This window comes from Amycolatopsis sp. NPDC058278 (genome assembly GCF_042881395.1).
Classification (GTDB): domain Bacteria; phylum Actinomycetota; class Actinomycetes; order Mycobacteriales; family Pseudonocardiaceae; genus Amycolatopsis.
This window is the reverse complement of record NZ_JBHVXZ010000010.1, coordinates 1-56,848: the sequence shown is the minus strand read 5'-3', so window position 1 is coordinate 56,848 and position 56,848 is coordinate 1. Positions and strand designations below refer to the sequence as shown.

Annotated in this window: 50 protein-coding genes and 1 pseudogene (1 of these 51 cut by a window edge); 22 read left to right on the top strand and 29 right to left on the bottom strand. The window is 71.2% G+C overall.

Annotated features, from left to right (window positions below; all coding sequences use genetic code 11):
* Positions 1 to 128, bottom strand: the 5' portion of a protein-coding gene (locus ACFVYA_RS07305) for a hydantoinase B/oxoprolinase family protein (protein ID WP_387043346.1). The gene continues 1,477 nt to the left of window position 1, outside the view; only the first 128 of its 1,605 coding nucleotides appear in the window; it begins with the start codon at positions 126 to 128; its stop codon lies beyond the left edge, outside the window.
* The gene (locus tag ACFVYA_RS07300) at positions 128 to 1,222 is read right to left on the bottom strand and encodes a tartrate dehydrogenase (protein ID WP_387043344.1); all 1,095 of its coding nucleotides are present in this window, start codon (positions 1,220 to 1,222) and stop codon (positions 128 to 130) included. Before ACFVYA_RS07300 ends, ACFVYA_RS07305 begins: the two co-directional genes overlap by 1 nt.
* Positions 1,223 to 1,318: 96 nt before the next feature.
* On the opposite strand from ACFVYA_RS07300, the gene ACFVYA_RS07295 reads away from it, so the two are divergent.
* Positions 1,319 to 2,242 carry a LysR family transcriptional regulator gene (locus ACFVYA_RS07295; RefSeq protein ID WP_387043342.1) on the top strand — a complete coding sequence of 308 codons (924 nt, stop codon included), beginning with the start codon at positions 1,319 to 1,321 and terminating at the stop codon, positions 2,240 to 2,242.
* Here ACFVYA_RS07295 and ACFVYA_RS07290 read toward each other — a convergent pair.
* The gene (locus ACFVYA_RS07290) at positions 2,239 to 3,021 is read right to left on the bottom strand and encodes an SDR family oxidoreductase (RefSeq protein WP_387043340.1); all 783 of its coding nucleotides are present in this window, start codon (positions 3,019 to 3,021) and stop codon (positions 2,239 to 2,241) included. The genes ACFVYA_RS07295 and ACFVYA_RS07290 overlap by 4 nt on opposite strands.
* Before the next feature lie 102 nt (positions 3,022 to 3,123).
* Here ACFVYA_RS07290 and ACFVYA_RS07285 point away from each other — a divergent pair, with 102 nt between their 5' ends.
* Complete coding sequence (locus tag ACFVYA_RS07285; protein ID WP_387043338.1) at positions 3,124 to 3,738, top strand: TetR/AcrR family transcriptional regulator; 615 nt, start codon at positions 3,124 to 3,126, stop codon at positions 3,736 to 3,738.
* 64 nt (positions 3,739 to 3,802) lie between these two features.
* Here the strand turns inward: ACFVYA_RS07285 and ACFVYA_RS07280 are convergent, their stop codons facing one another.
* Positions 3,803 to 4,291 (bottom strand): hypothetical protein, encoded by a 489-nt coding sequence (locus ACFVYA_RS07280; RefSeq protein WP_285992623.1) that lies wholly within the window; start codon positions 4,289 to 4,291, stop codon positions 3,803 to 3,805.
* Between the two features lie 276 nt (positions 4,292 to 4,567).
* Here ACFVYA_RS07280 and ACFVYA_RS07275 point away from each other — a divergent pair, with 276 nt between their 5' ends.
* Positions 4,568 to 7,456 carry a glycoside hydrolase N-terminal domain-containing protein gene (locus ACFVYA_RS07275; RefSeq protein ID WP_387043490.1) on the top strand — a complete coding sequence of 963 codons (2,889 nt, stop codon included), beginning with the start codon at positions 4,568 to 4,570 and terminating at the stop codon, positions 7,454 to 7,456.
* Positions 7,457 to 7,504: 48 nt separating this feature from the next.
* Here ACFVYA_RS07275 and ACFVYA_RS07270 read toward each other — a convergent pair whose 3' ends face one another.
* Positions 7,505 to 8,332 (bottom strand): NAD(P)H-binding protein, encoded by an 828-nt coding sequence (locus ACFVYA_RS07270; protein WP_387043336.1) that lies wholly within the window; start codon positions 8,330 to 8,332, stop codon positions 7,505 to 7,507.
* An 82-nt stretch (positions 8,333 to 8,414) separates the two neighbouring features.
* Between ACFVYA_RS07270 and ACFVYA_RS07265 the strand changes: the two genes are divergently transcribed.
* A complete protein-coding gene (locus ACFVYA_RS07265; protein WP_387043334.1) occupies positions 8,415 to 9,383 on the top strand; it encodes an AraC family transcriptional regulator in 969 nt (322 codons plus the stop codon).
* A 180-nt stretch (positions 9,384 to 9,563) separates the two neighbouring features.
* A complete protein-coding gene (locus ACFVYA_RS07260; protein ID WP_387043332.1) occupies positions 9,564 to 10,568 on the top strand; it encodes a nitrilase-related carbon-nitrogen hydrolase in 1,005 nt (334 codons plus the stop codon).
* 174 nt (positions 10,569 to 10,742) lie between these two features.
* Here the strand turns inward: ACFVYA_RS07260 and ACFVYA_RS07255 are convergent, their stop codons facing one another.
* Genes ACFVYA_RS07255 through ACFVYA_RS07240 form a run of 4 tightly spaced genes read right to left on the bottom strand, consistent with a single transcriptional unit; the run spans position 10,743 to position 16,754 of the window.
* Entirely contained in the window at positions 10,743 to 11,357 is a 615-nt protein-coding gene (locus ACFVYA_RS07255; RefSeq protein ID WP_387043330.1) for a LysE family translocator, read from the bottom strand.
* Positions 11,358 to 11,359: 2 nt separating this feature from the next.
* Positions 11,360 to 12,121, bottom strand: a complete 762-nt coding sequence (locus tag ACFVYA_RS07250) for a thioesterase II family protein (RefSeq protein ID WP_387043329.1) — start codon at positions 12,119 to 12,121, stop codon at positions 11,360 to 11,362.
* Complete coding sequence (locus ACFVYA_RS07245) at positions 12,118 to 12,381, bottom strand: acyl carrier protein (RefSeq protein ID WP_387043327.1); 264 nt, start codon at positions 12,379 to 12,381, stop codon at positions 12,118 to 12,120. Before ACFVYA_RS07245 ends, ACFVYA_RS07250 begins: the two co-directional genes overlap by 4 nt.
* On the bottom strand, positions 12,378 to 16,754 hold the full coding sequence (locus ACFVYA_RS07240; RefSeq protein WP_387043325.1) for an amino acid adenylation domain-containing protein: 4,377 nt from the start codon (positions 16,752 to 16,754) through the stop codon (positions 12,378 to 12,380). The genes ACFVYA_RS07245 and ACFVYA_RS07240 overlap by 4 nt, the downstream gene beginning before the upstream one ends.
* A gap of 147 nt (positions 16,755 to 16,901) precedes the next feature.
* On the opposite strand from ACFVYA_RS07240, the gene ACFVYA_RS07235 reads away from it, so the two are divergent.
* From ACFVYA_RS07235 to ACFVYA_RS07225, 3 genes are read left to right on the top strand one after another with little or no spacing between them, the layout of a single operon-like run.
* The gene (locus ACFVYA_RS07235) at positions 16,902 to 18,101 is read left to right on the top strand and encodes a MalY/PatB family protein (protein WP_387043323.1); all 1,200 of its coding nucleotides are present in this window, start codon (positions 16,902 to 16,904) and stop codon (positions 18,099 to 18,101) included.
* 12 nt (positions 18,102 to 18,113) lie between these two features.
* Positions 18,114 to 18,761: a winged helix-turn-helix transcriptional regulator gene (locus ACFVYA_RS07230; protein WP_387043321.1), complete on the top strand. Its 648-nt coding sequence runs from the start codon at positions 18,114 to 18,116 to the stop codon at positions 18,759 to 18,761.
* Entirely contained in the window at positions 18,758 to 19,747 is a 990-nt protein-coding gene (locus ACFVYA_RS07225) for a PLP-dependent cysteine synthase family protein (RefSeq protein ID WP_387043319.1), read from the top strand. The genes ACFVYA_RS07230 and ACFVYA_RS07225 overlap by 4 nt, the downstream gene beginning before the upstream one ends.
* A 46-nt stretch (positions 19,748 to 19,793) precedes the next feature.
* Here the strand turns inward: ACFVYA_RS07225 and ACFVYA_RS07220 are convergent, their stop codons facing one another.
* Positions 19,794 to 20,378: a TetR/AcrR family transcriptional regulator gene (locus ACFVYA_RS07220; RefSeq protein WP_387043317.1), complete on the bottom strand. Its 585-nt coding sequence runs from the start codon at positions 20,376 to 20,378 to the stop codon at positions 19,794 to 19,796.
* A 78-nt stretch (positions 20,379 to 20,456) separates the two neighbouring features.
* Here ACFVYA_RS07220 and ACFVYA_RS07215 point away from each other — a divergent pair, with 78 nt between their 5' ends.
* Positions 20,457 to 21,623, top strand: a complete 1,167-nt coding sequence (locus tag ACFVYA_RS07215; RefSeq protein ID WP_387043315.1) for a YbfB/YjiJ family MFS transporter — start codon at positions 20,457 to 20,459, stop codon at positions 21,621 to 21,623.
* Positions 21,624 to 21,652: 29 nt separating this feature from the next.
* Entirely contained in the window at positions 21,653 to 22,342 is a 690-nt protein-coding gene (locus ACFVYA_RS07210; protein WP_387043313.1) for an alpha/beta fold hydrolase, read from the top strand.
* Between the two features lie 106 nt (positions 22,343 to 22,448).
* Here the strand turns inward: ACFVYA_RS07210 and ACFVYA_RS07205 are convergent, their stop codons facing one another.
* Entirely contained in the window at positions 22,449 to 22,793 is a 345-nt protein-coding gene (locus ACFVYA_RS07205) for a TetR/AcrR family transcriptional regulator C-terminal domain-containing protein (RefSeq protein ID WP_387043311.1), read from the bottom strand.
* 92 nt (positions 22,794 to 22,885) lie between these two features.
* Here ACFVYA_RS07205 and ACFVYA_RS07200 point away from each other — a divergent pair.
* Positions 22,886 to 23,332 (top strand): annotated as a pseudogene (locus tag ACFVYA_RS07200) (nitroreductase family protein); the annotation flags it as partial.
* Here the strand turns inward: ACFVYA_RS07200 and ACFVYA_RS07195 are convergent.
* A complete protein-coding gene (locus tag ACFVYA_RS07195) occupies positions 23,286 to 24,575 on the bottom strand; it encodes an FAD-dependent oxidoreductase (RefSeq protein WP_387043309.1) in 1,290 nt (429 codons plus the stop codon). The pseudogene ACFVYA_RS07200 and the gene ACFVYA_RS07195 overlap by 47 nt on opposite strands.
* 322 nt (positions 24,576 to 24,897) lie before the next feature.
* Between ACFVYA_RS07195 and ACFVYA_RS07190 the strand changes: the two genes are divergently transcribed.
* Entirely contained in the window at positions 24,898 to 25,848 is a 951-nt protein-coding gene (locus tag ACFVYA_RS07190; protein ID WP_387043307.1) for an SRPBCC family protein, read from the top strand.
* Complete coding sequence (locus ACFVYA_RS07185; protein ID WP_387043306.1) at positions 25,845 to 27,020, top strand: zinc-dependent alcohol dehydrogenase; 1,176 nt, start codon at positions 25,845 to 25,847, stop codon at positions 27,018 to 27,020. Before ACFVYA_RS07190 ends, ACFVYA_RS07185 begins: the two co-directional genes overlap by 4 nt.
* A gap of 43 nt (positions 27,021 to 27,063) precedes the next feature.
* Here ACFVYA_RS07185 and ACFVYA_RS07180 read toward each other — a convergent pair whose 3' ends face one another.
* A complete protein-coding gene (locus tag ACFVYA_RS07180; RefSeq protein WP_387043304.1) occupies positions 27,064 to 27,975 on the bottom strand; it encodes a hypothetical protein in 912 nt (303 codons plus the stop codon).
* A gap of 353 nt (positions 27,976 to 28,328) precedes the next feature.
* On the opposite strand from ACFVYA_RS07180, the gene ACFVYA_RS07175 reads away from it, so the two are divergent.
* From ACFVYA_RS07175 to ACFVYA_RS07165, 3 genes are all read left to right on the top strand, one after another.
* Entirely contained in the window at positions 28,329 to 29,111 is a 783-nt protein-coding gene (locus ACFVYA_RS07175) for a neprosin family prolyl endopeptidase (RefSeq protein ID WP_387043302.1), read from the top strand.
* Positions 29,112 to 29,542: 431 nt separating this feature from the next.
* Positions 29,543 to 30,013 (top strand): STAS domain-containing protein, encoded by a 471-nt coding sequence (locus ACFVYA_RS07170; RefSeq protein WP_387043300.1) that lies wholly within the window; start codon positions 29,543 to 29,545, stop codon positions 30,011 to 30,013.
* Positions 30,010 to 30,987, top strand: coding sequence for an acyl-CoA desaturase (locus ACFVYA_RS07165; RefSeq protein WP_387043298.1), 978 nt, complete (start codon positions 30,010 to 30,012; stop codon positions 30,985 to 30,987). The genes ACFVYA_RS07170 and ACFVYA_RS07165 overlap by 4 nt, the downstream gene beginning before the upstream one ends.
* Before the next feature lie 11 nt (positions 30,988 to 30,998).
* Here the strand turns inward: ACFVYA_RS07165 and ACFVYA_RS07160 are convergent, their stop codons facing one another.
* Positions 30,999 to 31,889, bottom strand: coding sequence for a universal stress protein (locus tag ACFVYA_RS07160; RefSeq protein ID WP_387043296.1), 891 nt, complete (start codon positions 31,887 to 31,889; stop codon positions 30,999 to 31,001).
* Between the two features lie 227 nt (positions 31,890 to 32,116).
* Between ACFVYA_RS07160 and ACFVYA_RS07155 the strand changes: the two genes are divergently transcribed.
* The 5 genes from ACFVYA_RS07155 (at position 32,117) to ACFVYA_RS07135 (ending at position 36,262) form a co-directional block, all read left to right on the top strand.
* The gene (locus ACFVYA_RS07155; protein WP_387043294.1) at positions 32,117 to 32,725 is read left to right on the top strand and encodes a DoxX family membrane protein; all 609 of its coding nucleotides are present in this window, start codon (positions 32,117 to 32,119) and stop codon (positions 32,723 to 32,725) included.
* A gap of 59 nt (positions 32,726 to 32,784) precedes the next feature.
* Entirely contained in the window at positions 32,785 to 33,453 is a 669-nt protein-coding gene (locus ACFVYA_RS07150) for a CBS domain-containing protein (RefSeq protein WP_387043488.1), read from the top strand.
* Complete coding sequence (locus ACFVYA_RS07145; protein ID WP_387043292.1) at positions 33,450 to 34,037, top strand: AAA family ATPase; 588 nt, start codon at positions 33,450 to 33,452, stop codon at positions 34,035 to 34,037. The genes ACFVYA_RS07150 and ACFVYA_RS07145 overlap by 4 nt, the downstream gene beginning before the upstream one ends.
* A gap of 2 nt (positions 34,038 to 34,039) precedes the next feature.
* Positions 34,040 to 35,059 (top strand): Acg family FMN-binding oxidoreductase, encoded by a 1,020-nt coding sequence (locus ACFVYA_RS07140; protein ID WP_387043290.1) that lies wholly within the window; start codon positions 34,040 to 34,042, stop codon positions 35,057 to 35,059.
* A 165-nt stretch (positions 35,060 to 35,224) separates the two neighbouring features.
* Positions 35,225 to 36,262: a zinc-dependent alcohol dehydrogenase family protein gene (locus ACFVYA_RS07135; RefSeq protein WP_387043288.1), complete on the top strand. Its 1,038-nt coding sequence runs from the start codon at positions 35,225 to 35,227 to the stop codon at positions 36,260 to 36,262.
* A gap of 171 nt (positions 36,263 to 36,433) precedes the next feature.
* Here the strand turns inward: ACFVYA_RS07135 and ACFVYA_RS07130 are convergent, their stop codons facing one another.
* From ACFVYA_RS07130 to ACFVYA_RS07100, 7 genes are all read right to left on the bottom strand, one after another.
* Positions 36,434 to 37,420 carry an Acg family FMN-binding oxidoreductase gene (locus ACFVYA_RS07130; RefSeq protein ID WP_387043286.1) on the bottom strand — a complete coding sequence of 329 codons (987 nt, stop codon included), beginning with the start codon at positions 37,418 to 37,420 and terminating at the stop codon, positions 36,434 to 36,436.
* Between the two features lie 181 nt (positions 37,421 to 37,601).
* On the bottom strand, positions 37,602 to 38,591 hold the full coding sequence (locus ACFVYA_RS07125; protein WP_387043284.1) for an Acg family FMN-binding oxidoreductase: 990 nt from the start codon (positions 38,589 to 38,591) through the stop codon (positions 37,602 to 37,604).
* A 229-nt stretch (positions 38,592 to 38,820) separates the two neighbouring features.
* On the bottom strand, positions 38,821 to 41,493 hold the full coding sequence (locus ACFVYA_RS07120; protein WP_387043282.1) for a cation-translocating P-type ATPase: 2,673 nt from the start codon (positions 41,491 to 41,493) through the stop codon (positions 38,821 to 38,823).
* On the bottom strand, positions 41,490 to 42,251 hold the full coding sequence (locus ACFVYA_RS07115) for a hypothetical protein (RefSeq protein ID WP_387043280.1): 762 nt from the start codon (positions 42,249 to 42,251) through the stop codon (positions 41,490 to 41,492). Before ACFVYA_RS07115 ends, ACFVYA_RS07120 begins: the two co-directional genes overlap by 4 nt.
* A gap of 51 nt (positions 42,252 to 42,302) precedes the next feature.
* Positions 42,303 to 43,400, bottom strand: a complete 1,098-nt coding sequence (locus ACFVYA_RS07110) for an acetate/propionate family kinase (protein ID WP_387043278.1) — start codon at positions 43,398 to 43,400, stop codon at positions 42,303 to 42,305.
* A gap of 17 nt (positions 43,401 to 43,417) precedes the next feature.
* On the bottom strand, positions 43,418 to 46,045 hold the full coding sequence (locus tag ACFVYA_RS07105) for a GNAT family N-acetyltransferase (protein ID WP_387043276.1): 2,628 nt from the start codon (positions 46,043 to 46,045) through the stop codon (positions 43,418 to 43,420).
* Positions 46,046 to 46,214: 169 nt separating this feature from the next.
* The gene (locus ACFVYA_RS07100; RefSeq protein ID WP_387043486.1) at positions 46,215 to 47,966 is read right to left on the bottom strand and encodes a GAF domain-containing protein; all 1,752 of its coding nucleotides are present in this window, start codon (positions 47,964 to 47,966) and stop codon (positions 46,215 to 46,217) included.
* 133 nt (positions 47,967 to 48,099) lie between these two features.
* On the opposite strand from ACFVYA_RS07100, the gene ACFVYA_RS07095 reads away from it, so the two are divergent.
* Positions 48,100 to 49,083, top strand: coding sequence for an Acg family FMN-binding oxidoreductase (locus tag ACFVYA_RS07095; RefSeq protein WP_387043274.1), 984 nt, complete (start codon positions 48,100 to 48,102; stop codon positions 49,081 to 49,083).
* Here ACFVYA_RS07095 and ACFVYA_RS07090 read toward each other — a convergent pair.
* From ACFVYA_RS07090 to ACFVYA_RS07055, 8 genes are all read right to left on the bottom strand, one after another.
* On the bottom strand, positions 49,080 to 49,718 hold the full coding sequence (locus ACFVYA_RS07090; RefSeq protein WP_387043272.1) for a response regulator: 639 nt from the start codon (positions 49,716 to 49,718) through the stop codon (positions 49,080 to 49,082). The two genes, ACFVYA_RS07095 and ACFVYA_RS07090, sit on opposite strands and share 4 nt — an antisense overlap.
* A gap of 150 nt (positions 49,719 to 49,868) precedes the next feature.
* Positions 49,869 to 50,201 (bottom strand): cupin domain-containing protein, encoded by a 333-nt coding sequence (locus tag ACFVYA_RS07085; RefSeq protein ID WP_387043270.1) that lies wholly within the window; start codon positions 50,199 to 50,201, stop codon positions 49,869 to 49,871.
* Positions 50,202 to 50,253: 52 nt separating this feature from the next.
* Positions 50,254 to 52,200: a molybdopterin-dependent oxidoreductase gene (locus ACFVYA_RS07080; RefSeq protein WP_387043268.1), complete on the bottom strand. Its 1,947-nt coding sequence runs from the start codon at positions 52,198 to 52,200 to the stop codon at positions 50,254 to 50,256.
* A gap of 337 nt (positions 52,201 to 52,537) precedes the next feature.
* A complete protein-coding gene (locus ACFVYA_RS07075) occupies positions 52,538 to 53,434 on the bottom strand; it encodes a universal stress protein (protein ID WP_387043266.1) in 897 nt (298 codons plus the stop codon).
* On the bottom strand, positions 53,431 to 53,745 hold the full coding sequence (locus ACFVYA_RS07070) for an HPP family protein (protein WP_387043264.1): 315 nt from the start codon (positions 53,743 to 53,745) through the stop codon (positions 53,431 to 53,433). Before ACFVYA_RS07070 ends, ACFVYA_RS07075 begins: the two co-directional genes overlap by 4 nt.
* Positions 53,746 to 53,815: 70 nt before the next feature.
* A complete protein-coding gene (locus tag ACFVYA_RS07065; RefSeq protein ID WP_387043262.1) occupies positions 53,816 to 54,751 on the bottom strand; it encodes a universal stress protein in 936 nt (311 codons plus the stop codon).
* A 29-nt stretch (positions 54,752 to 54,780) separates the two neighbouring features.
* Positions 54,781 to 56,193 (bottom strand): DUF4389 domain-containing protein, encoded by a 1,413-nt coding sequence (locus ACFVYA_RS07060; protein WP_387043260.1) that lies wholly within the window; start codon positions 56,191 to 56,193, stop codon positions 54,781 to 54,783.
* Positions 56,190 to 56,720 carry a flavodoxin domain-containing protein gene (locus ACFVYA_RS07055; RefSeq protein WP_387043258.1) on the bottom strand — a complete coding sequence of 177 codons (531 nt, stop codon included), beginning with the start codon at positions 56,718 to 56,720 and terminating at the stop codon, positions 56,190 to 56,192. The genes ACFVYA_RS07060 and ACFVYA_RS07055 overlap by 4 nt, the downstream gene beginning before the upstream one ends.
* Positions 56,721 to 56,848: the final 128 nt, after the last annotated feature.

Genomic DNA, 56,848 nt, shown 5'->3' with positions numbered 1-56,848 from the left:
GTGTAGTCGTTGGATTCGCGGATGATGGTCGAGAACGCCGTGCGCAGCATGGTCGAGGCGGCTTCGTCGGTCGCTGCCGCGAGCCGGTCCCACCGGACCTCCAGGCCGACCGGGTCGAACGCGGGCATCACGACGCCACCGCCTTCGAGTGCGCGATCTCGCCGGCGATCGCCGTGCCGAGACCTTCGGTCGTCCCGGAGCCGCCGAGGTCGGGGGTGAGCACGTCCGGCCGCTCGGCGAGCACGCTTTCGATCGCGGCCAGGACCGCCGCGGCCGCCGCGGTCTCGCCCAGGTGGTCGAGCATCATGGCGGCGCTCCAGATCTGCCCGACCGGGTTGGCGATCCCGCGCCCGGCGATGTCGGGGGCCGAGCCGTGGACCGGCTCGAACAGGCTCGGCCAGGTGCGGTCCGGGTTGATGTTGGCGCTCGGGGCGATCCCGATCGTCCCGGCGCAGGCCGGGCCGAGGTCGGAAAGGATGTCGCCGAAGAGGTTGCTGGCCACGACGACGTCGTACCGCCCGGGCGCCAGGACGAACTTGGCCGTGAGGATGTCGATGTGGTCCTTGTCCGCGACGATGTCCGGGTACTGCTTCGCCATCGCTTCCGCGCGTTCGTCCCAGTACGGCATGGAGATCGCGATGCCGTTGCTCTTGGTCGCCCACGTCAGGTGCTTGCGGGGACGGGTGGCCGCCAGCTCGAAGGCATAGCGCAGCACCCGGTCCACTCCGGTCCGGGTCATCACGGTCTCCTGCAGCACCGTTTCGCGGTCGGTGCCCTCGAAGATCCGGCCGCCGATGCTCGAGTACTCGCCTTCGGTGTTCTCGCGGACGACGAGGAAGTCGATGTCCCCGGGCTCGTGGTCGCGCAGCGGGCCGCGGACCCCGCGCAGGAGCCGGACCGGACGCAAGTTGACGTACTGGTCGAAGCCGCGGCGGAACCGCAGGAGACTGCCCCACAGCGAAACGTGGTCGGGCACCACCTCGGGCCAGCCGACCGCGCCGAAGAAGATCGCGTCGAAGCCGCCGAGCACGTCCGGCCAGTCCGGCGGCAGCATCTCGCCGTGCCGCACCCAGTAGTCGGCGCAGGCGAAGCCGAATTCGACGGTCTCGAGCTCGAACCCGTGGACGTCGGCGGCGGCCCGCAGGCACCGGAGTCCTTCCGGGACGACCTCGCGGCCGATGCCATCACCGGGGATGACCGCGATGCGGTGACGCTGGGACACGGGACGCTCCTGTCGTTCAAGGGGGCACGCGCCTTTCACCCTGATCGGCGGTGCACACCACGACAAGAGCGGCCACGGCAACCTATCCTTTCGCCCATGGAAAGGGCGACCACCTCGATCGACGACCTCCGCTTCTTCCACGTGGTCGCTTCCAGCGAGACGCTGACCGCGGCCGCGCGCGAGCTGGAGTGCTCGCTCCCGGTGGTCAGCAAGCGCCTCAGCGCGCTGGAACGCCGGCTCGACGCCCGCCTGGTGCACCGCGGCACCCGCCGGCTCACGCTGACCTCCGAGGGCGAACTGTTCGCCGCCCGCCTGGAAACGATCCTCGACCAGGTGCACGAGCTCGAAAACCTCGTCACCCACCGCTCCGGCGACCTGCGCGGGTCCATCGTGGTCCAGGCCACCCTCGGCCTCGGCCGCGCGCACGTCGCGCCGCTGCTCGGCGAGTTCGGCGCCCGGCATCCCGGGGTGGGCGTCCAGCTCCGGACGTCGGCGCTCCCCCTGCGCCCGCACCGGCACGAGTTCGACCTGGCCGTCCACGTCGGCACGCCCCCGGACTCGTCGCTGCGGATGCGGCGGCTGGCGAAGAACCGCCGGGTGCCGTGCGCCGCACCGTCCTATCTGGAACTACGGGGGACGCCCGAGCGGATCGAGGACCTGGCGGCCCACGACTGCATCGTGCTCCGCGAGAACGAGGGCGATTTCGCCCTGTGGCGCTTCGGAGACGCCCGCAATCCGCGTCAGGTGCGGGTGCGCGGCCGCCTGTCGAGCAACGACGGCGACGTCGTGACCGACTGGGCGCTGCAGGGGCACGGGGTGATCATGCGCTCGGAGTGGCAGATCCGGACCCACCTCGACAGCGGCGCCCTGGTGCGCGTCCTGCCCGACGTGCCGACCCCGCCCGCCGACATCTACGCCCTCCGCTCCGACGACGCCCACGTACCGCGGCGGATCAGCGAGCTGATCAGGTTCCTGGCCGCCCGGCTGCCCGGCCGGATCGCCGCCTCCGCCCAGGCCTAAGACGTCTTGATCGACCCGCCGTCGATGACGTAGTCGGCGCCGGTGATGCTTCCGGCGGCGGGAGACGCTAGGTAGGTGACCAGTGCGGCCACCTCGGCGGGTTCGACGAGCCGCCCGGTCGTCATCCCCATCGCGGCGGGGAGCCCCGCCACGAGTGCGTCCTGTCCGATGCCCATCGACTCGGCCAGCACCGCGCCGTAGCCGGCCGGGTCTTCCCACAGCGAAGTGCGCACCGGGCCTGGTGAAACGGTGTTGACCCGCACCCCGCGGGGACCGAACTCCTCGGCGATCGCCTTGCCGAACGCGGTCAGCGCCGCCTTGGCCGTGGTGTAGATGACGGGTCCGGCGTGGGGCATCCGGGCGCCGTTGGAGGAGATGTTCACGATCGAACCGCCGCGGCCGAGCAGGCTGGGCAGCGCCGAGCGCGTGGCGCGGACCGCGGCGAAGAAGTTCACCGCGAAGCTGTCCGCCCACACCTGATCGTCGAACGAGAGAAAGCCGCCGAGCGTGGTGACGTCACCACCGCCGACGTTGTTGACCAGCACGTCGATGCCGACCGCTTCGGCCAGTGCCGCGTCGATCAGCCGCGCGGGTCCGTCCGGTGTGGACAGATCCACCGCGATCGCGGTCGCCCCGGTGTCCCTCAGCTCGGGGGTGACGGTCCGCGCCGCGGCGAACACCCGCATGCCTTCCCCGGCCAGGGCGGCGGTGATCGCCAGCCCGATGCCACGGCCGGCGCCGGTCACCACCGCGGTCTTGCCGGTCAGCTCCAGATCCATCAGAACCTCCAGATGCGTCGATGAAGATGCATTCAACGTACAACTCGCAACATCGATGTTGCAAGTATGAGGCAGAGTGCGACTGTGGTGTAGTCTTCGGTCGTGGCTCACCGCAACGCGAACCAGGTGGATGGCGGACGCCCGCTGCGTGTGGACACCGAGCGCACCGTGCGCAACATCCTCGCGGCGGCCGAGAAGACGTTGCGGCGCAATCCCGCCGCCACCATGGAGCAGATCGCCGAAGCCGCCGGCGTCGCCCGCACCACCGTCCACCGGCGCTTCACCAGCCGCGAAGCCCTCATCAGCGCGCTCACCGCCTGGGCCACCGAGCAGTTCCACGCCGCGGTGGTCGCCGCCCACCCGGAAACCACGCCACCCCTGGTCGCCCTGTACCAGGTGACCGCGAACGTCCTGCGGGTCAAGGTCGGCTGGGCCTTCGCGATGGACCGGGCGCCCTCGGCGGACCCCGGCGTCGTGCACGTCCACGCCGACGTGCTCGCCCGCTGCGACCAGTTGTTCGCCAGAGCACAGGCGGCGGGCGTGTTCCGCCCCGACGTCGACCTCGCCTGGGCACGGCGCTGCTACTACGCCCTGATCCACGAAGCGAGCCAAGACCGGGACGAGGCGGACAGCGACACCGACGCCCTCGCCACCCTCGTCGTCGACACGCTCCTCCGCGGCATCGGCGCCGGCCCCAACCCCCTGCAAAGCCACTGACCGGAGCCCGAGGCGACTGCGTTATTTCGCAGGCCGATTCATCGAGGTCAGCGAATCGTCACCACTACGCGTCGTCCCAGATCTTCATCGCCTCCGGCTGCGGCGCGAAGTGGTCCCGGACGTCCTTGGTGGCCAATATCGGCAGCAAACTCAGCAGCACGAGTCCCTGCACACCCTGGATGACGCGGTACCAGACCGGGAACTGGGAGATGACGATCAGATAGGCGAGCGCACCCGCGCCGATGATCGCGACGGCCAGGAGCCGGTAGTAAGTGCGTCGCAGGCCGAGTTTCAGCCGCGCGACGAAACGGACGTAAACGACCGAAACGACCAGGATCGACAGCGGCCGGATCCAGAGGGTGCCCTCCAGCACTCTCCGCGTGGCCGCCTCCCGGCCCGGGAGGACCTTCCCGGCCTCGACCATGTGCTGGACCTGGTAATCGAGCACGGAACTCTTGAACACGAAGGTCAGCACCGTGAGCAGGACGCTGATCCCCACGTTGATGTACAGCAGCACGACGATCGGTCTGAGCGTGCGCTCGACAGTAGCCACGGAACTCCCCCTCTTGCGGTTTCCAAGAGGATATCGGCAACCCTTCCGGACTGAGACATCACATCTTTCACGACCAGAGAGTTTCACGTCCATTGCCCCTAGCCGCCACATGTCGGTCGAAAATGGGCCGTACGGCGGCATCTTGGCCCGCCGATGCCTCCAGGTATGGACATCGGCGAGATCAAGAGCCCAAAATCCATCACATGTCTCGGGCTCCCGGGCCAAGACATGACGTTGCGCGCCGAGGGACCGCCATCGGACGAAGGAGTTTGCGTGATGGACCTGCCCGTCGACCGCAGGCGCTTCCTCACCGCCGCCGCGCTGACCGCCGGGGCCGCCGCCCTTCCCCGGGGGTTCCTGGCCGGCGTGGCAGCGGCGGCCGTTCCGCCGCAGATCACCCCGCCCGAGCGCGGCATCTACGACACGAGCCCGGCCACGTCCTGGACGGACGGCTTCCTGACCGGCAACGGCGAGTACGGCGCCACGCTGTACGGCGCGCCGACGCTGGAGAAGGTGATCTTCAACTACCACCGTCTCGTCCTGCCCAACGGCTCCCGATCGGTTACCCCGCCGGTGATTTCGGGACGCCTGCAGGGCGTCCGGGACAAGGCGCTCGCCGGTGACTACGCCGGCGCGAACCGGGACTTCGCGGCCGGCTGGTCGCTGCGCTGGACCCAGACCTACCACCCGGCGTACGAACTCCGGATCGCGACGCCGGCCATGACCACGGCCAACGACTACAGCCGCGTGACCGACTTCCGCACCGGCGAGGTCACCGCCGGCTGGACCGACGGCACCGGCACGTGGACCCGCCGGGCGTTCGTCTCCCGCGCCGACCGGGTGATCGTCCACGAACTGACGCCGGCGCCCGGGCGGACGATCGACGCGACCCTGAGCGTGAACACCGCGTTGGACGGCGTGCCCGGCAGCGTGGGCTTCACGACCCGGGCCACCGTCAGCAGCGGTTCCGGCTACCTGAACCTGCGCGGTACCTATCCTTCCGGGCAGGGCGCGTTCGGCTACGAAGGCGTCACGCGCGTCGTCCCGACCGGCGGCACCGTCTCCGCCGGCGGAGCCACCATCGTCGTGTCCGGAGCGTCGCGGCTGTTGTTGCTCACCAAGCTCGACCGGTACGAGACGCCGAACGCGTGGGATTCCCAGCCGCTGCACGCGGCGCTGGCCGTGGTCGACACCGACTACAGCGCCCTGCGTTCACGGCACGCCGCGATCCACACCGCCTGGTACGACCGCTCCCGGCTGGACCTCGACGTCTCCGCCGCCGACCGGGCACTGCCGGTCAGCCAGCTGATCACCCGGCAGAACAACAACCGGAGCGTCATCGACATCGCGCTGCTGGAGCGGCTCTACGACTCGGGGCGGTACCTGTTCATCAGCTCCAGCGGGATCCTGCCGCCGCGGCTGACGGGGATCTGGACCGGCACGTGGACCGGCGCCTGGGCCGACGACTTCACCACCGACGCCAACATCAACCTCCAGGTCGCCGGCGGCAACATCCTCGACACCCCCGAAGCCATGCAGGGCTACTTCACCCTCATCCTCGGCCAGCTCGCCCAATGGCGCACCAACGCCCGGAACCTCTACGGCGCCCGCGGTTTCCTCGCCCCGTCCCGGACCGACGGCGAGTACGGGCACATGCTCCACTTCGACGCCGGGTTCCCCGGCCAGACCTGGACCGGCGGCGCCGACTGGTTGCTCTACCCGCTCGTCGAGTACTGGGAGGTCACCGGCGACCAGGCGTTCCTGCGGGACAAGCTGGGCCCCGCGCTGATGGAACTGGCGCTGTTCTACGAGGACTTCCTGACCCGGACGGACGCCGGCGGCAAAGTCGTGTTCGTCCCGTCGTTCTCGATGGAGAACGCGCCCGGCAACACCGGTGTGCTGCTGTCCGTCAACGCCACCGGCGACATCATGGCCGGCAAGCACGCTCTCCAAGCCGCCATTTCCGCGGCCAACGCCCTCGGCGTGGAACAGGGCAGCGGCCAAGGCGTCCAGCGCTGGACGGCGCTGCTCGGGAAACTGCCCGCGTACCGGATCAACGGGGACAACGCCCTGGCGGAGTGGTCCTGGCCGAGCCTCAACGACAACTACAACCACCGGCACGTCCACCACCTGTACGGCGCCTGGCCGCTGCACGAGATCAACCCCGAGACCCGGCCCGAGCTGATCGCGCCCGCGCTGCGGGCACTGGAACTGCGCGGCGACGAGAACCTGTCCGCCCACGGGAGCCTGCACCGGGCGCTGGCCGCCGCCCGGCTGAAGGACGGCGGAAAGGTCTACGCCAACCTCCGCAAGATCATCGGCAACACCATGATCTTCCGGTCGCTGATGACGTCGCACAACCCGAACCTGCAGACCTACAACGCCGACGCCGCCCACGCGATACCCGGCGTGCTGGCCGAGGCGTTGCTCTACTCCCGGCCGGGCGTGCTGGAGATCCTCCCGGCCCTGCCCGCACAACTGGCCAAGGGCTCGATCACCGGCGTCCGGGCGCGTGGCCGGATCCGGGTCCACAGTCTCGCCTGGGACCTGCCCGCCCGCACGGCCACGCTGTCCGTGACGTCGGCCATCGACCAGGACGTCACGCTGATCAGCCGCCGGGGCATGACGTCGGTGACCACCTCCGCGCCCGTCACCACCTCGCCCGTCGGCGGCTACGCAAGAGTCGTGTCCCTGACGGCGAACCAGCGCACCGACATCACCGTCTCCCTGTCCCAGCCCCCGCAAAGCGGGTACGTCAGGGTGGTCAACCGGCGCAGCGGCAAGGTTCTCGACGTCACCGGCAACGGAACGGCCGACGGCGTCAAGGTCGTCCAGTGGACCTGGTCCGGCGGACCCAACCAGCAGTGGCAGCGTCTGTCCAATCCGGACGGCTCGGTCCGTCTGGTCAACCGCAACAGCGGCCGGCTGCTCGACAGCCCGGCCGGAGCCGGCCAGGGCACCCAGCTGGACCAGGCGCAGGACGCCGGCAGCGACAACCAGTGGTGGAAGCTCGCCGACACCGGTGACGGCTACTACCGGCTCGTCAACGTCCGCACCGGCCTCTGCGCGGACGTGGAAGGCGGCTCGGCGAACGACGGCGCCCGAGTGATCGCCTGGGCGACCAACACGGGCACCAACCAGCAGTGGCAGATCGTCGACGCCTGACCCGACCGCCCTTCTCGCCGGGAGACCGGACCCGAGTGGCCGGCCGGGTCAGTTCCAGAGACCGGCGGCGGCGGTTTCGGTGACGTAGTCCTCGAACGGCCTGGCGGGCCGGCCGAGGGCCCGTTCCACGCCGTCGGTGGGCTCGGGGGCCGAGCCGTCGCGGATGGCGACGAAAATGCCGGTGAGCAGCCGCGCGATGTCGGGCGGGATGCCGTTGGCGACCTGGCTCTCGATGTGGGCCTCGGGGGCGACGTCGGTGTAACGGATCGTGCGTCCGGTCGCCTTGCCGATGAGGTCGGCCGCCTCACCGAAGCTGATGGCCCGTGGCCCGGTCAGCTGGTAGATCCGGCCCCGGTGGCGGTCGTCGGTGAGCGCCGCCGCGGCGACTTCGGCGATGTCCTCGGCGTCGATGAACGGCGTGCGTCCTTCGCCGGCAGGCAGGGACAGCGTCCCGGCGAGGACCCCCGGCACCCAGGGCCCCTCGCTGAAGTTCTGCGAGAACCAGTCCGGGCGCAGGATGGTCCAGTCGAGCCCGGAGGCGCGCACGGCCTGTTCGGCGGCCTTGAGCGGGTGGCGGTCGTCGGCCTCGCCGACGCCGCCGGCCGACAGGAGCACCAGCCGCCGCACCCCCGCGGCGACCGCTTCGGCCACGAACCTGGGGATGCGGTCCCCGCTCGCCCGCAGGTCGGGTTCCACGACGTAAGCGGCTTTGACGCCCTCGAGCGCGGGTGCCCAGGTTGCCGGATCCGCGAGGTCGAACGCGATGTCCCCGCCGGTGCGGGAAGCCGTTCGCACTGCCTGGCCGGCGGCCCTGAGGCGGCGGGTGATGCGGCGACCGGTCTTCCCGGCGCCGCCGACGATGAGGATGTTCTGCATGCCGGACAGCCAACTCCCCCACTCGAGGACGATCCATGGGAGAACGTCGGGAATACCTTTGTGATCGTCTACGATGGGCGGGGTGGACGTGCTGAGCGATCTGCTGGTCCGGGCCCGCGCCGGCAACACGCGAGTCCGGCAGCTGATCCGGCGGCCACCGTGGTCGGTGACCTACGCCGATCCGCCACCGCTGACCGTCGTGGCCACACTCGGCGGGAGCGCTTCGGCCAGGTTCGACGACGCCGGTGCCGCCGCGGTGCGGCTTGCCCCGGGGGACATCGCCCTCATCAAGGGACCCGGCCGGCACACGATCGCCGACGACCCGGCCACCCCACCCGGGTTCGTGATCCACCAGGGGAGGAAACACTTCCCCGGCGGAGGCGAGGTGCCGGCGCAGGCCCAACGGCACTCCGCACCCCGTACCTACGGCGACAGCCTGCCCGGGGCAACCACCATGCTGCGCGGCGCCTACGAGCTCCACGGTGACGCCGGTGCCCGGCTGCTGGACATGCTTCCGCCGCTGGCGGTCGTGCCCGCCGCGCCGCGAACCCGGCCGGCGCTGGACCTGCTCGCCGCCGAGGTCGCGCGCGACGAACCCGGCCAGGACGCCGTCCTCGCCCGCTTGCTGGACCTGGTGCTCGTGCTGGCCTTGCGCGCTTGGTGTGCCAGGCCGCAGGCCGTGCTCCCGGCGTGGTACCGAGCCTTGGAAGATCCCACCATCGGCGACGCGCTGCGCCTGATGCACGACGATCCCGCCCACCGGTGGACAGTGGCCGCGCTGGCCACCGAGGTCGGCATGTCCCGCGCCGCCTTCGCCGCCCGCTTCACCACCTTGGCCGGCCAGCCACCGCTCACCTACCTCACCGGCTGGCGGATGACCTTGGGGGCGGACCTGCTCCGGGACACCGAGGCAACCGTCGCCACCGTGGCCCGCACAGTCGGCTACGAGGACGCCTTCGCCTTCAGCGTCGCCTTCAAACGCGCCCGCGGCGTCAGCCCCTCGGCCTGGCGCCGCAAGTGCGCAGACACCCCCGCAACGACCGGCGGATGAACGGCCGGCCGTGCTACGGTGATCTCCGGCGTGGCTCACGCCGGACCTCTCTCGACTGCCCCCAGCGCAGTCTCGAACGGAGGCAAAGGGACCTTTCGTCTCGGGCCGGTGTCCTTGTCCGTCCGTCTCGGGTGTGATGTTCGCTGGGGGAACCTCCGTCCGAGGTGCGGAAGGACTTCGATGACAGCGAACAAGAACTTCAAACGCAGGGTTCGTACCCGCGCGGCCAAAACCGGGCAGTCGTACACGACTGCTCTCCGGCACTTCCGGCGAACTCCGGCAGGCGAGGTCATGGCCGAGACGAAGCAGTTGCGATTGGCCGTGGCACAGACCATTCTGCGCGAAGATCCCCGCGACAGCGCGGGGCTGCGGGACAGCGGGCGCGAAATACGCCGGCTGATGCGCGAGGCGCACGAAGCGGGCGCGACACTCGTGCACTTTCCCGAAGGCGTGACCTGTTCTCCCCACAAGCGGATCATGTCCGTCGACGGCCCGGACAAGGTCGGGCCGGCGGACTGGAACCGGTTCGAGTGGAATGTGCTGCGAGAGGAGCTGGCCGCGATTGCGGAATCGGCCGGGGAACTCAGGCTGTGGACCGTTCTGGGCTCGGTGCATCGCCTGACGCCGCCGCACCGCCCGCACAACAGCTTGTACGTGATCTCCGACCGGGGCGAGGTGGTCACGCGCTACGACGAGCGCATGTTGTCGAACACCAAGGTCACCCACATGTACACGCCGGGCGCGGCTCCGGTGACCTTCGACATCGACGGGGTGCGGTTCGGCCTCCTGCTCGGCATGGAGGTCCACTTCCCCGAGCTGTTCATCGAGTACGAACGGCTCGACGTCGACTGTGTCCTGTTCTCGACAGCCGGGCCGGGCCGGCAAACCGACGACGGCACCTTCGCCACCCAGGCGCAGGCGCACGCAGCCACCAACAGCTACTGGGTCAGCTACGCCGGACCGGCGCAGGACGCGCTCTCCGGCGTACCGTCCGGCGTGATCGATCCCGCAGGGCGATGGGTCGCCCGCTGCCTCGAGGACGCGCAGCCGTCGATGACGATCGTCGATCTCGCCGGCGGCCCCCGGAATTTCGCACGGCTGTGGCGGCGCACAGCACGCTCAGGCGTCTACGACCCGCACTTCGTCCAGGACGACCGCAGGAGCGACGACCGCCGCGTGTTCTAGCGCCTCGGCAAGGAAGGTCGGCGTTGTAATCGTCTCGCGTGGACATCGGGGCTGGTGACCGCGAGGCTTGCCGGTCGAGCGGCGGCCGGCCTTGTGAGTTCGGGTCGGCCGCCCGTGATCGGATCTGCCGCCCCGCGATCAAGCAGAGGGCACGGCGGCGCGCACGCGATGAGGTCACGGAATCCCCTGGATGGCCAGCCCGACACCGAACCCGAGCAGCAGCACACCCGTGCTGTACTCGATCCCCGAGCGCACCTTCGGCCGCCGCAGGACCGCGCCGATCCGGTCCACCGTGAAGACGTACAGGCTGAACCACGTCAGGTACAGCGCCGCGAACACTCCGCAGTACATCAGCGCCTTCCCCAGCACCGGCCCGTTCGTGGGCAGGAACTGCGGCAGGAACGTCAGGAAGAACACCGCGAGCTTCGGGTTCAGCGCATTGGTCAGGAAGCCCTTCCGCAGGCAGCGCAACGGTTTCCGGTCGGTCGGCTCGCCGGTCGGCTGGCTGCTCGCCGCGCGGCGGGCGATGCGGACGGTCTGGACGCCCATCCAGAACAGGTAGACCGCGCCGACCACTTTCAGCACCGTGAACGCCACCGGGGACGTCACCAGAATCGCCGTCAGCCCGAGCGACGCGGCCGCGGCGTGCACCGACAGGCCGGTCGCCCCGCCCAACGTCGTCATGAAGCCCGACCCCTTGCCGCGGACCAGCGCCTGGCGGGTGATGAGCGCCTGGTCCGGGCCGGGAATGATGATGATGACCAGCGCTGCCGCAATGAAGACCCACATGGTCACGCCGCCCTGTCCGCGGGCACCGTCGACCGGAGGGCCGCCGCGAGCGCGCGCAGGACCACGGCCGGGTTCTCCCGGAAGTAGAAGTGGCCGCCGGCGAACTGCCGCACCGTGATCGGCTCCGTCACGTGCTCCCCCCACGCGCGCAGCTCGTCCTCGCCGATCGAGTCGTCCCGGCCGCCGAACACGGTCAGCGGCACGGGCAGCGGCGCTCCGGGACGCCACTGGTAGGTCTCCAGCACCCGGTAGTCGGCCCGCAGGTACCGGGCGACCATCGTCTTCAGCTCCGGATCGGTGAGGATCTCGCCGGGCAGGCCGCCGTGCCGGCGGCCCACCTCCGCGACCAGCTCGTCGTCGGGCAGCCCGTGCACCGGCGGCTCGGTCCGCTTCGTCGACGGCGCCGGGAAGCCGGAGACGACCAGGCTGTCCGGCAGCCGGCGGCCGGTGCGCCGCAGCTCGCGGGTGACCTCGTAGGCCACCAGCGCGCCGAGGCTGTGCCCGAACACCGAGTACGGCGCGGTGGTCGGCATGACGTCGACCACCGCGGCCACCACTTCGTCCATGGTGGACAGCACCGGCTCGGACAGCCGCGACCCGCGCCCGGGCAGCTGCACGGCGCTGAGCTCGACCCCGGGCAGCCGGCGCGACCAGCGGACGAACTCCGCGGCCGACCCGCCGCCGTGCGGGAAGCAGAACAGCGGGGACCGGCCGGGCCGGGCCTGGCCCCGGACGAACCATCGGGCGGTGGCGCGCGGCTTCACGGTCGCTCGCCCCCCACCGCTTCGACGGTCAGCAGGTGCTCGACGACCGCGTCGATCGTCGGGTTGCTCAGCACCTCGATCGGCTGCACGGTCCGGCCGAGCACCACCGACAGGTCGGCGACGAGCACCAGCGTCATCGCCGAGTCGACCCCGAGCGACTCCCACGGCGCGCCCGGGTCGACCTCGTCGGCGCCGATGTCGAGGACGTCGGCGACGAACGTCGTCAGCCACGTCCTCAGGTCCTCCTCGTGCGCGTTCACGAAACGACCTCCGCAACGTCGGGAAGCAGCTCGGAAGCCCCGAGGATCTGCTCCAGGTAACCGTCTAGGAGTTCGACGGTCGGGTACTCCAGCACCGTGGCGACGGCGACCGTGATGCCGAACGCCGACGAAATGGTGGCGACCAGCCGGGCCGCGAGCAGCGAGTCGCCGCCGGCTTCCAGGAAGTCGTCCCCGAGGTCGGCGTGGCTCAGGCCGAGCACCGCGCACCAGATCTCGACGAGTTTGCGCTGCCGCTCGGTGCGCGGCGGCTTGGCCGGCCGCCCGGCCGCCGACGCCCGGCCGCGCGCCTTGGCCAGCGTGGCGCGGTCGACCTTGCCGGTGCTGGTGAGCGGGAGCTCGTCGATGGCGTGGATCGTGCTCGGCACCATGTGCTTCGGCAGGTGCAGACCCAGGAACGAGCGCAGCCGCTCGCCGTCGAACCGGCTGCTCTCGTCCGGCGCGCGGCCGGCGATCACGTCGAAGCCGACCGACGCCATGCCGCTGCCCTCGGGCGTCAGCACCGCCGAGTCGGCGAACCCGGCTCCGGCCAGCTCGGACCGCCAGGTGGCCGCGTCGAGCAGCGGGTGCGCCGAGCGGAGGTCGGTGTCCTCGTAGCCGTCGAAACCCTGCTGCAGCCCCATCGTCAGGTCGAACCAGTCGTGGAACGCGGTCTGCTCGACCAGCAGCAGCAGCCCGCCCGGCGCGAGCACCGACCGCAGGTTGCGCACGGCCCGCCGGATCTGCTTGGCGTCGTGCAGCATGCTGCCGGCGATGACCAGGTCGAACGCCCGTCCGTCGAAGCCCTGGATGTCGGCGGGTTTGTCGACGTCGAAGAGGTCGAAGCCGATGTTCGGGTAGTCCGCGTACTGTTCCCGCGCCCGCTCGGTGAAGTAGGTCGAGATGTCGGTGAAGGTGTACTCGGCGTGGTCGGGCAGCTCCGGCACGACGTGCTTGGTCAACGTGCCGTACCCCGCGCCGACCTCCAGGATCCGCAACGGCTTGCCCTCGGGCCACGCCGCGGTGACGCGCCGGATCGCTTCGGTGGCGGCGAGGTGCACCGGCCCGAAGAGGTGCTCGTACACCGCGGGCGTGCGGTCGTTCGCGTACAGCTCGGCGGAGTGCATGCTCTGGGTGAGCACACCCTCGACGTTCGCCGCGATGGTCATCAGCCAGTCGGTCAGGTCGCCCGGCACACCCAGCTTGTCGCCGAGCACGCGGTGCGTGGCGGCCACCAGCTCGTCCGGGATGGCCGTCGGGAGCGAGCCCGGCAGCATGCCCCGTCCGGTCAGGTTGGCGGCCGCGCGGTGCAGCCACCTCTCGTACCGCGCCGCCACTCCCGCCGAGCGCAGCAGCGCCGGGACGTCGACCTCGCCGGTGACACCGAACGAGTTCAGGGCCATCGCCGCGGCGTGGGCGTAGACCTCGTCGAGCTGGGCCCAGGCCGCGGCCAGCTCGGTGGCCGACGGGCCGGGCGCGGGCAGGGCGCCGTCGCACAGCGCGCGCCAAGTTCGCTCCGACTCGGCCGGGTCGGCGACTTCCTTGCGGTACAAGGAGTCCGGCCCGTCCGCGGCGTCGCGGGCCGGGATGACGTAGCCGACCAGCCGGGCGCCGGTGCCATCGTCTTCGGCCTTGACCGCGACCGCGCGGTCGACCCCCGCGTGCTGACCGAGCACGGCTTCGATCTCCCCGAGCTCGACGCGGTGCCCGCGGATCTTGACCTGCCCGTCCCGGCGGCCGAGGAACTCGATGATGCCGCCGGGCAGGTACCGGCCGTGGTCGCCGGTGCGGTAGAGCCGGACGCCGGTCACCGGGTGCCGCAGGAAGCTGGCGTCGGTCTTCTCCGGGTCGCGCCAGTACCCGCGGGCCAGGCCGGTGCCTTCGATATACAGCTCACCCGGCACCCAGTCCGGGCAGGGCCGCAGGCCGGCGTCGAGCACGTGGAAGCGCTGGTTCCGCAGCGGGACGCCGTAGGGAATGCTGCGCGTGCCTTCGGGTACCTCCTCGACCTGGTGGTAGTTGGACCAGATCGACGCCTCGGTCGCGCCGCCCATGCTGATCACGGTGGCGTCCGGCCAGAGGTCGTGGATGCGGCCGGGCAGGTCGACCGGGATCCAGTCGCCGCTGAGCATGACCAGCCGCAGGCCCTCGGGGACGTCGCCGACGGCTTCGACGTGGTCGACCAGCATCTGCATCTGCGCCGGCACCGAGTTCCACACGGTCACGCCGTGCTCGCTCATCAGCTCGGCCCAGTGCGCGGGCTCGCTCGTCTGGTCCGGGTCGGGCAGCACGAGCGCCGCACCCGTGCCCAGCGCGCCGAACAGGTCGTACACGGACAGGTCGAAGCTCAGCTCGGCCAGGCCGAAGACCCGGTCGCCGTCGGTCACGCCGAACCGCTCGGTGATGTCGGCGACGGTGTTCAGCGCCGACCGGTGCTCGATCATCACGCCCTTGGGCCGCCCGGTCGAGCCGGAGGTGAACAGCACGTAGGCCAGGTCCGACGGCTCGGCGGTGCTCGATGGCGGGGTCTCCACGGCCGCCAGCTTGTCGATCGGCACGAGCGTGGTGGCGCAGCCGGTCCAGTCGAGCTGGTCGGCCAGCCGGGACGTCGTGACGACCGTGGCCGCCTGGCCGTCGGTGAGGATCCCGTTGCGCCGCTGGGCCGGCAGCCCGGCGCCGGCGGGCAGGTAGGCCGCGCCGGCGAGCAGGACGCCGTACGCGGCCGCGACCTGGTCGGCGCCCTTGTCCAGGCTGACGCCGACCAGCCGGTCGCGCACCGGCGAGCCGTCACCCGAACGCGTGATCGCCTCCGCCACCGCGCCCGCCCGGCCGGCGAGCTCGCCGTAGGTGACGGTGCCGGCGCTGGTGATGACGGCCGGAGCGTCCGGGTGCGCGGCGGCCGCGGCCAGGAAGGGCTCGTGCAGCAGGCCGTCCGGCAGCGGGCCGGCGGTGCGGTTGACCTCGTCGCGCTCGATGAGCTGGTACTGCGGCGGGCTGACCCGCAGTTCGCCGTCCCAGCAGGCGCTTTCGGCGGCGAGCCGCTCCACCAGGCCGGTGTAGGCGGCGAACATGTCGTCGAGCAAGGTGCCCGGGAACAGCTCTTCGACGACGTCCCACGTCAGGTCGAGCGAGCCGGTGAAGTCGACGACCTGGTGGTCGAACCAGACCTGCGGGGTCTGGCTGATCCGGTAGGTGATGTCGCCGAAGAAGTCGCGCGGGCCGGTGACGTCGGCGACCGTGCCCAGGCCGCTGGTGAACACGACCGGCATGGTGCCGAACGCGGTGTCCAGCCCGAGCCGGCGGCGTTCGCGCAGCGTGTGCAGCGCGCTGACGTGCCGGTGGCGCAGGTCCTGCTGGAGCTGGCGCTGGGTACGGCGCACCCGCTCCTCGAACGTGCCCTCGGCGGTGTCGACCTCCAGCAGGCAGATCGAGGTGAAGTCGCCGACCACCCGGCGCAGGTGCGGGTGCAGGACCCGGTGGCCTTCGCCGTCTTCGGCGAGCAGCAGCGGGAGCCGGTTGAACAGGGTCAGGTTCAGCGTGAACTTCAGCGTCCCGCTCCACGCGGCGAGGACCTCGGAGAAGGCGGTCGCCAGCACGGTCGTCGGGGTCAGCCCCTTCGCCTCGGACCGGTCGCGCAGGCGCTTCCAGGCGTCCGGGTCGAGCTGGAACTCGCGGTGGGTGAACCGCGGCTTGTGCACCGCGACCGGCGACGCGGCCAGCGGCAGGTCCGGCGGCGGCGCGAGCGTGGCGGCGCGGGACGTCCAGTACTCGAGGGCCCGCTGGGTGCGCGGGGAGCCGGCGTTGCGCTCGAGCGCGAGCACGTAGTCGCGGAAGGAGACGTCGATCGGCGGGAGCTCGTGCGCCGGGTTCTCGCAGAGCAGCTGCCATTCGCTGAACAGCACCGTGACGCTGGCCAGGTCGACCATCAGCAGGTCGAGGCTGATGTGCAGGCGGTCCGCCTCGGCGAGGCGGCTGATGCGCACGTCGAACAGCGGCCACTGCGACGCGTCGTACACGCGGTGCGACATGGCCGACCGGATCTCTTCGAGCTTGCCCTCGACCTCGGCCGCCGGCGCGTCCCGCAGGTCGACGACGTCGATGGCGAACCGGGGCACTTCGGGCAGCACGCGCTGGCTGCCGTCGGTGCCGACGACCGCCCGCAGCATGGGATGGCGGTCGATGAGCCGGTTCCACGCCGTGGTCAGTGTGCCGGGGTCGAGCCGGCGGCCCTCGAGCTCGAAGTAGGCGTGTGGCGCAACGTTGCCCAGCACGAAGTTCGGCCCGCGGCCGACCCAGTACGCGTACTGGATTTCGGTCAGCGGAAAGGGACTGTCGCCATTACCTTCGACGGGTTCGCTCGGGTGTTGCGCGGCCATCCGGATCGCGTTCCTCTCCGTCTCCGACACAGGATCACTGCGAGTCAGCATGGGGTGTCCAACCTATGAGACGCACCTCCGGACGTGCTATCGGCGCTGAGCACCTCCGAAGATGACAACCCCCTGCCACCACGGTGTTCTTGAGCCATGCGCGCATCGCAAAGGGCCCGGTACCTGATCTTCGACCGGCTCGACGAGCGGACCCTGCGGTTCCGCCCCGGGGTGAAGTGGGGCGCTCCCGCGCCGGACGTGCTCCCGGCGTCGATCGCGGACATGGACTTCCCGGTCGCGGAGCAGGTTTTGGCTTCGGTGCGCGGTTATCTCGACCAGGCTGACCTCGGCTATCCCAATTGGACGGACAACGCGAGCCCGTTGCGCGCGGCCTTCGCGCAGCGGATGTCGGCCCGCTACGGCTGGTTCCCCGCTCCGGAGCACGTCCGCGAGTTCACCGACGTGACCCACGCCGTGCGGACGGCACTGGAGCTGAGCACCCGGCCCGGTGACGGCGTCGCGATCCACACCCCGGCGTTCGGGCCGTTCCCGGCGATGATCCGGCAGCTGGGCCTGCGCATGGTGCCGATCCCGTTGTCCGGCACCTCGGCCGGCTGGGTGTTCGACGCCGAAGACTTCGCCCGCCGTGCGGCCCGCGAAGGGTGCCGGGTGCTGATCCTGGTCAACCCGCACAACCCGACCGGACGGGTGTTCACCCGGGCCGAGCTGGCCGCGCTCGGCGAGGTCGCCGAGCGCCACGACCTCACGGTGATTTCGGACGACCTGCACGCAGACCTCACCTACGCGCCCCACCGGCACCTGCCGTTCGCGTCGCTCGATCCGGCGCTCGAAGCCCGGACGGTGACGCTGTACGGCGCGAGCAAGGCGTACAACCTCGCCGGCATGCGCTGTGCGGTCGGGCACGTGGGACCGTCGGCCCTGCGGGAAAAGCTCGCCGCGATGCCGGCCGGGCCGAACGTCAACGTGCTCGGCATGCGCGCCAGCCTCGCCGCCTGGACCGAGGCCTCCGACTGGCTGGACACCGTGGTCGGTTACCTCGACGACAACCGGCGGCTGATCGGGAGCCTGCTCGCCGAGCGGCTGCCGGAAGTCCGTTACCACGCGCCGGAAGCGACTTACCTGGCCTGGCTGGACTGCCGGGCGCTCGGCTGCGGTGACGATCCGGCCGGGTACTTCCTCGAGCGGGCGCGGGTCGAACTGGCCGCCGGCACCAAGTACAACCCCGGCGGTGACGGCTTCGTGCGCCTCAACTTCGGCACCACCACCCCGGTGCTGCGCGCGATCCTCGACCGGATGACCGATTCGGTCGCGGTACCGCGACGACTGGCGAGCTGAAGGGAACCCGGCATGACAGACCGACCGCTCGGCCAGTACTGCGGCCTCGCGCGGGCATTCGAGATCATCGGTTCGCGGTGGTCGGTGCTCGTCGTCCGGGACCTGATCCTGGGCCCGAAGCTGTTCGCCGAACTGCACGAGACGCTGCCGCGGGTGTCCGCGGAGATCCTCGCGCGCCGGCTGGCCGACCTCGTCGAGGCCGGGGTGGTCCGGCTCGGCGCGGCCGGCGCCTACGAGCTGACCGGGTACGGCCAAGCGCTGGAACCGATCCTGCTGGAGCTCGGCCTCTGGGGCGCGCGCTCGCTCGGCGACCCGAGCCCCGGTGACCTCTACTCGATCGACATCGCCATCCTCGCGTTGCGCTCGACGTTCCGCCCGGACCGCGCCCGCGGGATCCGGGCGGGCTTCGAGGTGCGCTTCGGCGAGCTGGTCGTCGGCGCCCGCGTCGACGACGGGGTGCTCACGGTCGAGGAGGGCCCGCTGCCGGGTGCCGATCTCGTCATCGAGTCACCACTGCTCAAGCACCTGATGTCCGGGGAACTGAGCCCGACCGACGCGTTGTGGCTCGGCCTGGTCGAGGCGAAGGGTGATCCGAGCATGATCACGACGTTCGTCCGGCTGTTTTCCATTCCCGCGGCTCCCGAAAGGATCGTCTCGTGATCGAGGACTGGAGCGGCATCGAGGAGCCGCGGGTCGTCGCGGAGCGGATGCTACAAGGGTTCGCCGACCTTCCGGTGCTCGACTGCGGCCCGATCGCCGGTGGCCGCGGCCGGCTGCGCGCGATCTACGGCATGACCACGACCGAGTCGAGCTTCAAGTCCATCCTCGGGTTCGGGATCCTGCTGCTGGCCTACGAAGCCGGGTTGCTGAAGCCCGGCCAGACGGTGATCGAGTCGACGTCGGGCTCGCTCGGCGTGAGCCTCGCGCTGGCCGGCAAGATTCTCGGCCACCCGATCGAACTGGTCACCGACCCGAACATCCCGGCGGTCACCCGGCGCAAGATCGAGCTGCTCGGCGCCGAGCTGCACATCGTCAGCGGCCCGCACCCGACCGGCGGCACCCAGCAGTCCCGCGTGGAGCTGCTGGAGGCGCTGCTGGCCGAGCGCCCGGACATGCATTGGACGGACCAGAACAACTCCGACCTCAACCCGGCGGTGTACCGCCGCTGGCTGGTGCCGAGCGTCGAGCCGAAGCTGGACCTCGACTGGATCGACGCGGCGATCTTCGTGGTCGGCACCGGCGGTCACTTCGTCGGTCTCGCGGAAATGCTGCGCGCCAAGGGAATCCCGTGTTACGTGGCGGACCGCGTCGGCTCGGCGACGTTCGGCCTGGAGCCCGGCCCGAGCGTCCTGCGCGGCATCGGCAACACGAACTGCGTCCCGAAGGTGATCGGCTCCAACCTGCACCTGGTGGAGGACGTGTACTACTCGACGGACGAGGAAGCGGCGGAAGGCGTGCGCGAGCTGGCCGGCCGCGGCATCTACGCGGGCGGCACGTCAGGGATCGCCCTGCAGGGAGCGCGGAAGCTGGTGGAGACAACGGGGGCGCGCAACATCCTGACGTTCTTCCCGGACCGCGGCGATCTGTACGGCGACCAGTTCCTCGGCTCGTCCCCGGTGGCCCGGTGGGAGAAGGTCGCCGCCTAGACCCGTTCGGCGGCGGCGCGAATTCGCCGACGCCGACGGAGAGCCGTCAGGAACGGTGGGCGGCGAGCAGGGCGAGCGCGGCCTGGCGTGCGTGTTCGCCCGCGAGGGCGCGGTTGTGGTGGTCGGCCACGACGGTGGCGCCCTCGACCAGGATGAGCAGCTGGCGCCCGAGAAGCTGCGGGTCGGTGACTTCGGCCCGGCCGGCGATCTTGGTGAGGAGTTCGAGGTAGCGGCCGAGGTGGCGGGCGGTGATGGTCCGGACCGCCTCGGTGTGGTGCTGGGTGGCCGCGTTGAGCAGCGCGCAGCCACGGAAAGCCGGCTCGTCGTACCACCCCTGAAGAGCGTCGAACAGGGCGGTGATCTGGTCGGCGGGATCATCGCCCGCGGCCGTGACGGCATCGGTCAGCCAGCGGATGACCCGGTCGCTACGCGCTTCGAGGACCGCTTGGACGAGCCCGTCCTTGGTGCCGAAGTGCCGGTAGAGCGTCTCCTTGGACACGCCGAGGCGTGCGCAGAGCCCGGCGACGCCGATGCCGTCGAGCCCGCGTTCGTACAGCACCTCGGTGGCCGCGTGCAGGATCGCGGTGCGCGTCCGCTCCGGGTCGATCGTCGAGCCTTTGGTGACCGGCATGCCCGCGATGGTACCGATCGGTTCGATCAATGTGCTAGCGTCCAGATCGTACCGATCGGTTCGATCTATCGGAGTGCGATGACCGTGACTTGGCCGGCTGCGCGGCTGGCGCTCGGCACCGCGTCCGCGCTGGGACTCGCGCGGTTCGCCTACGGGCTGCTCGTCCCGGCCATGCGGGACGACCTGCGGTGGACGTTGGCCGAGGCCGGGGCGGTCAGCACCGCGAACGGGCTGGGTTACCTGGTCGGCGCCGTGGCGACGGCCGCCCTGGTTCGCCGGTGGGGCACCGCCGCGGCCTTCCGCTGGGGCATGGTCGTCACCGCGCTGGCACTGGCCGGCACGGCGGCCAGTGACGTCTTCGCGGTGCTGCTGGCCATCCGCGCGGTGGCCGGCGCGAGCGGCGCGGTGGTCTTCATCGCGGGTGGGGTGATCGCGGCGCGGGCCGCCGGGCGCGCCGGATCCAGCGTGCCCATCACGGTCTACTTCGCCGGCACGGGACTGGGGATCGTCCTCGGTGGCGTGACCATTCCAGGCCTGGCGGATCGCTGGCAGGTGGCGTGGCTCGGCTTGGGTGCCGTCGCGGGATTGGCGGCCCTGGCCTGCTGGACCGCGGCGGGAACCGGCGAGGACCGGCCGGCGGATGCGCGGGGAGCGGCGGGGTTGCGTCCACTGTGGCGGATCGCCGTGGCGTACTTCCTGTTCGCGGCCGGCTACATCACCTACATCACCTTCCTGTCCGTGTACCTGGCCGACCGGCACGCACCGGTCCTGCAGGTGGTGCTCACGTGGACGGTGCTGGGTGCCGCGGTCATCGCGGCCCCGGCCCTGTGGAGCCGCCCGATCACCCGGTGGCCCGGCACGCGCGCCCTGGCTCTCATGCTCGGTGCACTGGCCGGCGGCGCGGCACTGGCGCTGCTGTCCGGCTCACCCGCGGCGGTGATCGCCTCCGCAATCGTCTACGGGGCAACGTTCATGGCTGTTCCCGCCGCGGTCACCGCGCACATCCGGACCGCCGTTCCCGCCGCCGGCTGGACCGCCACCCTCGCCGCGTTCACCACGCTGTTCGCCACGGGACAGACCATCGGCCCGTGGCTGGGCGGACTCCTCGCCGATCACGCCTCGACCGCCGCTCCCCTGGCCTGGACCGCGGCCCTGTGCGCCGCGGCGGCGGTGCTGGCGGCAGTCCCGGCCAAGCCCCGCATCACGAGCCGCGAGCCCTCGGATCTCGACGCCGAGATCCGGTGAACCCACCCACAACCACACGGAGCACGATCATGGCCACTTTCGTCCTCGTTCCCGGCATGTGCCACGGCGGCTGGTGTTTCGCCGACCTGACCGGGCAACTCCGCGGACACGGGCACGCCGTCCACCCGCTGACGCTGACCGGGATCGGCGAACGCAGCCACCTCCTGCGCGGCGGGGTCAACCTCGACACCCACATCGAGGACGTGACCGCGTTGCTGGCCGCCGAGAACATCCACGACGCCGTGCTGGTCGGCCACAGCTACGGCGGGATGGTGATCACCGGGGCCGCCGACCGCGTGCCCGAGCGAGTGGACAGCCTCGTCTACCTCGACGCCGTCGTTCCGACCCACGGCGACTCCTGCTGGGCCCTGGTCTCCGACCAGGAACGCCGGTGGTACCTCGACGTCGAAGACAGCGGGTACGCCACCCGTCCCCTGCCGTTCTTCGACCCGCGGGCCACCCCGCACCCACTGGCCTCACTGCTGCAGCCGCTCCGCCTGTCCGGCGACCTGAGCCGGTTCGGGCGCCGGGACTACCTCTACGCCGCCGGCTGGGACGGCGAATCGCCCTTCACCCCCGTCTACCAGCGCCTGCGCGAGGACCCCGCCTGGACGACACACGCCCTCGACGGCGGACACAACCTCATGCGGGACGCACCCGGCGAGCTGCTGAAAATCCTGCTCGACATCGCCCGAACGTCGTCCGAGGACAAGGTCTGACCATTCCGGGAACCAGCCGGGTGCGGGCGCCACCGAGCTTCCCGGCCGGGGCGCCGGCACCCGGCGGCCGGACGGCAGGCCCGGTTCGGCCGGTGGCGCACGTGGTTCAGCCCCGTGCCGGAGCCAGCCCGCCGATCAGCAACTCGAGCTGGTACTCGAAGTCCTGCACGCAGTCACCGGACTCGAGCGCGGGCAGGACCCGCTGCAGACTCGGCAGTTCCCCGGCCGCCACCATCCGGCGGAAGTACGCCACCACCGGTTCGGCTCGCGCGGCCTTCGCGCCGGTCCCGGTCGTGCGGGTGAGCACCGAACCGAGCAGCATCCCCAGCAGTGACCGGTAGCTGCGCGCCGCCGCCTCTTCGGTCAGGCCCGCATCGAGCAACGCCCGCAGCAGAGCGTCGATTACCCGCAACGCACCGGCCGAGCGCGGGTTCGCGTCCTGCGCCGCCAAGGCCCGGATGCCGCACGAAGCTCGCGTACAGGTCTTCGGCGAGCGACCGCAGGCGGTCATCCCAGGGCAACGCCGGAGCGGACACCAAAGCCAAGATCGCCGCGTACAACCGCGAGACCGCCGAAGCGGCGTGGGCGAAGTACGGCCACCTCGTCGAAGCACGGGCACTGCGGTCAGCCCAGCACCTCGTCCGCAACCTCGAACGCGTACCCGTGCTGGCCATCCCCTGCATGATCGGCCGCCCGCCCGCCGACGCCTTCTCACAGTCCGCCTACTTCGGCTCCGCCTACCCCGCCATCTGGAGCTTCCAGCTCGCCCTGCGCGACCGCGGCCTCGGCAGCTCCATCTGCGGCTACCACCTCCAAGACCACGAAGCCGACGTCGCCGCCCTGCTCGGGATCCCGGACGACGTCCTGCAGATCAGCCTGCTCGCCGTCGCGCACACCACCCAGCGCGACTTCCGGCTCGCCGCACGGCCGGCCGCGGAGGACATCACCTACCTCGACACCTGGGGCTCACCGGCGTCGCGCCAGGCGTGACGTGACGCCGGGCGGAAATCGGTGCACGCTCGGGACGCAACCCCACGCCGACGAGATACACGGCCAACGTCCGCAGAAAGGGCAGCCACCGTGCCGCGGTCATGATCCAGCCCGGCGGGCCCGCCTGCTCCCCGGACGCGAGCGGGCCGGCCAGGTCGGCGTGCATGATCCGCTGCAGGGCCTGCACCAGCAGCAGCGACGGCAACCGGCGCCGCCGGATCCGGGCGAGGTCGGCCCCGCTCACCGCACCCCGCCGCAGCCGCCCGGCCAGCAGGGTCGCGGTCGCGACGGCATCCTGGACGGCGAGGTTGATGCCCACGCCCCCGACCGGCGACATGGCGTGCGCGGCGTCCCCGATGCACAGCAAGCCCTCGGCATGCCATCGGCGCAGCCGGTTGAGCCGGACATCGAGCAGTTTGACGTCGTCCATCGAGACCAGCTCGCCGACTCGGTCGGCGTACTCCGGGAGAAGTTCGGCCACATCACGCCGGAACGCCTCGATGCCGCGGGCACGCAGCCGGCCGTCGGTGCCCTTGCGTGCGACGTACCCGATCTGGAAGTAGCCCTCCCGGGGGATGACGATCGCGAAACGCCCCCGGCCCGGCCGCCGGGTCAGCTGGCCGACCTGCTCGCCGTCACGACGCGAGAGCCGGAACCACCAGGTGTCGAACGGAACGCCGAACTCGGTCACGCCCAACCCGGCCGCCGCAGGCAGGACCGAATTCCGGCCGTTGCACGCCACCGTGAGGTCGGCCCGGATCTCGCCGTCGACCTCCGCGCCGCCAGGCCCGCTCGTGCGGTAGCGGACCCCGGCGACCCGGCCACGTTCGAGGATGAGCGAGGTCGCCGCGGTCCCCATTTCGAGCCGGAACACCGGTTCCACCCGCGCGGCGTCGGCCAGCAGATCCAGCAGATCCCACTGCGGAACGATCGCCACATACGGATGCCGCACTCCCCACCTGCGCAACGCACCGAAATCACCGATCCGCCGGACCCCGCCGGACCCGTCCGGCAGGACCACGTCGGTGATCCGGGTCTGGGGCAACCGCGCGAACCGCTCCCCCAGTCCCAGCTCGTCGAGCAACTGCAAGGTCGCCGGATGCACGGTGTCGCCGCGGAAGTCGTGCAGGAAGTCCTCGTGCTTCTCCAGCACCGTGACCTCGACCCCGGCCCTCGCGAGCAGCAACCCCAGCACCATGCCCGCCGGGCCGCCTCCCACCACGCAACACGTCGTCCGCTCCACCCCGCCCCCCGTTCCCCGCCGATCAGCGGCGAGCCGATCCCGCTCACCACCTTCTACACCTGAGGTGACGGCAGCCTGGAGAACGTCGCGCGAACGAGAGTATTCAGGGCAGCTTTGCCGCACGAACGGCGCCGCACACGCCCGCGCACCGGAACCGGATGTCTTTTCCCGCCACGGTCGATCGGTGGGTTAGCCGGATTGTCGAGGGGTAGCCGAACCCGGATCGGACGCCCGGGGCCGTTCGACAGGGTGCGATCGGATACGGAGGTTGCCCATGACCGCATCACCGAGCACAACGGCAGGGCAAGCGAGGCAGGACGAAGTGCAGCGGCAGGGCCGGCGGCTCGGTTGGCTGAGCTTCGGTCTGGGCGTGGCCCAGCTGGCGGCGCCGGACACGGTGCGCCGGATCAGCGGCGTGGACGATTCCGCGAGATCCCGGGCCGTGGTGCCGGTCGTCGGGGCGCGGGAGCTGGTCCACGCGGCCGGGCTGCTGACGAGCCGGCGGAAAGGTGTCTGGGCGTGGACCAGGGTCGCGGGCGACGCGATGGACCTGACCGCGCTGGGGCTGGCCATCGCCCACCGCGGCGGGCGCCGCCGGCGCCGGCTCGTCGGCGTCACCGGCGCCGTCGCCGGGATCACGGTGCTGGACCTGCTGACCGCGGTGCGGGCCAGTCGCACGCAAAACATCGGCTCCGTGCCGGCGGTGCGGGGTGCACGCAAAGGAGGATCCATGGAGTTGACCGCAACGACAACCATCCGCAAACCCGCGTCGGACGTCTACGCGTTCTGGCGCGACCTCGAGAACCTCCCGTCGTTCATGGCGCACCTCGAGCAGGTGCGCACGACCGGTGACCGGACGAGCCGCTGGTCCGCCAGCGCCCCGTTCGGCAACGACGTCGAGTGGGACGCGGAAATCACCGACGAGACGCCGGGCGAGAGGATCGAGTGGCGGTCGACCGGAAAAGCCGACGTGCCGAACGCCGGCACGGTCTGGTTCACGCCCGCCCCGGACGGCGTGAGCACCGAGGTGAACGTCGTGCTGGTGTACGAGATCCCCGGCGGCGCGGTCGGCAAGGCCGTCGCCAAGTACTTCGGCGAAGAACCGCACCAGCAGCTCGACGACGACCTGCGCCGGCTCAAGCAGGTCCTGGAGACCGGCGAGGTGGTCCGCTCCGACGGCGCCCCGTGGGGCAAGCGGGCGCGCAAGGAATTCCCGCAGCACCCGGCACAACCGCTGTCGGATGCCGAACTCGAGAAGGGAGCGGACGCATGAGGGCGAACACCTGGGCGGGCCGCAACAAGGTCGAGGTCCGGGACGTGCCGGACCCCAAGATCCTCAACAGCCGTGACGCGATCATCCGGATCACCTCCACCGCGATCTGCGGCTCGGACCTGCACCTGGTCGACGGGTACGTGCCCACCATGCAGGACGGCGACGTGATGGGTCACGAGTTCATGGGCGAAGTGCTCGAGGTCGGCCCGGGCGTCGATCCGGGCCGGCTGCGCGTCGGGGACCGGGTCGTCGTCCCGTTCCCGATCGCCTGCGGCGCGTGCGGCGCCTGCGCCGCCGAGCTGTACTCCTGTTGCGAGAACACCAATCCCAACGCCGGGATCGCGGAGAAGATGTTCGGCCACCCGGTCTGCGGGATCTTCGGCTATTCGCATCTGACCGGTGGCTTCGCGGGCGGTCAGGCGCAGTACGCGCGGGTGCCGTTCGCCGATGTCGGCCCGTTGAAGATCGAGTCGGACCTGACCGACGAACAGGTGCTGTTCCTCTCCGACATCCTGCCCACCGGCTACATGGGCGCCGAGATGTGCGACATCCAGCCCAGCGACGTGGTGGCGGTCTGGGGCGCCGGCCCGGTCGGCCAGTTCGCCATGGACAGCGCCCGGGTGCTGGGCGCCGCGAAGGTCATCGCCATCGACAAGGAGCCGTACCGGCTGCGGCTGGCGGAAGAGGCCGGCCACACGCCGGTGAACTTCGAGGAGGTCGACGTCCGGTCCCGGCTGCTGGCACTGACCGGGGGACGCGGGCCGGACAAGTGCATCGACGCGGTCGGGCTGGAGGCCACCCACGGCAGCGCGCACGTCGCCGCCTACGATCGGGTCAAGCAGGCCGTGCGATCGGAGACCGATCGCCCGCACGCGTTGCGCCAGGCGATCATGTCGTGCCGAAGCGGTGGCGTGGTCTCGGTGATCGGCGTGTACGGCGGCCTGCTGGACAAATTCCCCGCAGGCGCCTGGATGAACCGATCGCTGACCCTGCGAACCGGGCAGTGCCACGTGCACCGCTATATGAAGCCACTGCTGGAGCGCATCGAACGCGGAGAGCTCGACCCGACCCGGATCATCACCCACACCCTGCCGCTGGACGAGGCCGAACGCGGCTTCGAGATGTTCAAGAAGAAGCAGGACAACTGCGAGAAGGTCATCCTCAAGCCCTGACCGGCACCCGAATCCGGCCACCGCGGCGAGCACGGTGGCCGGATCACCGGCTGGCGCGCAGGGGCGGCCACCGAGCGGCGACCTTGGCGACCGGTGACCGCTCAGTCGTCATCGCAGCTTTCGGCTTCCTCGGCGCGCTCGCGGTTGCGCTGCTACCGCTCCCGCTCGCGCCGGCTGTAGGTCGCGCGGCGGACGCGTTCTTCGTCTTGGCCGGATGGCCGAGGACCTGCCCGAAGTAAGTACCTTCGATCAGGACGATCGACGCCAGCAGCGAGAGCGCGAAGAGAGGTGCCCGGACGGCGAATCCCAGAGGCGGTTGTGCACCATCAGCCAGCCCGACATGACCACGATCGCCAGGACCGTGATCCCGGCCGGCCGCAACGCGGGCAGGGCTTCGGCGAGCTTCCAGAACGACGTGGTGATGATGCCGTACGCGGCGGTGGCCGCCGCGGCCGCCGTGGCCCCGGATGTGCCGGGTCGGCGCCACGAGCTCCCGCAGCCGGTCGAGGATCCCCTGCGGGGGATCGGCCTCCTTCGCCGAGCGGCGCGCGACCAGGTGCCGGACCAGGTGGACGATCAGCCGAGACACCCGGCCGCGCAGCCGCAGGGCACCGAGCGCGGGCAGCGACACCATCGCCACGCCGTGGTCGGCGTTGTAGTCCGACGCGATCGGGACCGTGCCGGCCCGCCGCGGGAGGTCGGTGATCAGCACCAGCAGGTCCCAGCCGTGTTCGGCCCGGCGCTGCTGCGCCAGGTCCAGCATGGGAATGTCACCCTCCTCGTTCAGCGGAAGGGCCTGCGTCTCGTGCTCGATGTGCCAGGTCGTCTCTTCGCCGAGGTCGCGGGCCAGGCGATCGGGCAGCCCCTCCGCGATTCTCCCGGCGAGCTGCCGGGGAAATCCGTCATCGGTCAACAGGCCCACCACCAGGGCCTCCGGCGCACGCTGGGCAGTCATGCTCGAGCCTTTCCTCGATTTCCGAGGTGCGATCTCCGGGTTCCCCTTCCCCCACGACCCGGACCACTTCTACGCCATCCTCCGCGGCCAGCACCTCGCGCGGGCTCATGTCTTGATCAGGCCAGCGAGCTTACTCGGCCACCCACCCGAGCGTCCTGACCTGCGGTGTCGACCAGTTGTCGACGGATTGTCGACGACCCCTGCCACGGTGAATCCCATTCGGTCTCTCGACCAGGGCAAGGCGGCCAGTCGTCGTAACGCCGACAAGGCCACCCCGCCACCGCAGCACTCGCCGGTCCCACGGCGAGGGGGGAGTTCACCACATGAGAAGATCCATAATAGCTGTCGCCTTCATGGCCTTCACCGCTCTGATCGCGGGGACAACGCCCGCGATGGCGTCCGCGGACACCAAAGGAATCTACGGCCCCAAAGGAAATCCGTCACTCGCCGCGGCGAGTACGCAGGGCATCTCGTCACTGACCTTCCTCTACGGCGGCGCTTTTCAGTTCGCTGCGGCTGACGGGTCGAACATGTTCACGACCGTCTCACGGCCCGCGCTGGCCGCGGGCGATTTCCACTCGCTGGGCGAAATGGCCGCGGAATCCGCGGACAGCAAGAACATCGTCGAGGTCGGCTGGACCGTCGACCGGGGCCTGTTCGGCGACTCCGAGCCGCACCTGTTCGTATTCCACTGGGTGAACGGGGTGCCGACCTGCTACAACGGCTGCGGTTTCGTCCCGGTCGCCAACGCGGCGTCGGTGACGGCGGGAATGACCCTGCGGCCGGGCAACTCCACGCCGCAGTTCACGATCCAGCACTTCCAGGGCAACTGGTGGGTCGGCTTCGGCGGCGTCTTCTTCGGCTTCTACCCCGACACGCTGTGGGGCAACAGCTTCACCAAGGTCGCCCTGACCCAGTGGTTCGGTGAGGTCGCCGCGAACAGTGCGACGCCGTGCACCGACATGGGCAACGGCTTGTTCGCGTCGTCGCCGTCGTCGTCGGCCGCCGTCGCGATCAACTTCATCGGCGGCCCGGCCGCGAACATCAGCCTCAACACGATCACCAACCCGGCGCTGTACACCGCTACCCGGACAAGTTCGAACAGCGTTCACTTCGGCGGCCCAGGAGCCTGCTGACCTGAGCTCCCGCCTACTCCGGCCGACCAGCCGGAGTAGGCGGCTTGCTCTTGTCATGACAAGCCCAGGTTCCACGAAGCCCCCCGTTCCCCTGGCTCCGGCGACGACGCGGCGAGCGGTGTCGGACGTTCGAAAACCGGCCTGGAAACGCCGCGGTGGCTCAGGCATCGCGGTAGGATCGGGGTGACAGCGCCGGAGCGCCCAGTCCCTGCCCTCGCGACGATCGACCGCCAAAAACGGCCGCGTCTGTCCATCAGCCGCGCGAATGTCGTCACAGCGGTGAGGATCAGCAGCGGTCGGCAAAGTCAGGAGCCCCGATCGTGAGGCGCATAACAGTCGATCTTCGCCGTCTCCGCCGCCCACTCGCGGAACCCACTCCGCCGGAGCTCCCGGCACCACGGAGTCGCCGCGGAGACGCACCGGAAATCGGTGTGGCCCGTGCGGTCATCGAGGCGCCCGGAGGGCGCAAGCCCCCGGCACGCCGGCATCCGCCGCTGACCGTGACGACAGAACAGTGTGGACGGACGCTCGTGCTCGTCGTGGACGGTGACGTGGACCTGCACACCGCCCCCGCGGTGCGCCAGGCACTCGAGTCGGCGTTGAGCCGGCGGCCGTGGCGGCTCGTTGTCGATCTGTCCCTCGTCCAGTTCCTCAATTCCGCGGGACTGGAGATCCTCCTGGCCGCTCGCCGGCAAGCTGCACCGCTCACCGACCTGCGGCTGGTCGCCACCACCCGCGCCACCTGGCGCCCCATTCAGATCACCAGGCTGCACGAACAACTGGTCATCCACACCTCGCGGGCCGAGGCCATCGCCGCGCCCGCCCGACGCAGAGATGACGACCGCTCGCCACCGGTGGAAACCCACCGGCCTGTCCCATCGCTCGGATCGGCACCGTCATGACCACCACCGACCACACCTCGCCACCACAACTCTTCCCGGCCGGCCCGAAACCCATCCTCGCCGGCGAACACTCCCGCTCCGAACTCGTCACCATCAGGATCTTCCTGCTCGCCCCGTTCCTCGCCCTCATCTCGGTCGTGGTCCTGGTGTGGGGCTGGGGCTTGAGCTGGCTCGACATCGGCATCGCGTCGGGCTTCTACGTCGTCACCACACTGGGCGTGACCGTCGGCTACCACCGCTACTTCACCCACGGCGCGTTCACCGCCACCCGCGCCCTGCGGATCGCGCTCGCGGTCGCCGGCGGCCTGGCCGCACAGGGCCCGGTGATCGGCTGGGTGGCCGACCACCGCCGGCACCACGCCTTCTCCGACCGCGAAGGCGACCCGCACTCGCCCTGGCTCTACGGCACCTCACCGCTCGCGCTGGTCCACGGATTTTGGCACGCCCACCTGGGCTGGCTCTTCGGGCGCGACAAGACCAACATCGCCCGGTTCGCCCCCGATCTGGCCGCCGACCCGGACATCCGCCTGGTGGACCGGCTCTTCCCGCTGTGGGTCGCCGCCACCGTGGGAGTCCCCGCCGCGCTCGGCGGCCTGATCGGCGGCACGTGGTGGGCCGCGCTGACCGCGTTCCTCTGGGCCGGGCTGGCGCGGGTTTCCCTGCAGCACCACGTCACCTGGTCGGTCAACTCGATCTGCCACATGATCGGCACCCGCCCGTTCACCAACCGCGACCGCTCCGCCAACTTCTGGCCACTGGCCATCCTGTCGATGGGCGAATCCTGGCACAACTCCCACCACGCCGACCCCACCTGCGCGCGCCACGGCGTGCTCCCCGGGCAGGTGGACATCTCCGCCCGCGTCATCCGGATCTTCGAGAAACTCGGCTGGGCGACGAAAGTCCGCTGGCCGACACCCCAGCGCCTGGCCAGGATGTCCGCCCCGCACCACGGCGACCGGAAGCCCGCCGCGTGAACCACACCCGCTCAAGGCGTGGGTGACTGGACGACCAGAAGCGGGCACGTGGCGTGGTGGATCAGCGCCTGGCTCGTCGACCCCGTCAGCATGCCGGAGAACCCGCCGAGGCCCCGGCTCCCGACCACCAGCAACCGGGCGTCGGCGGAGTGGTCCAGCAGGCACCGCACCGGGTGATCCCGCGCGACGACGCGCCGCACCGCGACGTCCGGGTACTTCTCCTGCCAGCCGGCGAGCCGTTCCGCCAGGAGTTCGTGTTCCTGCGCTTCGAGGCCGTCGAAGTCGGCGAGCAGCTGCTGGCCGAGGGTGAGGGCGGTGCCCGCGGAGACCGACAGCCAGCTGTGCACGGCGACCAGGTCCGCACCCCGCGACGATGCCTCGTCGAAGGCCACCGCGATCGCGGGTTCGTTCGCCGGGGAGCCGTCCATGCCGACCACGACCGGGCCCTTCTCACGGCCGCCGCCGCGGACCACCGCGACCGGGCACCGGCCCCGCGCGACCATCGCCACCACCGTGGAGCCGGTCAGCATGCCGCTGAACCCACCCAATCCCCGGGAGCCGAGCGCGACCAGCCTGGCGTCGGCCGACGCCTCGAGCAGTTCGGTCACCGGGCTGCCCGTCACCAGCTCGGCGTGGATGTCCAGTTCGGGATGGGCCGACCGGATGGCCTCTTCGGCGTCGGCGAGCCACTGACGGCCCCGCGTTTCCAGCGCCTCGGAGAACCCGTCCGGTGGCCGGACGCCGGCGCCGTAGGACAGCGCAGGCGGTGACACGGCGTGCACGACCCGCACCGGCAGGTGCCGGCGCGCGGCCTCGTCCCCCGCCCAGCGAGCGGCCTGCAGCGCCGAAGCCGATCCGTCCACGCCGACGACGATCTGCTGCCTGGTTGTGTTGTCGGCCATGAGAGGAACTCCTCGGCTGTCGCGAACCATCGGAATTCCGAGTCTGTTCGGCCGGAAACCCCGGCACTAGAGGATTCCATCGCGGTTCGCAGTGACTTTCTTCCCTGCTTTCCCGCGTGCGACCGGCCGGGCAGTGCACCAAAGTCACCGTGATCCGGGGGATTTCGGCACCAGCGCCGCCCGACGCGACGGCCCATGCTCGGTGCACAACCGAAAAGGAGATCACGATGTCCGTCCAGGACCGCGGTCCGTCCCTGACCACCCCCTTCATCCCCGACCGGCCGGAAGCGCGGACAGCCGAGCGGCCTCGACCCGTCTCCTCCGCCCGCGGCTCGGCACTGGCCGTCCTGCGCATCGTGATGGGCCTGACGTTCCTCTGGGCCTTCCTCGACAAGACGTTCGGGCTGGGCTACTCCACGAGCTCGGCGCAGGCCTGGCTCAGCGGCGGCTCGCCGACCAAGGGGTTCCTCGGCCACGTCCAGGTCGGGCCGATGCAGTCGATGCTGCGCGACTGGGCCGGTGCCGGCTGGGCCGACTGGCTGTTCATGCTGGCCCTGCTCGGCCTCGGCGTCGCCCTCCTGCTCGGCGTGGCCCTGCGCCCGGCCGCCGTCGCCGGCACCGTCCTGCTCGCGCTCATGTGGATCGCCGAATGGCCGCTCGCTCGGGCCACGTCGGCCGGGACGGCCACGTCGTCGACCAACCCGCTGATCGACTACCACCTCGTGTACCTCGTCGTGCTCCTCGTCTTGGCCGCGTTCGCCGCGGGTGACACCTGGGGCCTCGGCCGCCGCTGGGCGAAGCTGGATCTCGTCCGCCGCACCCCCTGGCTCCGCTGACCGGATCCTGCGACACCTAGGAGAACACCTTGCAAGCCAAGCCAACAGTCGGCGACGTGATGACCCACGAGGTGATCACCGTCCCGCCGGAGCTGCCGTTCAAAGAGCTCGTCGGGGTGATCGTCACCCACGGCGTCAGCGCCGTCCCGGTGCTGACCCCGGACGGCTCGATGATCGGCGTGGTCACCGAAGCCGACCTGCTCTGCCGCCAAGCACACGAAGACGACGTACCCGGCGCCGGGTGCCCGCACTTCGCCGGCCACCTGACCAAAGAGGACTGGCGCAAGGCCGCCGGTCAGACCGCCGCCACGCTGATGTCCACGGCATCCGGCACCACCACGCCGGAGGCCACTTTGCCGGCGGCCGCGCGGCTGCTCACACAGAGCAAGGTGCGCCGGTTGTTCGTGCTGCAGGACGAGAAGCTGGTCGGCGTCATCGCGCGACGTGACGTGCTCCGGACGTTCCTGCGCACCGACGACGACGTGCAGTCCGACGTCGACCACATCGTGTTCGACGAGGTCCTGCACGCCGACCGGAACAACGTACGCGCGAGCGTCGAGCACGGCGTGGTCCTGCTGACCGGCCGCCTCGAGTACGAAGCCGACGTGGCCACAGCGGAACGCATGGCCCGTGCCATTGCGGGCGTGGTGGACGTCCGCAACCGGATGGACTTCGTCTGGAACGGCCAAGGTGCCCCCAGCACGGCGACGACGTCGCAGTCGGGGTGATCGCCGGCTCCGACCACCTCTCGCCCGAAGCGATCCACCTCGCCTCCCGTGCGGGCAGGTTCGAGGTGCAACGACTCCGCCGCCGGCCGGGCCTCGATTTCGGTGGTCTCGGGCAGCTCGGTGGCGCCGCGGACCAGCCCGGCCGACGGGACCGGACCCGTCGCGCCGGAACATTGCCGGCGCTCGGCGAAACGGTCGTCTTGGACGCGTCCTGGTCCGCTGCCCGGCACCGCCGGCTCGCCACCGACACCGCCGAGGCGGCAAGCAGCCCGGTGCTGGCCGTGCTCTGCGAGGTAGCGGAAGCCACGGCGGAAGAACGCATCGCGGCCCGAACGACCACCCTGTCGGATGCCACGCCGGACATCGCGCACCGGATGACCGAAGACGCCGACCCGTGGCCCGAAGCGCACCCGCTCGACACCGGCGGGACCCCGCGGGAGTCGATCGCGCCGGCGGTGGCGTGCCTGGTACCCGGACACCGAAAGTCCCCGGTCCAGAGGCATTCCGGCTCTCCCGTCGAGCGCGCCGCCGGTGCGAGGGTCGAGCCGTCAGAGCAACTCCACACCGATCGCGAAGCAGGCTGATGATGGACCGAGGACTCTCGGACGACTACACCGTCAAGACCGCGGTGGCCATGGCGGTCCGCGCCCCGTCCGTGCACAACTCCCAGCCCTGGTCCTGGCGGATCGGCCACAGCTCCCTGCACCTGTACGCCGACCAGGACCGGCAGCTGGCGGAGACCGACCCGGACGGCCGGGATCTGCTGCTCAGCTGCGGCGCCGCGCTGCACCACCTCCGGGTGAGCCTGGCCGCGCTCGGCTGGGGCGCTGACGTGCACCGGTTCCCGAACCCGGACGAACCCGGCCACCTCGCGACCGTCACCCTGCACCGGCACCAACCGTCGCAGGACGAGGTCGCGATGGCCGCGGCGATCCCGCGACGGCGCACCGACCGGCGTCGCCTCAGCTCATGGGCAGTGCCCACCGGGCACGTCGAGGCGATGGCCAGGGCCGCGTCTTCGGAGGGCACCGTACTGCAGGTGGCCGAGAACAAGGCCCGCTACCACCTGGCGACCGCGATCGAAGAAGCGTCCCGGCGCCACGCCGGAGACCCCGCTTACCGCACCGAACTCGCGGCCTGGAGCGGGCGCCACTTCGCGCCCGACGGCGTCCCGGCTCGCAACTCCCCGACGCCGGACGACACGCCGGGCGCGCTGCGGGCCCGGGCGTTCGCCGAGCCGCTCCTGACCCAGCCGGCCGGGGCCAAGGCCGAGGACGACGAGACCGTTCTGCTGGTGTTGAGCACCGCCTCCGACGACCGGATGTCGCGGCTGCGCGCGGGCGAGGCGACCAGCGCGGTCCTGCTGACCGCCACCGCTTTCGGCCTGTCCTCCTGCCCGTTCACCGAGCCGCTGGAGCTCGCCGACGTCCGCGCCTCCGTCACCGAGAACGTGACCGGCGGTTCGTACCCGCAGATGGTGCTGCGCATCGGCTGGGAGCCGGCCAACGCCGACCCGCTCCTCGCGACGCCGCGGCGCGACCTCGCCGACGTCCTGCAGCCGCTGGAAGCGCCGCCGAAGAACCACTTCCGCTACCAGAGCCATTAGCAGGGATCGCGCCGTGGCGAGCTCGCGCGAACCATCGAAGGACGAACAACGACAGGGAAAGCCCATGGTGGTACGAATCGGCATCAACGGCCGCTCCTTGGCGTGCCCCGGCCACTCCGGCGGGTGTCCTTTCACGCTGTTCTGAAAGAATCGAAGGAGAAACCGATGAAGGCACTCGTGTACGACGGTCCCGGCCGGCGCAGCTGGACCGACCATGCCGACCCGAAGATCACCGCCCCGACCGACGCGGTCGTCCGGATCGACGCCGTCACCATCTGCGGCACCGACCTGCACATCCTCAAGGGTGACGTGCCCACTGTGGACCGTGGCCGGATCCTCGGTCACGAGGCGGTCGGCACCGTCGTCGAAACCGGTTCCGCCGTGAGCACCGTGAAGGCCGGCGACAGGGTGCTGGTCTCGTGCATCAGCGCTTGCGGCCGGTGCGAGTACTGCCGTGTCGCGGCCTACGGCCAATGCCTCGGCGGCGGGGGCTGGATCCTCGGCCATCGGATCGACGGCGTGCAGGCCGAGTTCGCGCGGATTCCGTTTGCCGACACCTCGACCTACCTGCTCCCGGCCGGGGTGAGCGACGAGGCCGCCCTGATGCTGGCCGACATCATGCCGACGTCGTTCGAGGTCGGGGTGCGCAACGGCACGGTCAAGCCGGGCGACACCGTCGCGATCGTCGGCGCCGGTCCGATCGGGCTGGCCGCGATCACCACCGCGCAGCTGTTCAGCCCGAGCTCGATCATCGTGGTCGACAAGGAACCCGCGCGGCTGGACGCGGCGAAGTCGTTCGGGGCCGACGTGCTCGTCCTACCCGGCGAAGCCGCGACCGCGGTCAACGAAGCCACGGGCGGGCTCGGCGCCGACGTGGTGATCGAGGCGGTCGGCATCCCGGAGACCTTCGAGCTGTGCACCCGGCTGGTGCGCCCCGGCGGGCACGTCGCGAACGTCGGTGTGCACGGCGCGCCGGCGACGCTGCACCTCGAGGACCTGTGGATCCGCAACGTCACCATCAGCACCGGCCTCGTGGACACCTCCAGCACGCCGATGCTGCTGCGCATGCTCGCCGCCGGGCGGCTGGACACGAGCCGGTTCATCACGCACCGGTTCGGCCTCGACGAGATGGACGAGGCCTACGACGTGTTCGCGCACCCGCAGGACAGCAACGCACTGAAGGTCGCTCTGTTCCGCAGCTGATGACGACGAAAGCGGCCACTGTCCGGATCGGACAGTGGCCGCTTCGCCGTGCCGGTTCAGTGGTGCGGCCTGGGCGTGCTCAGCACGGCCGGCTGCGGTCCCGGGTGGTACGAGCCCTCCGGCTCCGGGTGGTCCGGCACCGTGCCGCGCACCCTCGGCGCGAGCTGTCGCTCAGCCGGCCGGCACGTCCGGCCTGGCGCGGCGGGTCAGCACGTCGGCGACCGCGCGCCGGGCCGTCAGCCGGGTCGGGTAGCCGTAGCCGATGCGCAACAGCGTGTGCGGCTGGCCCAGTCCGGCGAAGATGCGGTCCAGCGATTCCCGGGTCCGAGGTGTCTCGAACGGCTGTGACAGGAACGAAGCCGCGAGGCCCTCGGCCGTCGCGGTGAGCAGCACCCGCTGCATCGCCATGCCGGCCCGGACTTCCGCGTGCGGACCCCGGTCGCGGGTGAGCACCGCCGCGAGGAGGGGCTGCTGCTCGTACTCGCGGGTCGGCAGAGCGGCGTCTTCGTGCGACGCGCGCAACGTGACCACGCCGTGGTGGTCCGGGGGCGGTCCGGCCGCCGTCTTCGGCACCCCGTCGGGGCTCTCCGGCGGGCGGTGGGTCCAGAAGGCGGTTTCCGTCTGGAACGCCAGGTCGTCTTCCTGCATCACCTCGGCCTGCCGGACCAGGGACGCCACCGTCGAGTACCGGCCCGACGTGTCGAGGTACTCGACCTGGCCGCCCTCCGCCAACGCCGCGGACTTCAGCGCGGTACGCACTCCCGGTGGCACTTCCTTGTCCAGGAACGGACGGCGGTTGGTGTGCCGCCGGAACACGGCCTCCGCGAGCCGGCGCTCGATCCGGGTGGCCTTCTGGTTGCCGTCGAGGCGGATCACCGCCACCAGGTCAGGCTGGGCCTGGTCAGGCAGTGTCCGCGCCACCACGGCGAGGTCGTGGGTCCGCAGGCTGATGACCAGGTTGAACGCGGCCGCGCCACAAGCCAGGCGGGCTTCGCGCCGGTGGGGGTCGGCCACGGACAGGACGCGCTCCCGGTCCAGCCAGATCTCGATCACGTCCCCGTCCACGACGAACCGCCAGGGCTGGGTGTTGTGCGGAGACGGCGCGCGCACGGCCGCGGCGAAGGCCTGGTCGAACACGGTCGGATGCGGTCGGCTCATCGGTGGCTCCGGGCTCGGGGATGACGATCCCTTTCATCATCACCGCGTGGCCGGGGCCGGTACGACGGTCGCGTGTCACGAACCGAGGTGACCAAAGGCCCACGATCAGGGCGGCACGCGTACCTCGAGTGGCCGGGTACATCGGAAGGACTTCCGGAGCCCTTGCTCTCGACCGCGGCGGTCATCGGGCTCCTCCCCGGTGTCCGTCGGGGAACAGCTCGCCGAGGGGCAGCCTCGGCGAGGGAGCCGCCGGGACCTCGGGGTGGCCGAAGCGGAAGATCGCCTGCGGCACCCCCGGCAGGACCAGCTCCGACACCAGCCGGGCCCGGAATCCGGTCAGGTGCAGGGGCTGGGTGATCACCGACGCCGCGAGGGCTTTCGCCGTCGCGGTCAGCCAGACGCGCTGCAGCGCCGCCCCGGCGGCCAGGTGTTCGGCCCGGGTGTCGCCGTCGGTGCAGACGACCAGGAGGTTCTCCGCAGCCAGCCGGTCGGCGAGCACGGCGTCGTCGGGCACCGGGGTGTCGGTGCGCACCAGCCCGGCGACCGGCAGGGCTTCCGGGCTCAGCGCGTCCTCGGGGACGCCGTCCCCGGTCGCCGACGCCCCTGTGGTGCGGGCGGTCCACATCGCGAGCTCACGCTGGTAGCCGCGGTCTTCGCGGAGCACCCGGGTGGCGAAGCCGAGCAGCTGGGCGAACTTGTCCAGGTGCGCGGGCACCACCAGATGCACACCGGTCGTCTCCCCGGCCGCGGCCAGCCCCGTGTGCACTGCCGCCGCCACCCGGCCGTGGGAGAACTCGTGCCGATGACTGCGGCGGCGGGCGATGGCGTGGTAGAGCGCGAAGTCCCGGTCGGAGACCGCACGCGGACGGCCGATCGTCACCGTGGCCACGACGTCTTCGTCGTCCCGGAACTCGACGTGGCAATCTCGCCCGAGCACGCGCACCGCGAGTTCGAGGTTGGTGAGCGCGGCGCCGCAGGACAGCATCCGGTCCCGGCCGAAGGGGTCCTGCCGTCGCAGCACCACGCTGCGACGTTCCAGCAGATCCACCTCGGTACCGCGGACGAGCAGCTGCCACGGCTGGCTGTTGTGCACCGAGGGCGCCCGGCTCACCGCGCGGGCGAGCGTGCCGATCTGCTCGGAGGTCAGTGCTGCCGGTGCTACAGCGGTCATCGCGGTCCCTCCGGTACGCGGAGCCGGACGCTCCGCCCGAGTCATCGTGAGCCTTCGCCGGGTGCCGGCACCGGAGCACAAAGTCCCCGGCTGCGGCGGAATTCGGCCTCTACCGGCGGCCACGGTGGACGGCGCACGATCGCGGTGACATCGAGGAGAAAGCGGGAGCCACCATGAATTCGCCACGTCCGCACACCGGCCGGGTCATGGTCGTCGGGATGGACGACTCTCAGCCGCCGCGGGTTGCGCGGCGGAAGAGTTCGTCCGCTCCCCACACCAGCACCGGCATCGGCAGCATCAGCGCGATCACCCACGCCGGCAGCGCCGCGGTGCCGAACATCGCCTGCAGCGGTGGCAGGTAGATCAACGCCGCCGCGAAGACCAGTTCGAACGCGATTCCGCCCAGCAGCAGCCGGTTCGTCGTGAGGCCGACCGCTCGCAGCGAGACCCGCTCCGTGCGGGACGCGAACGCCGTGCCGACCTGGCAGAACACGATCGCCGTGAAGCTCGCCGTCGTTGCCTGGAGGTACGCGTGGTGCAGCGGGGCGCCCGCCGAGACGTCCGCACCCGGGTGCCAGCCCGCCGCGTACAGGACCGCGAAGTACGCGCCCAGCACCAAGATCCCCGACAGCAATCCCATGATCCCCCACGCGCGCAACAGCATCCGGCCGGTGACCACACCTTCGGACCGCCGGCGCGGACCGCGGGCCATCAGGCCCGGCTCCGCGGGCTCACGGCCCAGCGCCAGCGCCGGCAACGTCTCCGTGCCGAGGTCGATGGCCAGGATCTGCAGCACTGTCAGCGGCAGCGGGATCATCCCACCGGACACCGCGAACAGCAGGAACGGCAGCACCTCCGGCACCGCGTGCGCGAAGATGTAGAGCACGAACTTCCGGACGTTGTCGAAGACCCGTCGTCCCTCCCGCACCCCGGCGACGATCGTCGCGAAGTTGTCGTCGGTGAGCACCACCGTCGCCGCTTCCTTCGCCACGTCCGTGCCTCCGACGCCCATCGCCACGCCGATGTCGGCCCGGCGCAGGGCCGGTGCGTCGTTGACGCCGTCGCCGGTCATCGCCACGACCTCGCCGCAGTCGCGCAGCGCGTCCGCGATGCGCAGCTTGTCCTCCGGTGCGGCGCGGGCGAACACGATCTCCCCGCCGGCGGTGAGTGCCTCGTCGAGGGCCGGTTCCGGCATCCGGGCGAGTTCGTCGCCGCTGATCACGCGGTCCGCGCCGATCCCCACGCGGCGGGCGATCTCCGCCGCCGTGCGGCCGTTGTCGCCGGTCACCACGTGGACGGTGATCCCCGCCGAATGGCAGTTCGCGACGGCGGCGGCAACTTCGGGACGCGGCGGGTCGACGAGCCCCACCAGCCCCAGCAGGCACAGGTCCGACTCGGCTTCGTCGCGGCTGCCAGGCACCGCGGGTACGCCGCGGCGGGCGACGGCCAGCACGCGCAGGGCCCGGCCCGCCATCTCGTCGACGCGCTCGGTGATCCGTTCCCGCAGCGCGGGCGTCAGCGGGAGTTCGGCGCCGGAAGTGTCGAAGACCGACGAGCACCGGGGCAAGATCTGCTCAGGCGCACCCTTGGTGGCCACGTACAGCGAGCCAGCAATGGAGTCCACAGTGGACATGCGTTTGAGCCGTGGGTCGAACGAGTACAGGGTCAGCCGCTCGGTCTCCCGGGTCGCCGGCTCGAGGGCGGTCCCGTGGCCGGCCGCGTAGCCCAGCAGCGCCAGCTCCGTCGGGTCGCCGCTGTCCGAAGCGAGGTCGGCGGTGCTGCAGCGGGCCAGCGACGCGGCCAGCACGCCCGCGTCCTCCAGGGTCACGCCCAGCCCGTCCCGGACCTCTTCGACGTGCATCGCGTTGCGGGTCAGTGTCCCGGTCTTGTCGGTGCAGATCACCGTCGTGGAGCCCAGGGTCTCCACCGCGGAGAGCCGTTTGACCAGCGCGCCTTCCTTGGCCATCGACCGCACGCCGGCGGCCAGCGCGAGGGTGATCGTCGGCAGCAGGCCCTCGGGGACGTTCGCGACGAGCAGGCCGATCGCGAACACGAACGCCGCCGACCACGACAGCCCGGCCAGCCAGCCCAGCGGCAGGAACGCGAGGCCGACCACGACCGCGACGCCGGCGATCAGCCACGCGACGCGGCGCACCTGCCGCTCCAGCGGGCTATCCTCGCGCCCCACCCGGGCCGACAGCGACGCGATCCGGCCGATCTCGGTGTGCCGCCCGGTGGCGTGCACCACCGCGTGCGCGGCGCCGGCGACGCACACCGTGCCGCTGAACACGAGCACCGGCGACTCCAGCGGCCGGGACGCGTCGTCGGGTACGTCGGCCGTCCGTGTCACCGGGGCCGACTCCCCCGTCAGCATCGACGCGTCGACGTCGATCGTGCCCTCCACGAGCCGGGCGTCGGCCGGGACGCGGTCGCCCTCGGCGATCACCAGCACGTCACCGGGCACGATCTCGGTCGCGGGGACGTGGCTCACGCTGCCGTCGCGCAGGACCGACGCGCGGTCGGGCAGGTAGCGGCCGAGGGCTTCGACGGCCTTTTCCGCCTGCTGTTCCTGGAAGAAGGCCAGCAGGCCGTTGAGCAGGATGACCCCGACGATCGCGATCGCGAGGCTGGTCGTCCCGGCGAACCAGGCGAGCCCCGCCGCGACCCACAGCAGCAGCGCGAGCGGGTGAATCAGCTGCCGCAGCAGCGCCAGCGGCCAGCTCGCGCCGCGGTGGGACGGCAGCGCGTTGGGGCCGCTCACCTGGAGCCGCCGGGCGGCTTCGCGGGCGGTCAGGCCGGTGACGCCGGTGCGCAGGTCCCGCAGCAGGCGGGCGACGGGCTCACGGGCGTCGATCGCCGGGGATTCCCCGGTGTCCGGCTTCGGCTTCAGGTGGGTGGTCATCGTCGGGGGTTCCTTCGTTTCGGGGTGGCGAAGCCGACCAGGAGCACGGCCTGCGGGATGCCGGGCAGCGGTGACTTCTCGACGTGGTGGGTTCGCTCGGCGGGCGACCGCATCGGCAGGACCCGCGAGGAGAAGCCACGGCTCGCCGCGGCGAGGCGGGTCGCGTGCAGTGCGGCGCCGGCCAGGACGCGGTGGCGGCGGCTGTCTTCGGGCGTGGTGATCAGCAACGACGAGTCCCCGGTGACGTCGGCGCCGAGGTGCTCGAGCGTCGAGACCCAGTCCGGGCGGACGATGCGGACGGTCGTGTCCGGCCAGAAGTCGTCCGCGGCCAGCGCGCCCAGCACGGCGAGGCTGACCGGTCGCTGCACCGTTCCGCGATCGGGTTCGCCGAGCTTGCGCAGTGCCGCGTAGCGCGCCCACTCGCCGCTGGACGTGCCGCGCGCGTCGCCGGCCCGGACGACAGCCGCCACGTCGGGAGGGGCCGGATCGCCCGGGAAGGTCACCAGTGGTTCGCGGCCCAGAACCCGCACAACGGTCCAGATCGTCGACAGCGCCGCACCGCACTCGAGGAGAGCCGCGCCCACCCGCTCGCGCCGGGTGGGCGGCTCGGTCAGCAGGACCTCGTCCGGCCGGATCTCCGTGCCGCAGCGATTCGGGCCGAGTCGCACCAGCGCGTCGGCGAGCACCATTCGTGACGACCGGTCCCAGTGGAACCCGGTGTTGTCATCCACTCGCGCCGAGGTGTCTCCAGCGCGCACGATCGCCATGTGATCTGCGAAGGTCGCTTCGCTCGGTCGGGCCCGCATGGCTCACCTCACGGCCAGCCGGGCGAGCACTTCTTCGGCGCCGCGCGCGAGTTCGAGGTCCTCCCGGGGCAGGACGATCAGGGCGGGCACCCGCGAGTCCGCCGCGGTGACGATCCGGTCGTTCGGGGGTTCCGGGTCGGTGTGCGGGACGTCGCCGGTACGCAGGCCGAGCACCCCGAGCCCGTCGAGGACGGCGGTGACCACCTCCGGCTGATGCTCGGCGACCCCGCCGGTGAAGACCACCGCGTCCAGCCTCGACAGGCTGGACGCGGCCGCGCCGATCTCACGCCGCAGCCGGTGCCGGTAGACGTCGAGGGCGACCTCGGCGTCCTGTTCGCCGCGGGCCGCGGCGGCCAGTACCCGGCGCAGGTCGCCGTCGGTGCCGGTCATCCCGGCCAGCCCGGAGCGGTGGAACAGCGCGTCGGACATCTCGGCCGCGCTCATCGGCGCCGTCCGCATCACGTGCAGCAGCAGGCCCGGGTCGACCGAGCCGGACCGGGTCGCCATCATCGCGCCTTCCAGCGGCGTGAAGCCCATGCTGGTGTCGACGCCGTGGCCGTCGCGGATCGCGGTCACCGACACTCCCGCGCCGACGTGCGCGCAAATCAGCTGCAGCTCGGACCGCTCCCGGCCGAGCAGCTCCGCGGTGCGGCGCAGCGCGTGCTGGCAGGACAGGCCGTGGAAACCGTAGCGGCGCAAGCGGTTGTGCTCGGTCCACGCCCGCGGTAGCGGGTACCGCGCGGCGGCCTCCGGCATCCGGGCGTGGAAGGCGGTGTCGAAGCAGGCCACCACCGGGACGTCCGGCAGCGACCGGCGCACCTCCCGCGTCACCTCCAGCGACAGCGGCTGGTGGTTCGGCGCGAGGGAGGTGAGGCGTTCGAGGCTCGCCAGCAGCGCGTCGTCGACCGGCGCCGGCGCCTTCTGCGCCCCACCGTGGACGAAGCGGACGGCGATCGCGTCCACATCGGACCAGCGGCGGATCGCCTGGGCGACCGCGCCGGGGTCGGCCAGGTCCCACGCGGTCCAGCCGACCGCGGTGCCGTCGGCGACCAGCGAGACCTTCATGCTCGACGAGCCCGGGTTCAGGGTCAGCACACGCACGGCAATCCTCCGGTGTCTCAGTCCCGCAACCGGCGCAGGAACGGATCGGTGAGCGCGGGGCGTTCGAACCGGGCACGGACGTCGAGCGCCACGCAGCTCTCGGAACTGACCCGCACCGGGTTGAGGTCCAGCTCGGCGAGTTCGGGGACGAGCTCGGCGAGCCTGCTGACCTTCAGCAGCAACTCACGTACGGCCACCCGGTCGAGCGGCCCCGACCAGAGCGCCTTCGCCGAGCGGAGGCCGTCGAGCAGCAGGTCGGCGTCGGCCCCGGTGAGCGGGGCCGGCCTGGCGGCGTGGTCGGCGATCAGGTCGGTGTCGACACCGCCGAGGCCGAACACGACCAGGGGCCCGAACACCGGGTCCGACCGCACACCGACCAGCACCTCCCGGCCGGGTTCGGCCATCGGCTGGACGGTGACCCCGCGCAGGGCGGAGCCGAAGCGGGACCGCAGGGTACGGAACGCGTCACGAAGGCTGTCGGTGTGCACGTTCAGCAGCACGCCCCCGCCCGCGGACTTGTGCAGCAGCCCCTCGGCGTCGGCCTTGAGCACGACCGGCGAGCCCAGGCCGGCGGCCGCGGCGTCCATCGAGTCGCCGGCCTCGACGTAGGTGGTCTCCACCATCGGGATGTCGGCCAGGCGCAGCAGTTCGACGGCGTCCGCCGGCGGCAGCCAGCCTTCGCGTCCGGCGGCGAACGCGCGCAGCGCCTCGGGATCCTCCAGCGGGGTCAAGGATCCGGCGGTCTCGGGCCGGTTCAGCCACTGCTCGTAGCGGACGAGCCGGGCCAGCACCGCGGCGGCCGCGGCCGGGTCGTCGTAGCAAGCGGTCACCCCGGTGCCGGGCACCAGCGGGGCGACGCGGGCGCGCTGCCCGGGCCGGACCGCGAAAACGGTCTTGTACTCGGGCGGGAGCACGGCGGCGAGCGACGTCCCGGGATCGCCGACGGCGGTGGGGACGGTCGCGGCGATCACCGCGTCGACACCGTCGTCGGCGAGCACTGCGCGCAGCGCGTCGGCGAACAGCTCGGCGGGGACGGCCGCGGTCGTGTCGACCGGGTTCCGCACCGCGGCTTCGGGCGGCAGGAGCTTGGCGAGCCGCTCCCGGGTGTCGGCGGACAGCTCCGCCATCACCAGGCCTTCGCGCTCGCAGGCGTCGGCGGCCAGCACCCCGGCGCCGCCGGCGTTGCTGACCACGGCCACGCGCGGACCGCCCGGCAGCAGCTGCCAGGACAGCCCGGCGATGACGTCGACCAGCTCGGCGACGGTGTCGACGGCGATGATCCCGGCCTGCTCGAACAGCGCGTCCCGGGTGACGGCCGGGGTCGCGGCGGCGGCCGTGTGCGAGGCGGCCGCGCGCTGAGCGGTGTCGCCACTGCCGGAGCGGACCGCGAGCACGGGGCGGGTGCGGGCCAGCTGCCGGGCCAACCGGCTGAACTTGCGGGGGTTGCCGAACGATTCGAGGTAGAGCACGGCCAGCTCCGTGCGGCGGTCGGCGGTCCACCACATGAGCAGGTCGTTGCCGCTGACGTCGTACTTGTCGCCGGTCGAGACCAGGCTCGACAGGCCGAGGCCGAGGTCGTTCAGCGACTCCGCGAGCGCGATCCCCACACCGCCGGACTGGGTGACCACGCCGACGTTGCCGGGCTTCACCGGCCCGGCCAGGAAAGTCAGGTTCAGCGGGCAGACCGGGTCGGTGGAGACGACGCCGAGGCAGTTCGGGCCGACCAGCCGCATGCCGTAGCGGCCGACGGCTTCGCGGACCCGCGTCCCCGCCGGGGTCCCGGTCAGGCCGGAGGAGATCACGAGCACGGCACGCACGCCCCGCTCGCCACAAGCCTCGACGGCGTCGGCGGCGGCCGCGGCGGGCAGGCAGACCACGGCGAGTTCGGGTGTCCGGGACAGCTCGGCGACACTCGCCACGGACGGCACGCCGAGGATCTCGCCGGCGTGCGGGTTCACCACCTCGACGTGTCCCGGGTAGCCGGCGGCGAGCAGGTTGGCCAGAACCGCGTGCCCCACCGAACCGGGCCGCCGTCCCGCGCCGATCAAGGCGATCGAGGCGGGCTTGAGGACGTGGGCCAGGCTGGCCGCGTCGGCGACGGAGTCGCGCTTCAGCACGGCGTCCAGGTAGGTGGCATCCTCCTCGAGGATCATCACGACTTCCCGCTCGGGGCCCTCGACGCTCGCCTCGAACCGCAGGCCGAGATCGGCGAAGACGTGGATGATCTTGGCGTTCTCGGCGAGCACCTCGGCGACGAAGCGCTTCAGGCCGGTTTTCCGGGCGTGGGAGACGAGGTGTTCCATCAGCAGGGTCGCGACGCCCTGAGTGCGTGCGGCCGCGTCGACGACGAGCGCGACTTCCGCGTCGGTGGAGTTCTCCAGGACTTCATAGTTCGCTACGCCGAGGAGGTCGCTGCGCAGGTAGCAGCCCACGGCGTAGTGCCCTGGGCCGGGATCGCCGGCGATCTGCGCCGCCAGGTCGTCCAATCGGGACGGCCGGGCGCCGAAGAACCGGAAGTAGGTGTCCTGCTGGGTGAGCCGGGTGTGCAGGCCGAGCACCTCGGCGGTGTCGGCCGGGTGCAACGGGCGCACGAGCACCACGTCGCCGTCCGCGAGCAGGGCCCTGGAGCCCACGTCCACACTCATGCTGTCACTCCTCGGGCACAGGGGGCGCGCAACGGCAACGGGCCGTCTGGCGTCGCCTGTCAAGGAGACCTCGGAAAGGGGGTACCGCGACGCGGCCGGACTACCCGAACTCCGAGGACCTTCGTCACCGAAGTGCCCGTTTACACCCGTCGGTGAGGCACCTGCGCGGTCAGCCGAGCGGCGCCGACCACTCCAGCTTCACGCCACCCTCGGGCCCAGGTTCGAGGGTGAACTGCCCGCCCACGGCTTTCGCGCGTTCGCGCAGGTTGCCGAGCCCGCTCGGCGGGACGTCGGCGAGGATTCCCTTGCCGTCGTCGATCACCACGATGCGCAGCACGTCGTCCTTGACCGCGACCGACACCGACAACGTCGAGGCTTCCGCGTGCCGGACGACGTTGCTGACCGCCTCGCGCACCACCGCTTCCACGTGCTCGGCCAGCTGCACGGGCAGCATGTCGAGCGTGCCGGACATGCTGACCGTCGGGTGCATCGGCGCGTCGTCGGTGAGCTCGGCGATCGCGTCGTGCAGCCGGTGGCGCAGCCGCAGCCCGGTCGCCCCCGCCGCGCCGCCGTGCAGGTCGAAGATGGCCGTGCGGATCTCCTGCACGATCTCGTGCATCTGCTCGATGCTGTCCCCGAGCCGCTTCTGCAGCTCCGGCGACTTCGTCCGCCGCTGCGTGCTCTGCATCGACAGGCCCACCGCGAACAGCCGCTGGATGACGTGGTCGTGCAGGTCGCGGGCGATCCGGTCGCGGTCGCCGAGCACGTCCAGCTCGCGGGCGGCGCGCTGCTGCGCCGCCAGCTGCAGGGCCAGCGCGGCTTGGTCGGCGAACGACGCGACGACCGACAGCTGAGTGGCACCGAACGACGGCGCACCCGTCTCCCGGAACGTGATGAGCACGCCGCTCGTGCGGTCACCGGCCCGCAGCGGAACGACCAGTGCCGGCCCGAAGCGGTAGTCGCCGAGGGCGAGTTCGGGGACGCTGCGCGGCGTCCGGTCCCGGTACACCGCGCCGGGCAGGCTGCCGTCGAGGTCGATGTGCAGACCTGACAGCTCGGCCGCCCGCGCCCCGGCGCAGACGGTGACGGTGAGGTCGTCGACGTCGTTGCCCCAGTCTTCGTCGACGTCGAGCCGGCCGAAGTTCGGCAAGGCGAGCATCGTGACGTCGGAGCCGGTCAGCTCCAGGGCCCGGCTCGCGATGGTGTTGAGCGCTTCGGCCGGGTCGGTGCCGCCGAGCAGTTCGGTCGTCACCTCGCTGGTCGCGGCCAGCCACTGCTGCCGCACCTGCGCCTGTTTGTAGAGGTGTGCGTTCTCGATCGCGATCCCGGCCGCAGCGGCCAGTGCCTGCACGACGACCTCGTCGTCGTCGGTGAACGGCTCGCCGTTCTTCTTCTCGGTCAGGTACAGCCGGCCGAACACCTCGTCACGCACCCGGACCGGCACGCCGAGGAACGAGTGCATCGGCGGGTGGTGTGCCGGGAACCCGGCGGACGCCGCATGGGCCGAGATCTCTTCGAGCCGCAACGGTTTCGCTTCTTCGATGACCACGCCGAGCACACCGTGCCCCGCGGGCAGGTGACCGATCAGCCGGCGGGTCTCGTCGTCGATCCCGAAGTAGATGAACTCGGACAGGGAGCCGTCCTCGGCGAGCACGCCCAGCGCACCGTACTTCGCCTCGCCGAGCTCGATCGCGGCCTGCACGATGCGCCGCAATGTGGCGTCCAGCTCCAGCCCGGACGCGACGGCCAGCACCGCATCCAGCAGGCCGTCCATCTTGTCGCGGGTGCCGATCAGCAGCTCGATCCGATCCTGCAGGTCGCGCAGGACCTCGCGCAGCCGCAGTCCGGAGAGCGTCCCGGCCGTCTGCCGGGAGCCGTAGTCCGGCTGCTGTCCGGATTCGTTGACCGACACCGTGACCACGACCTTCACCTTGTCCACTCCAGCCTCACCGCTGGTGACTTTTTCCCCTTTCCACCGTCCGGTGGCACGAGAGACCGTCACTGGAAGCTGTCCGGAACCACAGTGTGCCGCCCGACGGCACCGAGAGGGAACCATGACACCACCCATCACCTCGATCGGGCTCCTGGATCCCGATCAGGTGAAGTCCGTGCTCGGGGCGGCGGTGCTCGCGCCGTCGACGCGCAACACGCAGCCCTGGCGGTTCCGCTGTACGACCGCGGGGATCGAGCTGTACGCCGATCCGGACCGCGCTTTGCCGGTGGCCGACGCCGGCCAGCGGGAACTGCTGCTCTCTTGCGGGGCCGCGTTGTTCAACCTGCGCACCGCGATCCACGCGCTGGGCGCGCACCCGGCCACCACGCTGCTGCCCCGGCGCGACACCCCGACGCTGCTCGCGGTGGTCCGGCCGTTCGCGGCCCGCAAGCCCGACCGGCGGCTCGTCCGGCTGGCCGACGCGGTCCCGCGGCGCCACACGAACCGCACCCCGTTCGAGGCAGCCGTGATACCGGACACGGTCGTCGCCGAGCTGCGCCACGCCGCCGAGGCCGAGCAGGCCTGGCTGCCCCGGCTGGACGCGAACCAGCTGGACCGGCTGCGCGACCTGGTACACCAGGGCCACCACGCTCAGGTGGCCGATCCCGCGTTCCTGGCCGAGTGGCGACACTGGACCACTCGCCCCCGGGACAGCCGCGACGGCGTCCCCGAACACGCCGCCGGCGCGATGCCTCCGGAAGAGTGGATCCTGGGAAACTCCGGCTCACCACGGCGGGGCCTGGTCGACGACTCCGATCCGCTGGTCGTGGTCCTCGGCTCCTTCGACGACAAACAGGCCGACCGGATCAGGGCCGGTCAGGCGATGCAGCGGGTCCTGCTGACGGCCACCGCCGCCGGGTTCGACGCGTCGTTCATCTCGCAGCCGGTCGAGGTCCCCGCGGTACGGGTGCAGCTGCGCACCCTCCTGGGCGGCGGGCTCTGGCCGCAGGTCGTGCTGCGCTTGGGCCGCGGGACACCGGTGCCGTGGACGCCGCGCCGTTCTCTGGACGAGGTCCTGCTGAAGCCGGACCGGCTCAGTGCCTAGCTCCCGTGCTGGCGCAGCTCGGTGGCGAGGACGGCGGCCTGCGTGCGGCGCTCCATGCCCAGCTTGGTCAGCAGTCGCGAGACGTAGTTCTTGACGGTCTTCTCGGCCAGGAACATCCGCTCGGAAATCTGCCGGTTGGTCAGGCCTTCGCCGATCAGCTCCAGCAGCTTCCGCTCCTGGTCCGACAGGTCGGACAACGGGCCTTTCTTCGTCTGGCTGTCGCGCAGCTTGGCCATCAACGCGGCCGTCGCGCGCGCGTCGAGCAGGGACTTGCCCGCGCCGACCTCTCGCACCGCCGAGACCAGGTCCATGCCCTTGATGTCCTTGATGACGAACCCGCTGGCGCCGGCCATCACCGCGTCGAGCATCGCCTGCTCATCGGTGTAGGAGGTGAGCATGAGGCACTTGAGCTCCGGCAGCCTGGAGCGCAGCTCGCGGGCCAGTTCGACGCCGTTGCCGTCGGGCAGCCGGACGTCCAGCACCGCGACGTCGGGGTTGAGCGCGGGAATGCGCGCCAGCGCCTGCGAGACGCTGCCGGCCTGCCCGATGACGGTCAGCTCGTCGTCCTCGTCGAGCAGGTCGGCGACACCGCGGCGGACGACCTCGTGGTCGTCGACGAGAAAGACCCGGAGCATCTCCGACCTCCTGTGACGGGAAGACACGACGGGAATCAGCGTACGACCCCCAGGCCCCACGCGGAGATGACCAAAGTCCTCTGCCGAGTGCCGAACGTCCCGTTCACGGCCTCGCCGGGATCGGTGATCGCCGGCCGGCGTAGTGCGGCCTCACCGGTGCGCTCCCACGGTGAGCAGGACCGCGGAGTCCTCGATGGCGTCGAGGGAATGGCGGTCCGGCGGCACGATGAGCAGGTCGCCCGGCGAGCCTTCCCACTCGACATCGGCGGCGACGAGCCGTACCCGCCCGTGGAGCACGTGCACGGTGGCCTCTCCGGGGTTCTCGTGCTCGTCGAGGCCGTGGCCGGCGATCAGCGCGATCAAGGTTTGCCGCAGGACATGCTCGTGGCCGCCGTAGACGGTGCGCGCGCTGCGCCCGCTCGAGGCTTGCGCGGCGATCTTCAGCTGTTCGCGGGCCAGCGCTGTCAACGACGACTTCTGCATGTTCGCACCGTTCTCAGGTCGGGTTCCGGACGGCGGACACCGTCCGGCCGGGCTAGATGGACTGGCGGTAGCCGAAGAACTCGTGGTCGTTGTTGTACCCGCCCTCGCCGCCGCCGATCTCGGCGAAGTCCTCGACGAACTCCACCCCCTTGATCCATTTGACGTGCTTGAACCCGAGCTGGACCTCGTTGCGCAGCCGCAGCGGGGCCCCGTGGCCGTAGGGCAGGGAATCGCCGTTCATGTCGTAGGCCAGCATCGTGAGGTGGTAGCCCATCTGCTCGATGGGGTGCGCGTCGTAATAGACACCACCGTCAGGGCCTTCGGCGAAGGAATAGAACACGACCCAGTGTGCTTCCGGTTTCGGCTGGACGAGGTTGACGATGGTCTGCATCGACACCCCTCCCCACTTGGCCACCCCGGACCAGCCCTGGATGCAGAAGTGCTGGGTGATCTGCTCGTGGTGGGGCAAGGCCCGCAGCTGCGCCAGGTCCAATTCCACCGGGTGCTCGACCAGACCGGAGACACGCAAGCGGTAACCGGCGAAGTCGTGTTCGAGCAGATCGGCGTATTCCGGGGTGGCCGGGTACTTGCCGTTGTGCCACAGGTACGGGGAGATGTCCTTCTCGGTGTACTGGCCGGGCTTCGCGTCGAGGTGCTCGAAGAGCCGCTGGACCGGCCCGATGAGGGCGTACCCGACTCGCTGCACCGTCCGCGGGTGGCGGTAGGTGACCGGGGTCGCCGCGACCCACACCACGATCAGCACCACCAACGACGCCGCGAAGACCCAGAACCCGTGCCAGCTGTCGCCGTCGCGGTTGGCATACATCATGTTGAAGTTGCGCCGCACGTCCGTGGTCACCACGAGAGTCACGTGCGCCACGATGAACACCAGGAACCAGGTCAACACCAGGAAATGCAGTGAGCGTGCGGCCTGGATGCTGAACACGCTGCTGATCCGCCGGAACTTCGTCGACAGGGCCGGCGACATACCCAGGCCGGTGATGAACGCGAGGGGGGCCGCGACGAACACGGTGACGAAGTAGGCGATGAGCTGCAGGCTGTTGTAGGCCAGCCAGTCGTGGCCGGCCGGCCAGTCCAGTGACAGGTACTGGATCATCGCCGACAGCGCGTTGGGGAACACGTCCCAGCTGGCCGGGACCAGCCGCGTCCAGTGCCCGGTCGTGAAGACCAGGATGTAAAAGATCAGCCCGTTTCCCAGCCACAACGTGTTGACGCCCAGATGCCACCACCGCGCCAACCCGATCGAGTGGCGTCGCCCGGGGAGCCCGACCCCGTCGGGCAACGTGATGGAATCCTGCTTCGCGGTCCACAGCGGGTCGGCCGGCACCGGCTTCTGCACCCGGAACCAGTCCCGGCCGGGGGTCGAGTGGCGGGTCCAGTAGAAGCGGGGGTGATCGGCGATGATCGTCAGCCCGGACCGGATGATGGGGATCAGCAGCAGCATGTTGAAGAAGTGCTGCCATCCCACCCACCCTGGTGAACCTGCGGTGTCCTCGGCACCCGCCGGGACGACAGTGCCGGGATGCGCGGCCACGAACCCGGCCACCGCGGGCAACTCCCGCAACCCCTTCGCGATAGCCACGGCCGCGATCAGCAGCACAAAACCGACCGGCAGCAGCCACAGCAGGTTGAACCATCTGTCCCGCCCGACGCGGACCCGCGGCGCCACCCCGTAACTCTGCGGGACCGCCCCCGCCCACGACGCGTCGACGACATCGTGGTCCTTCTTCGAGAGCTCGTCTCGGAAACCGGCCGACGGCCGGGGGACGGAACCGGTCACCGCGGCCGGGGGTGGCTCCTCGGAGGCGGATCGGCCGGACCGGTACCAGGCGTCCTCGTTGCGGAGGTGACCACCCTCGTTTTCCCAGGCGAGTTCGGTGGACGAGGCCCCGAGGGACCGAACGGCGCGCCGCGTCGCCGACCTCGTGTGGTGGTTCACCACGCTCGGAGGTGTCGAAGACGGGAGGTGGGTTTCCATGGCGAGGCTCCCTCGGGCGCAGCATGACACGGTCGGCTGGCGCGGCACCGGGATCTCGGGCAACAACGTCGGTTCGGAACTGTACGCGCCCTGAGCAGCAGAAGGTGCTCGGCCGCGCGGGCGAAGCCGAGCTCACAGTCCCGCACTGAAGGTCCTCTCAGCCTAGGAAGGCGGCATCTCGGGCACAGCCGGCGTCGGTCACCGGACGCGAGGACCAACGTCCCTTCGACCGGTTACGTCCGCAAAGGACGAAGACTCTCGCGCAGGTCGTGCCCCACCTCGTCCACCTGGGCCAGCTCGGTGCTGCCGAGCACCGCGGGCCGGGCGTCGAGCGCGGTCACTTCGTCCGCTCCGGGCGGACGACGAGCACCGGGCAGCCGGCGTGCTGGACCAGCGCTTGGCTGGTCGAGCCGAGGAGCATGCCGGTGAAGCCGCCGCGGCCGTGGCTGCCGACGACCACCAGTTGCGCGGTCTCGCTCGCCTCGAGCAGCGCGTGCCGGGGTCGGTCGCGCACGAGCAGGGGACGGATCTCGACCTCGGGGTATTTCTCCTGCCAGCCCGCGAGCCGCTCGGCGAGCAGCCGCTGTTCCGCCTCTTCGAGGGTGTCGGGCTGGGTGAGGATCCGGGCGGTGCCGTGGGTGTCCTCGTAGGTGACGTCGTTCCAGGCGTGCACGGCGACCAGCGGCACGCCGCGCAACGAAGCCTCCTCGAACGCGACGCCGATCGCCGGTTCGCTGTTGGGGCTGCCGTCGATGCCGGCCACGACCGGGCCCGAGTCGGGGACCATCGTGGTGGCCTGCCGGCCGCGGATCACGGCGACCGGGCCGTGTGCGTGGCTCGCGACCGTGGCCGTGGTCCCGCCGACCACCATCCCGGTGAACCCGCCGGCGCCGCTGCGGCCGACCACGAGCATCCGGGCGTGCCGGGACTCGTCGATCAGCATCGGCACGGGCGGATCGTTGGGCAGTTCCGTCGTGATGACGAGGTTCTTGTCGACGGATGCGGCGATGCTGCGGGCGTCGGCGATGATCCGCTCGCCGTCGGCCTGAATCGCGTCGACCAGCACGGTGAGACCGGACAGGCCGCCGCCGTACAGGCCGGTCGGCTGCCTTCCGTACACGATCTTGAGCTGCAGGTGCCGCAGGGAAGCGATCCGGGCGGCCCAGGCGACGGCGGCCGAGGAACCGGCGGAGCCGTCCACGCCCACGGTGATCCTCGGGTCGGTGGTGCTCATCGGTTCTGCTCCTCACCCGCGTAAGCGGTGTCTGCGGCGACGACGCCGGGCACGGCGAGCGCCTGCAGCTGGGCGACGTGCCGGTCGGAATCGTCGTCGAACTGGTCGAGAATGTGGGCATGGCCGTCGCGCACGTCGATCTTCCAGCGGCCGCTGCCGCCGCGCGTGACGATGCCGACCAGGCGCTCGTCGTCATCGACCGCGGGAAGGGCGGTGAAGCCGTGCGTGGACAGCAGCTCGGCCGCTTCCTTGGCGGACGTCCACGGGTGCACGGTGATCACCGGTGCGGTCATCAGGTCGCGTGCTCGCATCGGGGGGGTCCTGCCTTTCAAGTCCCTTCCCAGCCTAGGAAGGCGGCACCTCGGGCACAGCCGGCGTCGGTCACCGGTCGCGAGGACTTACGTCCCTTCGACCAGCTGCGTCCAGCTGGGGTCGCACCACGGCCACCGGGCACGGCGAGTGCACGATGAGCGCCTGGCTCGTCGAGCCCAGCATCATGCCGGTGAATCCACCGAGACCGCGGCAGCCGACCACGATGAGCTGAGCGTCTTCCCCACGCTCCAGCAGCGTGCGCACCGGCCGCCCGCGAGCGACGTCGAGCTCGATCGGGACGTCCGGGTACTTCTCCTGCCAGCCGGCCACCTGCTCGGCGAGCTTCGCGCGTTCGGCGCGATCGATGCCGGCCGCGTCCACCTGGAGCGGACGGAGTCGCGGCACGCCGTCGGCGAGGGTGTCGTTCCAGGCGTGCACGACGGTCAGCCCGGTTCCCCGCACCTGCGCCTCCTCGCAGGCGAACGCCAACGCAGCTTCACTGTCAGGTGAGCCGTCGGCGCCGACGAGCACCGGACCGGTGACCGGAGGCGGACTGTGCAGTGTCCGGCCCCGGACCACGACGATCGGGCAGTGGGCGTGCGCCACCACCGACACGGCGGTCGAGCCGACGAGCAGACCGGTGAAGCCGCCGAGCCCGCGCGACCCCAGCACGACCAGCTCGGCGTGCTGCGACTCCTGGATCAGCGCGGTGACCGGGCTCCATTCCCGAGCGGCCGTGGTGATCTCGACGTCCGGGTGCTCGGCGAGTACCGCGGCCCGCGCGTCGGCGAGCCATTCTTCGGCCCGTTTCGCCAGGCCTTCCCGCACCTCGTCCAGTGATCCGAACGCGATCGGAGCGCACACGTTCGGCAGGGTGTAAACCTGCACCAACCGCAGCGGGCGGCCCCGGCGGCGGGCCTCGGTGCCGGCCCAGACGGCTGCCTGCACCGCCGAGGCCGAACCGTCGATCCCGGCGACGATCGCGCCGTCGATGAATCCGTGCATGGTTTCCTCCAACGGCCACGGCGGACGGATCAGACGTGGCTCGGCAGATCGGGCGGGACCGGGGTGATCGGCGGCCCGGCGTGGTGGGCACGATGGGCGGCGAGCCCGATGAGCAGGGCGCCACCGGCCAGCAGAACGGCACCGGCGAGCAGCAGGCCGAGGGCGATCCAGCCGATCGCGGGCGCGGTCGCCCCGGCCTCGGCGCGCACGGAGATCCCGCGTGAGCCGTCGGCGTTCATCACGACGGCGGTCCACTGCCCGTCACGCACCGGCCAGGAGACGGCTTGGGTGCCTGAGCCGGACGCGGTCGCCGTCCACACCCCGGCGCCACCGGGCGGGGTGGCCGGCGCACCGCCGGGGTGCACTCGGTCACCGGAGCGGTTGTCGGCCACGCTGCCCAAGGTCGTGTACCCGGTCGCGGCCAGGTAGCCGGCGACGTCTTCGGCGCTACCGATGCCCACGAAGAGCGGGTGGCCGTCGGTAGCGGTCGCGCGGACCCTGACGTCCCCGACAGCCGCGACGACGTCCGGCGCGCCGGATATCCGCACCGGGTCGGTCAGGATCGCGTAGCTGTCCGACGTCAGCGTCGTGGCGCCGGAGAGATAGCCGTCGGCGTCGCGCTGCGTACGGTCGGCCCACAGGAGCGTGCCACCGCCGGTCAGCAGGCCCATCGCACCGAGCAGCAGGACCGCGCCGGACACCGCGGCGACGATCCGCCCGCCGGTCCAGGTGGCCGCCCGCGCCGGAGACGGCTGCGGGTGCGGCGGTTCGGCGTCGGCTTCCGTGCCGCCTATGTCCAGGCGGAACGGCGGGTACTCGTCGGTCATCAGCGACACGTAGGCCGCGACCCGCAGGACCCAGCGGTCCATCCCGAGCACGAAGTCGAAGATCGGCCGCGGGTAGCGGCCGGTGAACAGCAGCACCACCCCGGCGACCAGCACCAGCACGCCGACGAGACCACCGGCCGCCCAGTCGAAGCCGTCGTCGCTGCCGTTGCCGAACAGCAGCCAGCTGCCGCCGCCGGCGAACAGGCCCACGATCACGAGGTGCGGGAGGGCCAGCAACCACCACTTCACGAGCACCAGGCCACGCGAAAGCCGCTCTGGATAGGCGATGTCGAGCCGGGCCGGGTAATCCGGGACGTCGGCGAAGGTGAACGGCGGGTACCGGTCGGTGCCGAGCGCCGCGTAGGAGTAGTACTGGACCCGCCAGCTCCAGCGCAGCACACCGGAGGTGAACGCGAAGAGCGGGCGCGGGTAGCGACCGGTCACCAGGATCGCGAAGAACGCCGCGATGGTGACGAACGGGTAGGCGAACCACAAGAACGCCAGCACGACGTAGTGCGGGACGGCGAGGAGCCACTTGACCAGCCACAGTCCGCGCGACAGCGGCTCGTCCAGGGTGGCTTCGACCCGGACGGGATAGCTGCGTGGCGTCGTCACGACCGGCTCCCGGCAACCTCGGTCACCGCGAGGGCCGAGCCGATCTCGCGGCCCCAGGCCCGGATCGACGGCCAGTCGCGGTAGTCGCCGTCCTCGACCCGCAACGCGGCGACCATGGCCCGCTCCGGGAGGTGCAGGGCGTGGTGGTCGATCTTGCCGCCGAACAGCCGGTGCTCGCGGGCCCCGAGCCGCATCACCACGTCGGCGACGCCGGCCGGCTCGTCGGCTTGCTGGTCCCGCTCGCCGACGGGGCCGCTGGAGAACACCCAGACCGGCAGCCCGCGGAGTTCGTCCACGAAGGTCTCGGCGAGCTTCGCGGCTGCCTCGAGCCAGTGTCCCATGTAGACAGCGGAACCGAGGATCACGGCGTCGAAGCCGTCGACTGACGTCACCAGGCTTGCGTCGCGGGTCTCTGTCCGTGACTGCACGCCGGCGTCGATCAGCGCCGTGCCGGCCGCGGTGGCGATGTTCTCGGCGATTTCCCTGGTGGCGCCATGCCGGCTGGCCACCGTCACGAGGATTCTCATGTTTCCACCCTCGCGCGGGGCGCGGCCCCCGGCTTAGGGGCCAATGTCCCTCGGGACTCGCCGAAAGTCACCGAAAGCTCGGGGCACCGGCCGCCGCTCGAGCCAAGGGCACTCCCGGCTGCCGCTCT

Excerpts from the sequence above, each read along its gene's own strand:
- ACFVYA_RS07295 (WP_387043342.1), top strand. The coding sequence starts at position 1,319 with ATGGAAAGGGCGACCACCTCGATCGACGACCTCCGCTTCTTCCACGTG.
- ACFVYA_RS07290 (WP_387043340.1), bottom strand. The coding sequence starts at position 3,021 with ATGGATCTGGAGCTGACCGGCAAGACCGCGGTGGTGACCGGCGCCGGC.
- ACFVYA_RS07275 (WP_387043490.1), top strand. The coding sequence starts at position 4,568 with ATGGACCTGCCCGTCGACCGCAGGCGCTTCCTCACCGCCGCCGCGCTG.
- ACFVYA_RS07270 (WP_387043336.1), bottom strand. The coding sequence starts at position 8,332 with ATGCAGAACATCCTCATCGTCGGCGGCGCCGGGAAGACCGGTCGCCGC.
- ACFVYA_RS07260 (WP_387043332.1), top strand. The coding sequence starts at position 9,564 with ATGACAGCGAACAAGAACTTCAAACGCAGGGTTCGTACCCGCGCGGCC.
- ACFVYA_RS07255 (WP_387043330.1), bottom strand. The coding sequence starts at position 11,357 with ATGTGGGTCTTCATTGCGGCAGCGCTGGTCATCATCATCATTCCCGGC.
- ACFVYA_RS07240 (WP_387043325.1), bottom strand. The coding sequence starts at position 16,754 with ATGGCCGCGCAACACCCGAGCGAACCCGTCGAAGGTAATGGCGACAGT.
- ACFVYA_RS07235 (WP_387043323.1), top strand. The coding sequence starts at position 16,902 with ATGCGCGCATCGCAAAGGGCCCGGTACCTGATCTTCGACCGGCTCGAC.
- ACFVYA_RS07230 (WP_387043321.1), top strand. The coding sequence starts at position 18,114 with ATGACAGACCGACCGCTCGGCCAGTACTGCGGCCTCGCGCGGGCATTC.
- ACFVYA_RS07220 (WP_387043317.1), bottom strand. The coding sequence starts at position 20,378 with ATGCCGGTCACCAAAGGCTCGACGATCGACCCGGAGCGGACGCGCACC.
- ACFVYA_RS07215 (WP_387043315.1), top strand. The coding sequence starts at position 20,457 with ATGACCGTGACTTGGCCGGCTGCGCGGCTGGCGCTCGGCACCGCGTCC.
- ACFVYA_RS07210 (WP_387043313.1), top strand. The coding sequence starts at position 21,653 with ATGGCCACTTTCGTCCTCGTTCCCGGCATGTGCCACGGCGGCTGGTGT.
- ACFVYA_RS07185 (WP_387043306.1), top strand. The coding sequence starts at position 25,845 with ATGAGGGCGAACACCTGGGCGGGCCGCAACAAGGTCGAGGTCCGGGAC.
- ACFVYA_RS07180 (WP_387043304.1), bottom strand. The coding sequence starts at position 27,975 with ATGACTGCCCAGCGTGCGCCGGAGGCCCTGGTGGTGGGCCTGTTGACC.
- ACFVYA_RS07175 (WP_387043302.1), top strand. The coding sequence starts at position 28,329 with ATGGCCTTCACCGCTCTGATCGCGGGGACAACGCCCGCGATGGCGTCC.
- ACFVYA_RS07165 (WP_387043298.1), top strand. The coding sequence starts at position 30,010 with ATGACCACCACCGACCACACCTCGCCACCACAACTCTTCCCGGCCGGC.
- ACFVYA_RS07160 (WP_387043296.1), bottom strand. The coding sequence starts at position 31,889 with ATGGCCGACAACACAACCAGGCAGCAGATCGTCGTCGGCGTGGACGGA.
- ACFVYA_RS07155 (WP_387043294.1), top strand. The coding sequence starts at position 32,117 with ATGTCCGTCCAGGACCGCGGTCCGTCCCTGACCACCCCCTTCATCCCC.
- ACFVYA_RS07150 (WP_387043488.1), top strand. The coding sequence starts at position 32,785 with ATGACCCACGAGGTGATCACCGTCCCGCCGGAGCTGCCGTTCAAAGAG.
- ACFVYA_RS07140 (WP_387043290.1), top strand. The coding sequence starts at position 34,040 with ATGGACCGAGGACTCTCGGACGACTACACCGTCAAGACCGCGGTGGCC.
- ACFVYA_RS07135 (WP_387043288.1), top strand. The coding sequence starts at position 35,225 with ATGAAGGCACTCGTGTACGACGGTCCCGGCCGGCGCAGCTGGACCGAC.
- ACFVYA_RS07130 (WP_387043286.1), bottom strand. The coding sequence starts at position 37,420 with ATGAGCCGACCGCATCCGACCGTGTTCGACCAGGCCTTCGCCGCGGCC.
- ACFVYA_RS07125 (WP_387043284.1), bottom strand. The coding sequence starts at position 38,591 with ATGACCGCTGTAGCACCGGCAGCACTGACCTCCGAGCAGATCGGCACG.
- ACFVYA_RS07120 (WP_387043282.1), bottom strand. The coding sequence starts at position 41,493 with ATGACCACCCACCTGAAGCCGAAGCCGGACACCGGGGAATCCCCGGCG.
- ACFVYA_RS07105 (WP_387043276.1), bottom strand. The coding sequence starts at position 46,045 with ATGAGTGTGGACGTGGGCTCCAGGGCCCTGCTCGCGGACGGCGACGTG.
- ACFVYA_RS07095 (WP_387043274.1), top strand. The coding sequence starts at position 48,100 with ATGACACCACCCATCACCTCGATCGGGCTCCTGGATCCCGATCAGGTG.
- ACFVYA_RS07090 (WP_387043272.1), bottom strand. The coding sequence starts at position 49,718 with ATGCTCCGGGTCTTTCTCGTCGACGACCACGAGGTCGTCCGCCGCGGT.
- ACFVYA_RS07085 (WP_387043270.1), bottom strand. The coding sequence starts at position 50,201 with ATGCAGAAGTCGTCGTTGACAGCGCTGGCCCGCGAACAGCTGAAGATC.
- ACFVYA_RS07080 (WP_387043268.1), bottom strand. The coding sequence starts at position 52,200 with ATGGAAACCCACCTCCCGTCTTCGACACCTCCGAGCGTGGTGAACCAC.
- ACFVYA_RS07075 (WP_387043266.1), bottom strand. The coding sequence starts at position 53,434 with ATGAGCACCACCGACCCGAGGATCACCGTGGGCGTGGACGGCTCCGCC.
- ACFVYA_RS07070 (WP_387043264.1), bottom strand. The coding sequence starts at position 53,745 with ATGCGAGCACGCGACCTGATGACCGCACCGGTGATCACCGTGCACCCG.
- ACFVYA_RS07065 (WP_387043262.1), bottom strand. The coding sequence starts at position 54,751 with ATGCACGGATTCATCGACGGCGCGATCGTCGCCGGGATCGACGGTTCG.
- ACFVYA_RS07055 (WP_387043258.1), bottom strand. The coding sequence starts at position 56,720 with ATGAGAATCCTCGTGACGGTGGCCAGCCGGCATGGCGCCACCAGGGAA.